Source organism: Flavobacterium ginsengiterrae (assembly GCF_039539785.1).
Classification (GTDB): domain Bacteria; phylum Bacteroidota; class Bacteroidia; order Flavobacteriales; family Flavobacteriaceae; genus Flavobacterium; species Flavobacterium ginsengiterrae.
In genome coordinates, this window is sequence record NZ_BAABDU010000006.1 from 1 (window position 1) to 57,671 (window position 57,671).

Below are 57,671 nucleotides of genomic sequence, written 5' to 3' on the forward strand. Positions count from 1 at the left end.
AAAGACGGGAGGAGGAAACTTTCTAAACTAATGCTTATTTGTTTCTTTATCTCAGTATGTTAAAATATTTGCCCGTCGCGGGCGGTTATCGGTGAGGTATTAAGTTCTCAAGGAACTCAAAACAATAAACTGAAAACCAAAAACCTTAAGGTGGTTATTGCGGCGGGGCTCACCTCTTCCCATCCCGAACAGAGAAGTTAAGCCCGCCTGCGCAGATGGTACTGCATCATTGTGGGAGAGTATGTCGTCGCCTTTCTTTTGAAAAACCCTATCCAATACGGATAGGGTTTTTTGTTTTATACAAATTTGGAAATATGTTTTTTTTATAATCTAATCTGTTACTCTGTTTATTGTAAATTGATTTTCTAAAAAATATAGCATTCAATTTTTGTTAAATTATAGTCAATTGTGTGTCTTAGCTAAGGATACTTTAGATGTTTTAAATTTGAATGAGTATTTTTGTGTTTAAATTACTATTTAAACATGAGAAAAAATATTTTACTGTTGACGCTTTTTGTTATTACAAGTATGAGTGCGCAACAACGTCCTAAATTAGTTGTAGGTATTGTGGTTGATCAAATGAAAATGGAATATTTATATCGTTTTTCAGATGATTTCTCTCCAAACGGCTTTAAGAGGTTAATGAATGATGGATTTGTTTTCCAAAACATGCATTACAATTATATGCCAACCTATACTGCTCCAGGACATGCCTCGATATATACAGGAACTACTCCTGCAACACACGGGATTGTGGGTAATGAATGGTTCAGCAGAACTTTAGGTAAAGAAAGATATTGTACAGATGATGCTGGAGTAAAAACTGTTGGAGACGGTACAGCTGAAGAAGGTGCAATGTCTCCTAAAAATCTTCTAAGTACTACGATAACGGATGAAGTTAGAATGGCTACTAATTTCAATGGAAAAGTAATCGGGATGAGTTTAAAAGACCGTGGTGCAATTCTTCCGGCTGGGCATTTTGCTAACTGGGCATTTTGGTATAGTAAAACGGGTTCGTTTATTTCTAGTACTTTTTACGGAGAAAAATTGCCTGAGTGGGTAAATGAATTCAACAATGAAAAAAACTACTTAAAATATATTAATAAAGGCTGGGATTTGTATAAACCTGCTTCGGTTTACAATGAAAGTCTTCCTGATAATAATCCTTATGAAGGAAAGTTATATGGAAGTGCAACTCCGGTTTTTCCATATGATTTAAAATCAATGTATGAGAAAAACGATGCAGGAGTTATTCGTGCGACTCCTTTTGGAAATGATTTGTTAGCTGAATTTGCTAAAAGAGCGATTGAGAAAGAAGAATTAGGAAAAGATAATATTACTGACTTTTTAACGGTTAGTTTTTCTTCTACAGATTATGTAGGTCACTTACTTGGTCCAAGATCTATGGAACTTCAGGATACTTACTTGAGATTAGATCAAACAATTGCTGATTTTTTAGCTTATCTTGATAAAACGGTTGGAAAAGGGAATTATTTACTTTTCTTAACGGCTGACCATGCTGGAGCCGAAAATGTTATTTATTTAAAAGACCGTAAATATAATGTAGACAATTATCCTTCTAAAGAAGTTAGAAAAACTCTGCAAGATTTTTCTACTAAGACTTTTGGGGTAGATTTGATTCAAAATTATTCAAACTTTAATGTTTTCTTCAATAAGGAAATTATTAAAGAAAAAGGATTAGAACTTGTAAAAGTAAAACAAGCTTTTAAAGATTTTTTAATTACGCAGCCACAAGTTAAAAAAGTTTATACTGAAGAAGAAGTACTGGCTAACGCTGGAAATGATTATGCTCTTAATTTTGTAGCTAAAGGATATGATGTTACGCAAAATGGTGATTTAGTTATTGTAGATAAGCCAGGTATGATTGAATATACACCAACTGGAACATCTCATGGAACTATCTATAGTTATGATACTCATGTTCCAGCTATTTTTTACGGATGGAATATTAAAAAGGGTGAATCTTATGATAAAAAAGCAATAACAGAGATAGCTCCAACAATTGCTCAAAAGATTAAAATTACTTTCCCAAATGGAACTGAAGCCAAAGTAATGACTGAAATTCTTGACAATAAAAAATAAAAAACATACGATTTAAAAACAAACCTGTCTTCATGACAGGTTTTTTTATAAAATAAAAAAAAGGCTTTTCAATTAAGAAAAGCCTTTATAACAGTGACTTAGTAAGCACTTATATAAGTATTAGCCTATGCGTTTGCTAATACTATTTCTTCGTTAAAAGGAAGATTCCAAGCTTCTGCAACTCCTTTGTAAAGAATTTTTCCATTAGCTACGTTTAATCCTTTTTTCAATTCTTCATTTTCGGCGCATGCTTTTTCCCATCCTTTGTTTGCTAATTGTACAGCATAAGGTAAGGTTGCGTTTGTCAAAGCTAAAGTAGAAGTGTAAGGAACAGCTCCCGGCATATTAGCTACACAATAGTGAACGATATCATCAATAATGAAAGTTGGGTTTTCGTGTGTTGTAGGAGTACAAGTTTCAATACATCCACCTTGATCTACAGCTACGTCAACAACTACAGTTCCCGGACGCATTAATTTAAGCATATCACGAGTAATTAAGTGAGGTGCTTTTGCTCCTGGGATTAAAACTGCTCCAACAATTAAATCAGCATCTTTAATTGCTCTTGTAATGTTGTAATGATTAGACATTTCAGTATTTACATTTGCAGGCATGATATCATCTAATTGACGTAAACGTGGTAAGCTTAAGTCCATAATTGTAACCTGAGCACCTAAACCAGCAGCCATTTTTGCAGCCTGAGTTCCTACGATTCCTCCACCTAAAACTAATACTTTTGCCGGCGGTACACCTGGAACACCTCCTAAAAGAATTCCTCTTCCTTTTAATGGTTTTTCAAGGTATTTTGCTCCTTGTTGAATTGCCATACGACCAGCAACTTCAGACATTGGAACTAATAATGGTAAACTTCTGTCTGTTTTTTCTACAGTTTCATAAGCTAAACAAACAGCTCCTTTTTCTAACATTGCATGTGTTAATTCTTCAGAAGATGCAAAGTGGAAATAAGTAAATAATAATTGATCTTTTTTAATCAATGGATATTCAGAAGCAATAGGTTCTTTTACTTTGATGATCATTTCTGCAATTGCATAAACTTCTTCAATTGTTGGTAAAATTACTGCACCAGCCTGAGCATATTCTTCATCAGCAAAACCACTTCCTAAACCTGCAGTAGCTTGAACATACACTATATGCCCGTGTTTTTTCATTTCAGAAACACCAGCTGGAGTTAAAGCAACTCTATTTTCGTTGTTTTTTATCTCTTTTGGAACACCTATTATCATTTTGTTATATTTTGTTGTTTTTATTGAATTTGTTTTACAAATCTACAGCGAGAGAATAAATTATGGTTTGAGGAATAATAAATAAGAAAATATTATTTTATTTTTTAATTTTACAGAAAATTATTCTGTTTTAGATCGTAATTTATTCCTGAAAAAGAAAAAATGACTAAAAAATGCAAATCTAATAAAACGTTTTCGTTATGGCTTTAGATGAAATTGACAAAAAAATCCTACGTCTTTTACAAGAAGATGCGCACTATACTCTAAAAGACATTGCAAACAAAATAAACTTGTCTTTGACTCCAGTTCATGACAGAGTGAAACGTCTTGAAAAAGATGGGATTATAGAAAAATATGTCACACTTTTAGACAAGAAAAAATTAGGAAATAATTTGACAGTTTACTGCCAAGTTACGCTTACGAAACAAACTTATGATACTTCGGAAGGATTTAACCAGTCAATTTTAAATTTACCTGAAGTTGTAGAGTGCAATTATGTTTCGGGAAATTTTGATTATATGCTTAAAATTATAATTCCGGATATGGAAAGTTATCATCATTTTCATCAAAAGAAATTATCTGTTTTGCCCGAGGTTTCTCTAATAAATACTGTTTTTGTTATTTCTGAAGTAAAAAGTACAACAGTTCTGCCTATTTAATAAAAAGAAAAACCACCAAGAGAACTTGATGGCTTAGAAATGAGTTAGTTTGGTTGAATTAATAATAGGTATAACGTCTTACCTTGGCAATATATTTTGCTAAACGAATAACTTGGTGACTGTAACCGTATTCATTATCATACCAAATATACAGCACTATATTTTTTCCATCTTTTGAAACAATCGTAGCGTTGCTGTCATAAATTGATGGAGCAGAAGTTCCCACAATGTCAGATGAAACCAATTCGTTGTTCAAAGAATATTTTATCTGCTCCACCAGTTCTCCTTCAAGAGCATATTTTTTCATTATTTTATTGATTCCCGCAATAGATGTTGCTTTTTTAACTTCTAAATTTAAAACAACAAGCGATCCGTTTGGTACTGGAACTCTAATGGCATTTGATGTTAATTTTCCTTCTAATGACGGCAGTGCTTTTGCAACGGCACTTCCGGCACCTGTTTCTGTAATTACCATGTTTAAAGCAGCAGCTCTGCCACGACGGTATTTTCTATGCATATTATCAACCAGATTTTGGTCGTTAGTGTAAGCATGAATCGTTTCTAAATGACCTTTTACAACACCTAAACTTTCCTCAATTACTTTTAAAACCGGGGTAATAGCATTTGTTGTACAAGATGCTGCTGAAAAAATATCATTCTCATCTGGATTATAATCATTGTGATTTACACCATGAACAATATTCGGAACTCCTTTTCCAGGAGCAGTCAATAAAACTTTGCTGACTCCGTTTGAAGTTAAATGTCTTTTTAAAGCCTCTTCAGTTGTAAATGCGCCAGTATTATCAATTACCAAAGCATCGTTAATTCCGTAAACAGTGTAATCAATTTCTTCAGGAGAATTTGCAGTAATAATATGAACTGTGGTTCCATTAATAATTAAAGCATTATTTTTAGGATCAGCAATTACAGATCCTTGAAAATCGCCGTGAATTGAGTCATAACGCAATAATGAAGCTCTTTTTTCTAAACTCGACGCATCATTTTTATCTCGGGTAACAATTGCTCTTAAGCGAAGTTGATTTCCTTTTCCGGTTTTAGACATTAATTCTCGGGCTAATAACCGTCCGATTCTTCCAAAACCGTAAAGAACAACATCTTTTGGCTGAATTTCTTTAGTTGATTTTGCGTTTTTTAATTTGTCCATTACAAAATATCTTGCATCAGGATATTTTTCATCTTCTAAACGATACTCATAGGTTAGTTTTCCTAAATCTATTTTTGAAGGCGGAAGATCTAATGATAAAACTACTTTTGCAATTTCGACAGAATCGAAGATCGTTATAGGTTTTCCCACAAATTCACCCGCATATTGATGCAGATTGATAATATCGCTGACATTTTTATCCAGTAATTGATTTTTAAATAAAACCATTTCAATGGATTTGTCATACCATAAATCACTTATCACTTTGATTAATTCGACACCAGCTCTTCTTCGGTCGACTTGTAATGATACCTCTTTTTGGTACAAAGAATTTTTGCTCATAATTAATTAAATTGAAATAATAAAACACTCACTTATTTTATAATTTGGCGCAAAAGTATCTATTTCAATCGATTTCGTAAACTATTTTAGCATTTATTTTTGAAAACAAAAAAGCTATCTTAAATTTCTTAAGATAGCTTTTTTTGTAGTTTTTAGTCGCAGTCTCATTGTGCAGTTATAAAACTGAATACTGAGACTGAATATTGCGACTTAAATTATAATTCTAAAAATTTCTCCGTTTTTGTTGATCATTTCTATACGTACACTTTGACCTTCGTCTTTTTTATTTAAAAGTTTAGAAACAGTTTCAACATTCGTTGCTTTTACATTGTCAATACTTAAAATGATATTTCCTTGTAATTCATTTTGATATTGCATTAGATTTTCATTGGTGATATTTTTAATTTTTACACCATAATCAATTTTGAATTTCTTTTTATCTGCAACATCAATGTTTTCTAATTCAATACCTTTAAATTCTGTGCTGAAAAATTCATTTTTGCTTAAAGTTACAGGAACAGTTTTCGTTTTTCCGTCTTTAATGTAAGTCACTTTTACAACATCATTCGGACGTTTTGTATTAATGTAACCAGAAAGATCAGCAAAAGTAGAAATATTTTGTTCGTCTAATTTTATAATAATATCACCTTTTGTAAGACCAGCTTTTTCGGCACCAGAATTTTTAGAAACTTTATTAATATAAAAACCTTGAGTTTCAGTAATTCCTAATTCTTTAGAAGCTGTACTGTTTAATTCGCCGCCTTCAACGCCCAGAATTCCTCTTTGCACATTTCCATACTCCATAATATCCTCAATAATTTTTCGGGCAATATTAGAAGGAACAGCAAACGAATAGCCTACATAAGATCCTGTCATAGACGAAATCATAGTATTAATACCAATCAATTCACCTCTTGTATTAACCAATGCTCCTCCGCTGTTTCCAGGATTTACAGCCGCATCAGTTTGAATAAATGACTGAATACCGCTTTGATCTAAATTTCTGGCTTTCGCCGAAACAATTCCGGCCGTTACCGTAGAAGTCAAATTATAAGGATTTCCAACTGCTAAAACCCATTCGCCGATTTTTACAGAATCTGAATTGGCAAAAGCAGTATAAGGTAATTTTTCGTCGGCATTAATTTTTAATAATGCGATGTCCATTTTAGAATCGGTACCCACTAATTTTGCCTTGTATGATTTTTTGTTGTTCAGTGTAATTTCAATTTCTGTCGCATCTTTAATTACGTGATTGTTTGTCACAATGTAACCATCTTCAGAAATAATAACACCAGATCCGGTTCCTACTTGTTCTTGCTGTTGTTGTCCGCCGTATCCGTAGAAAAATTCCATCATAGGATTACTAACCGTTCTTCTCGAAACATTTTTTACGTGAACAACAGTGTGAATTGTTTTGTCTGCAGCTTCGGTAAAATCAACTGCTTCTCCTGGCATTCCTACAGCTCGTCCGTATGAATTAGGAGCAAGAGTAACAACAGAATTTCCTTTTCCAAAATAAGAATTACTGCCGTCAAACAATAACTTGTAAGCACCAAGTGTAGTAGCGCCACTTAGTAGTGAAACTAAAAATAAGGTTGAAAATCTTTTCATATTAAATTTATGTTTTTGAGTTATTTTTGGTATGTGTTTTTAACATTTTATAACGTAAAATTATACCAAAAAATTATTTTGTAAAATGGTTTAACGCTCTTTAACAATGATTAACATTTCATTAATTAATAGTTCGTACTTTTGTACTTCTAACAACTAAAAAATGCAAATAGAATTTTATAAATATCAAGGAACAGGGAACGATTTTGTCATGATCGACAACCGTTCAAATTTCTTTCCAAAAGACGATGTAAAACTTATTGAACGCCTGTGTGACAGACGTTTTGGAATTGGTGCCGATGGACTTATTTTATTAGAAAATGATTCTGAAACTGACTTTAGAATGGTTTACTATAACTCTGACGGAAACCAAAGTTCGATGTGCGGAAACGGCGGACGCTGTTTAGTGGCTTTTGCAAATAATTTGGGAGTTATTGATGACAAAACGACTTTTATAGCAACCGATGGTTTGCATCACGCATCTGTAGGAGATGATGCAATCGTTTCACTTCAAATGATTGATGTTGATGAAGTACAAAAAAAGGATTCTTATACTTTTTTAAATACAGGTTCACCACATCATGTTCAGATTGTAGACGATCTAGAACATTATAATGTAAAAGAAAATGGAGCAGCTATTCGTTACGGCGAATTATACGGACAAAAAGGCAGTAATGTTAATTTCGTAAAAAAAGTTGATGACAGTACTTTTTCTCTCAGAACTTATGAAAGAGGCGTTGAAGATGAAACTTTAGCCTGCGGAACGGGAGCAACAGCAGTTGCTATCGCTATGAATGCCATTGGAGAAACAGATAAAACATCTATTAACTTAAATGTTGAAGGCGGAAAACTAGTTGTTTCTTTTGATAAATCTGGAGATCATTTTACAAATGTTTTCTTAACCGGACCTGCAAAATTTGTTTTTAAAGGAACAATTGAAATCTAATAAACAAATTCCAATTTTTTAAGTTCCAGATTCCAATAATAAGAATCTAAAATCAACAATCTAAAATTAAATGATAACACTCAAAGGCGATACAATTTATCTTCGTGCACTTGAACCGGAAGATCTGGAATTTGTGTACAAAATGGAAAATGATCAAAGCATTTGGGAAGTCAGCAATACGAATACTCCATACAGTCGTTATTTAATTCGTAAGTATCTTGAAAATGCACAGCAGGATATTTATGAAGCAAAACAATTGCGTCTTGCGATTTGTCAGGATGAAGATTTTCCGGCTGTAGGATTAATTGATTTATTTGAATTTGATCCCAAAAATAATAGGGCCGGTATTGGAATTGTTATTCAAAAAAAAGAAAACAGAGGACAAAATATTGGTTCTGAGGCATTAGAGCTTTTAATAAAATACTCCTTTTTTAATTTAAATCTGCATCAGATTTATGCAAATATTAGTACAAATAATGAAGCAAGTATAGCTCTTTTTACTAAATTTGGTTTTGAGAAAATAGGAATTAAAAAAGACTGGATTTTGCTAAATAACCAATATCACGATGAAGCAATTTTTCAGTTAATCAATACAAACAATTTAAACCAATAAATAGCTTTGAAACTAAAAAAAATAATCACACTAACTGCTGTAGCCGTAATTTCTGTTTTACTGATTTACGGTTTTATTTTAATCAGCCGAATTTTCAGTTCTAATACTAAATTTGAAGAAAAAGAAGTTTACGTGCATGTTCCAACTGGTGCAAATTATGCAGATGTAAAGAAAATATTAGCACCTTATATTAAGAATTTTGACAATTTTGAATTGGTTGCCAGCAAAAGAAGTTATCCTGAAAATGTAAAATCAGGACGTTTCCTTCTTAAAAAAGACATGAATAATATTGACTTAGTTCGTGCTATGCGTTCTAATGTTCCGGTAAAGTTAGCTTTTAACAATCAGGAACGTTTAGAAAATTTTGCAGGAAGAGTAGGGTCAGAAATTGAAGCCGATAGTACATCTTTATTAAAAGCTTTTAGAGATCCTGAATTTTTGTCTCAAAACGGATTCAATGAAGAGAATGTTTTTGCAATGTTTATTCCTAATACATATGAAGTATACTGGAATACATCAGCAGAAAAATTCCGTGATAAAATGATTAAAGAATATCACAATTTTTGGACTCCAGAAAGAATTGAACAAGCTAAAAAACAAGGGTTAACTCCGGTTCAGGTTTCAATTTTAGCGTCTATCGTACACAAAGAATCAGTAAAAAAAGACGAAAGACCAAGAATTGCGGGTGTTTACTTAAATCGTCTTCGTCTTGATATGCCGTTACAGGCAGATCCAACTGTGATTTATGCTTTAAAACTTAGAGATAACAATTTTGATCAGGTTATAAAAAGAGTTTTTTATAATGATTTGGTTATGAAGTCTCCTTACAATACTTATATTAATATTGGACTTCCTCCGGGACCAATTGCAATGGCCGATATTACAGCACTTGAAGCAGTTTTAAACCCAGAGAAAAACGATTATATCTACTTCTGTGCAAGTGTTGATCGATTTGGTTATCACGAATTTGCGTCTAATTATGCAGATCATACCAAAAATGCAAAAAGATATTCTGACTGGATTGCCAGCCAGGGTGTAACAAGATAATATCTCTTTTTGATTAAAAAGATTATCAAACCGAAGTTTTATAAGCTTCGGTTTTTTTATCGAATGAAAGGAGCAAATATCTCGATTTCAAAATAATTTCAAAATATAGAATCAGCCCGATTTTAATTTATTAATAAAAAGAAGACACTCGTTTTAAGTTTATTTTTCACAAAATTTTCCAAATTTTCATGAATTCAAATTTAAACTTTAGTCTAAAATCGTCTTTTTCTGTAAGTATTATTTTATTATTTTAACATATTTGGTAAAAAAATGATAAAAATGGCATTTTTAGGAATTATTTTTTTGCTGTTTTTTGTCAAAATTCATCTTAAAAGAATTTCCCCGAATACTGCATGACCAAAGGGGTTAAGCAGAATTTTAGAATTTTTAAAAATGCTTAAGTGCTTGATTTATAGAGTTTTTTTATATTCCTTATCTTTGCACGGTAGAAATTTCAAGAGGGTGACAGCGTTTTGAAGAAAAACAATTTATGATAAAGAAGTGGTATTTTTATGCGAGTTTGATCGTAATTATTACATTTTTAAGTTTGGGTTTTAAACCCTTTAGTGTCGAAACCAAACCGTGGTTTCTAACAGAAAAAACAGATGGATCAGAATATATCTTCCCATCTTTAGAAAAGGATGAATATCCTAAAGTAAATCTAAACGTCCCATACACCGGAAATCATCTTATCGGTTTTAAAGAAGCAGTCGCTTTTAAAGAATCTCAGGGAAAATACCGATTGGTAAACTCACTGGGTTACATGGGAAAATATCAATTTGGTTCAAAAGCCTTACGCGCTATCGGCATCAAGAATGACGATGACTTTTTAAAAGATCCTGCATTACAGGAAAAAGCTTTTGTTGCATTATTATCTAAAAACAAATGGATTTTGCGCAATGAAATTAGAAAGTACGAAGGTAAAGTGATTAATGGTGTTGAAATTACCGAATCTGGAATTTTGGCAGCAGCACATTTAGGAGGCGCGGGATCTGTTAAAAACTTTTTTAAACATGGTGGAAACAGGCATTTTAGAGATGCTTTTGGAACGTCTTTAAAAAGTTATTTAAGAGACTTTGCAGGTTATGACCTCTCTTTTATTGAAGCAGACAACAATGCTACAATAAATAACTAAAAAAAATCCCGAATTTAATTCGGGATTTTTTTTGATCTATTTTAATCGATTAGTATTTCTAAAATCTGAATTGCCGCTTCGCTGATTTTAGTTCCGGGACCAAAAATTGCCGCCGCGCCTGCATCAAATAAAAATTGATAATCCTGTGCTGGAATTACACCGCCCACAATTACCATAATATCGTCACGTCCATGTTTTTTTAGTTCCTCAATAACCTGTGGCACCAGTGTTTTGTGACCCGCGGCAAGAGATGAAACGCCTAAAATATGAACATCATTTTCTACAGCTTGTTTTGCTGCTTCTGCCGGAGTTTGAAATAACGGACCTATATCAACATCAAATCCTACATCGGCATAACCGGTTGCAACTACTTTTGCGCCTCGGTCGTGGCCGTCTTGTCCCATTTTGGCAATCATAATTCTTGGGCGTCGGCCTTCTTGTTTTGCAAAGACATCAGCTAATTGTTTTGCCTTTTCAAAATTTTCGTCATTTTTTATTGCTGCACTATACACACCGCTAAATGATTTAATCTGCGCTTTAAACCTTCCAAAAATACTTTCAAGAGCTAAACTTATTTCGCCTAAAGTTGCTCTGTTTCGGGCAGCTTCAATGGCAATTTCTAATAAGTTTCCTTCTCCGGTTTTAGCACAATGAATTAATTTTTCCAGTGATTGTTTTACTTTTTCAGTATCTCTTTTTGTTTTAATATCTTCAAGTCGTTCTATTTGCTGTTTACGAACCATTTGGTTGTCAACATCTAAAATATGTAACGGATCTTCCTTTTCTAATCTAAATTTATTAACCCCAACAATAATATCCTGACCGCTGTCGATTCTGGCTTGTTTTCTGGCAGCCGCTTCTTCAATTCGAAGTTTAGGAATTCCCGCTTCGATTGCTTTTGTCATACCTCCCAGTTCTTCAACTTCTTCAATTAATTTCCAGGTACTTTCTAGAATTTCATTTGTCAGTGATTCAACATAATAACTGCCGCCCCACGGATCTACAGTTTTAGTAATTTTAGTTTCTTCCTGTAAATATATTTGAGTATTTCTGGCAATTCTGGCAGAAAAGTCAGTTGGCAGAGCAATTGCTTCGTCAAGAGCATTTGTATGTAAAGACTGTGTGCCTCCAAACGCCGCAGCTGCTGCTTCGATACAAGTTCTGGCAACGTTATTAAACGGATCTTGTTCTGTTAAACTCCAGCCACTGGTTTGGCAGTGTGTTCTTAAAGCTAATGATTTATCACTTTTTGGATTAAACTGCTGAATTAATTTTGCCCAAATCATACGGCCAGCTCTCATTTTAGCAATTTCCATAAAATGATTCATTCCAATTGCCCAAAAGAAAGACAATCTTGGAGCAAATTCATCAATTGTCATTCCTGTCGATAATCCGGTTCGAATATATTCTAAACCATCCGCTAAAGTATAGGCTAGTTCAATATCTGCCGTTGCTCCGGCTTCCTGCATGTGATATCCTGAAATAGAGATCGAATTGAATTTTGGCATTTTTTTGCTTGTAAATTCAAAAATATCAGCGATAATTTTCATTGATGGAGCAGGCGGGTAGATGTACGTATTACGCACCATGAATTCCTTCAGAATATCATTTTGAATAGTTCCCGAAAGTTTATTGAGTTCAACTCCTTGTTCTTCTGCAGCAACAATATAAAATGCCATGATAGGCAAAACCGCGCCATTCATGGTCATTGAAACCGACATTTCATCTAATGGAATCTGGTCGAATAGAACCTTCATATCTTCAACAGAATCTATAGCTACGCCAGCTTTTCCAACATCGCCAACTACACGTTCGTGATCTGAATCGTAACCGCGGTGTGTTGGTAAATCAAATGCTATAGAAAGTCCTTTTTGACCTGCCGCGAGATTTCTTCTATAAAAAGCATTACTTTCTTCTGCGGTCGAAAATCCGGCATACTGGCGAATTGTCCACGGACGACGAACATACATCGTGGCGTAAGGTCCTCGTAAATTAGGCGTAAATCCGGCTCCAAAATCAAGAAACTCTAGATCTTCTATATCTTTTTCAGTATAGTTTTTTTTGAGCTCAATTCCTTCAGCAGTAGTAAAGTTATGAGAAGCAGAATTAATATCTGGCTTTTCATTTTTTACTTCTAACTTAATATGTTTAAGGTCTTTTCTTATCATAGACACTTTTTTCTTTTATTTGAATATTAATTACGTTGAAAATTATTCTTGTTCCAGTCTTTCTTGTTCCAGTTTTTCGGCTAATCTTTTTTCTATAATGGGCGTAATTAATGTTTTTCTTGGTTTGATTTTTACAAAAGGAAACAATTCTAAATCATGTTTCATTTTGTCTTCCTTATTAGGATATTTATTGGTTCCCAAAAGAATTTCTTTTTTAGAATCGAATAATTCCTGTTCCTTATTAGCACTTTCCTGAATTTTCTTTTTAATTGTTCCGTCATTCAAGAGTTTAAGAAAACCTCCGTTAGCTTCAATATCTTTGAATAATGCTAAACTTTTTTCGGCTAATTGAATAGTTAAACTTTCAATATAATAACTTCCATCGGCAGGATTGTCGACTTTGTCAAAATAGCTTTCATGTTTTAAAATTAAAAGCTGATTTCGGGCAATTCGGTCACCAAATTCGTTGTCTTTATGATATAATGAATCATACGGTAAATTAGCAACGGCATTCGCTCCGCCTAAAACAGCCGACATACATTCGGTTGTGGTGCGAAGTATATTAACATTGTAATCGTAAATCGTTTTATTGCGTTTAGTTGGTGTAACCAGAAAATGACAGTCTAAGTCAGGATTATACTCGGTTGCAATTAATTTGAAAAGCATTCGTAAAGCACGTAATTTGGCAATTTCAAAAAAGTAATTTGTTCCCACAGATATTTCAAAAACGAAAGGTTTTCTATAATCAGGAAAACGATTTAAGTATTCATTAACATGCGCTAAACTGTAAGCAATTTGCTGGGTAATATTGGCTCCTGAATTTTGATATAAACCAGAATCAATACTTAATAGAGAAAGATTGGCAACTTGTTTTGAAATTTTTTCAAGTGTTTCAAAATTATTTTTGTCTGATGTTGTAAACCAGTTTCCTTCTCTGGCAATATGACCAATTGGATCTAAATTACAGTAAAAAATCGCCTTTTTTTGAATAGATATTGCGTCCAGTTTTTTTACGAAATCGATTGAGAGAAAACTCAAATGAAAATAAACAGATCTGTTTTCTAAAGGAAGATTTTCTAATAATTTCTGTACATCGATATTTTCGTTTTGTATTGTAAAACGTAAACTTTCTGCACCTCTTTCAATTGTATTGATTGCTCTTTTTATCGATTTATCGATGTCATGAACAAAAATGTTTTGACAGATTTTAAATTCTGAAGCCTGAGTTTTTACAAATGCACTTTTGGTAAATTCATCACTGTGATAAAAAGGTTTTACCTGAATATCTTCAGGAGAATTCCAAATTACGGTTTGGTTATAATCGGCTCCATCTAATTCAAACTGAATTTTTTGTTTCCATTGTTTGGATGAAATCGGGTTAAAATCTTCGAATAGGTTTGCAGCCATTTGGTTTTTTTCTGAATTATTCTTTTTCTTGAATAGTGTCTCCTTCAAAATGAATGATGTAAATATCTTCGCTGTCTTTTTTCATAAAATACTTTTCGCGAGCATATTTTTCTATCTGTTCAGGATTTTTAAGTTGTTTGATCTGTTCCTGATCTTTTTTTATTTCGTCCTGATAGTATTTTTTATTGTCTTTCAGTTCATTAATCTGTCCGTCTAAAAAACGATGATCAAAATAGGAGTAATTGTCTAAAAATAACATCCAGATAACAAAAAACAAAAGTACCCAGACATATTTATTGCCCAGGAGTTTAAACCATTTTTTGTCTTTGTACGGATTCTTGAATTTCATATAAGATTGTTTCTTTTGTATATGATTGGTTTTTTAGACATTATAGAAAGCAATCCCGAAAATTATCGGGAAGCTTGTATTTTTATGGTTTAAATTTACGACAAAAATTATAAAATTCTCTGATTAATTACAGCCCGGACAACGTCTATAGCTACCGTATTGTATTTGTCATTTGGAATAATAATGTCGGCAAAAGCTTTAGTTGGCTCGATAAATTGCTCATGCATAGGTTTTAAGGTAGTCTGGTAACGGTTTAAAACCTCGTCAATATCACGTCCGCGTTCTGAAATATCTCTTTTTAAACGACGAATTAATCTTTCGTCAGAATCAGCGTGAACATATACTTTAATGTCAAAAAGCTCTCTTAATTCAGGATTTGTTAAAATTAAAATTCCTTCCACAATCATAACTTTTCTTGGATGTGTAGAAATCGTATCATCGGTTCTGTTATGCTGAATGAACGAATAAACCGGCTGGTCGATAGTTTTCCCAGCTTTTAATGCTTTTAGATGTCTTACCAGTAATTCAAAATCGATCGCACGCGGATGGTCAAAATTGATTAATGCTCTCTCGTCAAAAGACAAGTTATGGTTTTCTTTATAATATGAATCCTGAGAAATTACGCCAACTTCTGTGTCTGGTAATTCATTCATGATTTGGTGTACAACTGTTGTTTTTCCGCTTCCTGTTCCTCCTGCAATTCCAATAATGAGCATAAATTTGATATTATATATTTGTTGGGCAAAAATAATAATTTAACTGATTTGCTAAACATATTATTTGTTTTAAACCATATAAGTAACAGAAGTAAAATTAAGCAATAAAATGTTTAAATATTTTTTTACTTCATTGAACTTATATCACTTATATGGTGAAAATTCAAAAAAAATCCCGAAAGTAAACCTTCGGGATTTCGTGCAATCAGTATAGTTTTAAAAAATATTCTGAATTTAGTAAGCACTTGTAATTATTTATTCTTTTTTGCTTTAATCATCATTTCAAGCTGATCCCATAATTCTTCCGGAATAGCTTCTAATAAATTGAATTGTCCTGCACCTTTCAGCCATTCACCACCGTCAATTGTTATAACGTCTCCGTTTACATATGCAGAGAAATCAGAAACTAAATAAGCCGCTAAATTGGCTAATTCCTGATGATCTCCAACTCGTTTTAATGGCACTTTTTTTGCCATATCAAACTTTTCAGAAAGATCTCCTGGCAATAATCTGTCCCATGCACCTTTTGTTGGGAATGGTCCCGGAGCAATTGCATTAGAACGGATTCCGTATTTTGCCCATTCTACAGCTAAACTTCTTGTCATGGCTAAAACTCCTGCTTTTGCTGTTGCACTTGGTACTACATAAGCAGATCCTGTCCATGCATAAGTTGTTACAATATTTAAAATCGTTGCCGATGTTTGTTTTGTGTCAATCCAATGTTTTCCAAAAGCCAGCGTACAGTTTTTAGAACCTTTAAGTACAATATCGATCACAGTATCAAATGCATTTGCAGACAAACGTTCGGTTGGCGAAATAAAATTTCCTGCCGCGTTATTTAAAAGAACATCTACTTTGCCAAAAACTTTTAAAGTTTCCTGCAGCATGTTTTCTACTTCTTCGTAATGACGAACATCACATTGAAGCGGTAAACATTTTCCACCAGTTTCATTTTCGAGTTCAGAGGCCGTAGTTTTCAGCTTTTCTAAATCTCTTGAAGTAATAGCAACCTGAGCGCCTAATTCTAAAAAATATTTAGTCATTGCTTTGCCTAAACCGCTTCCGCCGCCAGTAACTACAATAACTTTTCCTTTTAAAGCGTCGTCTCGTAACATTTTATCTGTGTAACTCATACTTTTCTTTTTTTACAATATTAGTTAAAATAATAGGATGCACGCATAACATTGTTATAAAATTTTAATAAACTTTATATTTGGCTTAGTTTTTTTGCAGCGGATTCTAGTGTGAAATTATCCTTTGCAAAGCAAAAACGAATTAATTTCTGGTCTTTGTGATCTGAATAAAAAGTAGAGATTGGAATTGCCGCAACGCCATGATCTATAATTAAATTTTTGCAGAAAGTCACATCGTCTTCGTTTGAAATATTAGCATAAGAAGCCACTTGAAAATAAGTTCCTTCACATGGTTTTAATTCGAAACGGCTGTTTTGAAGCAGTTTTTGAAAATAATCTCGTTTTTCCTGATAGAATTTTCCAAGTAAATTGACATCAACAACATCAAGATATTCGTTGATGGCAAACTGAGAAATACTGTTTACACTGAAAACCAAAAACTGATGCACTTTTTTAATTTCTTTCATTAAATGCTCGGGTGCGATTGTGTAGCCAATTTTCCAACCTGTGATATGAAATGATTTTCCAAAAGAAGAAACCATTACGCAACGGTCTAAAAGAAAATCTTTGGTATGTGCCGAAATATGTTTTTCTTCAAAAGTAATATATTCGTAAACTTCATCGGACAAAATGATGATGTCGGGATATTTTTCAAGAAGATTTTTTAACTTAATAAAATCATTTTCAGTTAAAATTTTTCCCGTCGGATTATGCGGATTATTGATGATCATCATTCTGGTTTTGGCAGAACATGCTTTTTCAATTCGTTCCCAATTTGGTGTATAATCGTCGTTTAAGGCAACTCGAACAGGTTTTGCTTTACAAAGTAAAACGGGAGATTCATAAGAATCATAACTCGGATCGAGAATAATTACTTCATCATTATCTTTTACTAAAGCCAAAATCGTAGTAAAAATTCCCTGCGTTGCGCCGGCAGTCACCAAGAGTTCTGTCTCTGGATTTATTGTTCTGTTGTAAGAACTCAGAGTTAACTTCGCAATTTTGTTCATCAACGGAGGATAACCTGCCATTGGCGTATATTGGTGAACATTTTCTTTTGCTAATTGTGCTACGATATCTGTAAGTCTTTCATCAACAGGAAAATTTGGAAATCCCTGCGAAAGATTTATCGCATTATATTCGGATGCCATTTTTGACATGACCGTGAAAATGCTTGTGGTTACGTTAGGGAGTTTACTCATGATAAAGTTTGATTTTGAAAAGTTGCTAGAAGAAGTAAAACTTTAATCGAAATGATTATATGAATTGTCCATCGGTATTGATAAGTGAAAAAGTACTCTAACAAGTTTGTTATTATGGGTTCCGGGAATCCATTTAGGAGCTTTTTTTAATACACGAATAGCTTCGTCTCCTGTGCCAAAACCAATGTCCTTAACTACATTTATTGTACTCAATTTACCGTCTTTTTCTACTATGAAATTTACTTCTACTACTCCTTTTACTGGAATTTCTTCTTCGTAATATTTATAATTATATCGAATGTATTTCTGAAACCGTTCTATTCCTCCTTCGAATTCTGGTTTTACTTGTACGGAATCAATAGCATAGATTTTTTGAGAATCAATAGATTCTTTTTCCGATGCAATATGATTATTGGAATTGTTATCTCGAGTGACTACAGATTTTGAGTTTTTTGTTTTGGAAACTGTATTATCCAGACTAGTTTTATTGTCGGGAGAGGAAATACATTGTGTAAAACAGATTAAAATAAGAATCAGAATTGATAGTTTTTTCATTAATGATGTTTTTTTACATTCTATGAATAATAAAAATAGTAGGACGCTTGTCAATATCAATTTTCAATTTCTTCCAATCCGAAACTTTTAGGGTTTTGATGAATTCTGTTGGCAAAGTAATATCTGTTGCAATACATAAATGTGTCGACGGATTTAAAATCTGTAAAAGATCTTCTATCAATTTATTGTTTCTGTACGGCGTTTCAATAAATAACTGCGATTGGTTTTTGTCATAAGATAATTTCTCAAAATGACGAATCGCAGATTTTTTCTCGTCTTTATCAATTGGTAAATAACCATTAAAAGTAAAGCTTTGTCCGTTCATTCCAGAAGCCATCATAGCCAATAGAATAGAAGAAGGGCCGACCAAAGGCACAACCTGAATTCCTTTTTCATGAGCCAGTTTTACAATTACAGCGCCGGGATCTGCAACACCCGGACAGCCGGCCTCGCTCATTAAACCCATGTTTTTTCCTTCTAATAAAGGTTTTATAAAGTCTAAATGTTCGCTTGTTTCGGTTCTTTTATTTAAAGTAAAAAGAACTAATTCTGATTGTTTTTTCTCGGGATAAACCGCTTTTATAGATTTTCTTGCCGTTTTGTCGTTTTCAACAATATAATGGTCAATAACTTCTATGGTTCTTCTTACGGTTTGCGGTAAAACATCCATTGGATCGCTTTCACCCATTGTAGTTGGAATTAAATATAATTTTCCTAGAAGTTTCATGTGTATTTGTTTAAAATTAAAAAATTCAATTATCTCTGTTTTAGAAACAATTGAATTGAATTAGGAGTGTTTTTTTAGAAGCTGATCAGCGATTAGATCAGTTACTTCATCCAGCATTTGGTAAACATTGTCAAAACCGTTTACTGCGCCGTAATATGGATCTGGAACATCAACATTTTCGTCTGGAAATAATTCATTCAGAATCATTTTTACTTTGTTTTTATGTTCCGGAGTTTTTGCTAAATGAACGACATCTCTAAAATTTGAGCCGTCCATTACATATATATAATCGAATTCGTCGAAATCTGCAGGTTTAATTTGTCTGCCTTTTTGCGCGCTGATATTGATTCCGTTTTTTCGGGCAACATCAATAGAGCGTTTGTCGGGACAATGACCAACATGCCAGGAACCAGTTCCGGCAGAATCAACAATAAATTTATCTGCGGGTAATTTTGATGCTAAAATTCCTTCTGCTAAAGGAGATCTGCAAATATTCCCCAAACAAACCATTAAAACTTTTACGGGCATGATTCGCGTTTACAGCGTTAGTTTTTTGTTGATATCTTCGACAAATTTTTTGAATTGTTTGTCTGTAGAAACTAGGTTGTCGACAGTTTTACAAGCGTGTAATACCGTTGCGTGATCGCGGTCTCCAATTTGTGAACCAATGTTTGCTAAAGATGCTTTAGTAAATTTCTTTGCAAAAAACATCGCCAGCTGTCTTGCCTGAACTACGTGTCTTTTTCTGGTTTTAGATTGAAGTGTTTCAATATCCAATTGGAAATAATCTGAAACAATTTTCTGAATATAATCGATAGAGATTTCTCTCTTTACGTTTTTAACAAATTTCTCAACTACACTTTTTGCCAGTTCAATCGTAACCTCTTTTTTGTTGAAAGAAGACTGAGCAATTAACGAAATAATAGCACCTTCTAATTCTCTTACGTTAGATTTAATATTACGTGCAACATACTCCAGAATATCTTCCGGCATATCTACACCATCGCGATATAGAATGTTTTTTAAGATTGAGATTCGCGTTTCGTAATCAGGCTGGTGTAATTCTGCAGATAATCCCCATTTAAAACGAGATAATAAACGCTGCTCAATATCCTGCATGTCTACAGGAGCTTTATCAGAAGTTAAAATTACCTGTTTTCCGTTTTGGTGTAAATAGTTGAAAATGTGGAAAAATACATCCTGAGTTCCTGATTTTCCAGATAAAAACTGAACATCATCAATAATCAAAACATCGATTAACTGATAAAAGTGAATAAAATCATTACGATTATTCTTTTTAACAGAATCGATATATTGTTGTGTGAAAATTTCGGCAGAAATGTATAAAACCGTTTTTTCAGGATATTTATCTTTTACTTCAACACCAATAGCGTGTGCTAAGTGTGTTTTTCCTAAACCAACTCCTCCAAAAATCAATAACGGATTAAATGAAGTTCCTCCTGGTTTGTTAGCAACTGCCATACCTGCAGAACGCGCCAAACGATTTGAATCTCCTTCAAGGAAGTTATCAAAACTGTAATTAGGATTTAACTGAGACTCAATTTTTAAGTTTCTAATTCCGGGAATTACAAACGGATTTTTAAGTTCAGGATTTAGGTTTTTAAACGGAGCATCAACCTCTTGAGGTTTCATTGGCACTCTGTTGGAACTTGGCAGCTGCTCGGTAAACGGCTGTTTATTTCCATAAGTGTTCTCCATTTTAATTTTATAGAGTAACTTTGCGTTTTTTCCCAGTTCTTTGGTAAGCGCAACTTTTAGTAATTTTACGTAATGCTCTTCGAGCCATTCGTAGAAAAATTTACTTGGTACTTGAATGTATAACGCGTTATCGGTTAGCTCAACTGATTTGATTGGTTCAAACCAAGTTTTGTATGCTTGATCTTGAATATTGTCCTTTATAAAAGACAAACAGTTTTCCCATACCGATTGAGCAGTTTTAGTCATAGATTCAAATAAATTTTTATATTATTAATAAAGATTCTCCTGTAAAAAAAGGAGCGATTTTATTCCTTATTTCGGGATAACAAATATGTGAACAAATTTCTGTATAAAAAAATATTTTGGTATCTAATTTTATAAAAAAATGTTGTAAGAGGGCTTGAATAATTTAAAATTTTTTAATACATTAATAATGAAAAATCACCAGACGCAAGTGCGTGTTCGTTACTCCGAAACTGACCAAATGGGAGTCGTTTATCACGGAAATTATGTACCTTATTTTGAGATTGGACGCGTGGAATGGCTTAGAAATAAAGGGATTTCGTATAAAAGCATGGAAGAAAGCGGTATTGGACTTCCTATTGTTTCCATGCAGATCAATTATAAAAAATCAGCTCGTTATGATGAGCTTTTAACGATTCATACTACATTCAAAAGTCAGTCATCTGTTAAGATTGAATTTGACTGCGAAATTTATAACGAGGCAAATGAGTTATTAACAACTGCAGTGTTTATTTTAGTATTTATTTCGTTAAAAACAGGCCGCCCAACTGCGCCTCCAGATTATATTTTAGAATTATTTAAAACCCTAACATAAACTGTTAAATTAAGGATCAAATTTATACTAATTTATATAATTTTAACGTCGATTTCAAACATTAAATCAAAAATGTCGAATATAGATTCGGCATTTTTTTTTCGCGTTTTGGTGATTATTTTGCCAATTGGAAGACCGGAATTCTCATCTATTTCCATTTCCTGAGACGTAATTTCTAACTTCTTTTCTTTAATAACACGCATTACTTTATTCATGTTTTTATAATCGAAAGAAATTAAAAAATGTACATCAATGGTTTTTTCAACAATTTCACAAACTTCTAATGTCATTTGTGCCGTTGTTCTGTAAGCAGCGATTAAACCGCCTACGCCCAGTTTTGTACCTCCAAAAATACGAACCACAACTATAAGAACGTTAGTTAATCCGAAAGATTGTATCTGACCGTAAATTGGTGCTCCGGCCGTGTTGCTTGGCTCTCCATCGTCGTTAGCACGATAAGAAATTTTGGGCGCTGTGCCCAGCTGGTAAGCATAGCAATAATGTACAGCATGCGGATGAAGTTTTCTTAAATCGTCGATTATAGGTTTTACTTCATCTTCATTTTCTATAGGAAAGGCATATCCAAAGAATTTGCTTCCTTTTTCTTTAAAAAGGACTTCTTCAGACTCGCCGGCAATAGTTTTATATATATCGTTATATTCCAAAATAAAAATTCTAGATTGTGTTTTATTTTTTTGCCGCAGATTAAAAAGATTTACATAGATTTTATCGTAGAAGAAAAGAAATTCTTTTAATCTTTTTAATCTGTGGCTAAATATATATTATAGTAAGTTTTTAGAAAATAAATCTACGACATCTTCCTGTCCAACTTGAAGATTCCAAACCTGAATTCCTAAATTGGCGGCACTGTCTGTGTTTTCCTTTTTATCATCAACAAACAAAGTATTCTGCGGAACCAGATTATGTTTGTCAAGTAAGAACTGATAGATTTTTGGATCTGGTTTTCTTAATCCCATATCAAACGAGAAATACACTTTTTCAAAACAATTGTAAAAATCAGTATAAAAAGAAATTCCGCTTGTTTTTTCAAAAGTAGCAATATGAATAGAATCAGTATTGCTTAATAAAAACAATCTGTATTTTTTTGAAAGCTCTTTTAGAAATTCAAGTCTGTAAGCCGGAAAATCAGCCAGAACAGCATTCCACGCTTGCAGAATTTCTTCCAGACTGGCATTAGGAAGTTGTTTTTGAAAACCGTCTAAAAAATCATCATACGAAATATCTCCTGTTTCAAACAACAAATTCAAACGATCACATTCAGAATTCCATTCTGTCATTCCTAATTTCTGCAATCCCGAAATAGTTCCTTGTTTATTTAAATTGATGAAAATATCGCCAAAGTCAAAAATTATCGTATCAATCATCGTTTCTTACGTATATTAATTCGTCGTTTTGAATAAAAGTTTTAACTGCGTTTTTCTTTTGAATTTCTGGTGCTTTTGTACCGTTTTTAAAAACGTTTTTTCCAATAAAAATTCTGGCTTCGTCCCAAATGTTTTGATCTATAAAAGACTGAAGCGTTTTTTTTCCGCCTTCTATAATTACAGATTGAATTTGATGTTTGTATAAAACCGATAAAATATTCTGAATTATATTTTCATCAAAATCAATTTTTTCAAAAATCGTGTTTTCGGTCGAAATATTGTTTTCAGACTTTGTTAAAATAATCGTTTTTATGCTGTCGTCAAACACAAAACTGTCTTTTGAAATTCGGTTATTCTGATCTAAAATCACTCTTACCGGATTGTTTCCAGACCAGTCTCTCGTGTTTAGTTTCGGATTATCGTCAATCACAGTTTGAGTTCCTGTTAAAATGGCTTGTTCTTCACTTCGCCATTTGTGAACCAATTGTCTCGAATATTGATTGGTAATCCAAACAGGTTTTCTTTCCTGGTCAATTTCTTTTTCAGGTGCTAAAAATCCATCCTGGCTTTCGGCCCATTTCAATATTATATAAGGTCTTTTCTTTTGGTGAAAAGTAAAAAAACGTTTGTTGAGTTCGTTACATTCATCTTCTAAAATGCCTACAGTTACATTTACTCCGGCTTCGAGAAGTTTTTTAATTCCGTTTCCGGCCACTTTTTCATTTGGATCTACAGTTCCTACAACGACATTCGGAATTTTGTTTGCAATAATTAAATCACAGCAAGGCGGTGTTTTTCCAAAATGCGAGCAAGGTTCAAGGCTTACATAGATAGTAGCTTTTTTTAACAGCGATTTGTCTTTTACAGATTGTACTGCATTGACTTCGGCATGCGGTCTGCCGGCTTTTTTATGCCAGCCTTCGCCAATAATCTTATCTTCATAAACAATTACACTTCCTACCATTGGGTTTGGATAAGTAGTTCCAAAACCGTTTCTGGCAAGTTCTATGCAGCGTTTAATATATTTCTCATGTATTTTCACTTTGCAAAAGTAACTTATTTTTGAATTTTGTGTCTAATGTTACATGTATTGTTGTGAAACATTACAAATTGTTATGAAACTATCAAAAAAGTATTTTTATTTTTGTAAGGGTATAGGTGAATAGAAAATGAAAAACTGGAATATCAGAAAAATTAAAAAAGAAGACAATCAGGCAGTTGCTAAATTAATACGATCTGTTTTTGATGAATTGGAAATTCCAAAAACAGGAACAGCTTATGAAGATCCTTATTTAGATTTAATGTTTGAAGAATATAATAAACCAAAATCAGTTTATTTTGTTGTCGAAAGTGAAGGTGAAATTTTAGGCTGTGCAGGAATCGCTCCGTTGGAAAACGGAGATCCTGAAATATGCGAATTGCAAAAGATGTATTTTCTGCCAGAAGTTCGCGGGTTAGGCATTGGAACTAATATGATGGAACTGTGTTTAGAAAATGCGAGAAGTTTTGGTTTTAAAAAATGTTATATTGAAACAATGCCGTTTATGCATGCGGCTCAAAAATTATATAAAAAATCCGGATTTGAATATTTAGATGCGCCAATGGGAAACACCGGACATTGTTCTTGTCCAGTTTGGATGCTGAAAAAATTATAAGCCTATGAAAAAGAATATTTTTGCCATTATTTTAATTTCAATTTTATTCTCCTGCAAGGATAATAAAGAAACTAAAGCTGTAAATAATACCGTAATTGTTAAAGATACAGTTGTTGAAACTGCAGAAAATGAAGTTGTAGTAGAGGAAGAAGAATTCAAAAAAGATTTTGCTATTCTGCTGCCCCGCACTTACAGAACATATAATGATGTAAATGAAGCGGCTTCACTAAATGAAAAGTGGCTTGAATTGTATGAAGAAAACGGACAATATTATTTAGGGAAAGCGAAATTTAAAATCGAAAACGGCTATGATGAATGCGTAGGAGATTCTACAAAATCTATTTCTCCGGAAAATAAAGCTTTAATTTTTATTGAGAATCCAGAATTAAAAACAGGAAAAATAAAGTCTTTAAAAATCGATAAAAATAAAATCTGGCCTGGCGAAAAACATAGTTTTACTTTTAACAGCCAGACTTATACATTACGCGGCGAAGGAAAAGTGCTTTCTGAAGAAAAAGTAAGTACAGACGATGATAAAACTGAAATTTACAAGAAAGTAGAAAATTATAAACTCTACTTAACTGCCGGCAGTACCGAAAAGCTGCTTTTAAAAGAAGCGTCGTTTAACGACACATTTGTTGAACTGCTTTTTGCAGGAGATATTGATGGAGACGGAAAACTGGATTTTATATTTGGTGCAAACAGAGATTATGAAGAAGAAAGAGTAATTTTGTTTCTTTCTTCAAAAGCTGAAAATGGAAACGCAGTAAAAAAAGTTTCAGAAATAGCGGTGCAGTTCGACTGCTGATAAAAAGATTATCTAATACACAGATATAAAATGAAAATCAAACAATATCGTACTCAGTTTATTAAAGAATTATCTTCTTTGTACGATGCGTACGAAGCCGAGAGTTTTTTCTATTTAATTTTAGAAGATAAACACAAACTACGTCAAATAGATTTGGCTTTAAATCACGAATTAGCTTTTTCTGAAGAAGATTTTGTTGTTTGGGATTCATTATTAACACAGCTTAAAAAAGAAGTTCCTATTCAGCATTTATTAGGGAAAACCAGTTTCTACGGGTTAGATTTTGAAGTCAACGAAAATGTTCTGATTCCGAGGCCGGAAACAGAAGAACTTGTTGAGTGGATTATTAGTGAAAATAAAGGAATTGATAAAAAGAGAAAAATAAAGATTCTGGATATTGGTACAGGAAGCGGCTGTATTGCCATTTCATTAGCTAAGAATCTTCCAAATGCAGAAGTTTATGCAATTGATGTTTCTAAAAAAGCTATTGAAACCGCAAAACGAAATGCCATAAGAAACGATGTTGAGGTTACTTTTATGTTTCAGAATATTTTAGAAACAGAGGAACTGAAATGCAAATATGATGTAATTGTTTCAAATCCGCCTTATATACGTAATTTAGAAAAAGAAGAAATCAAAAATAATGTATTGAATTACGAACCGCATTTAGCTCTTTTTGTAGACGATAATGATGCTTTGATTTTTTACCGAAAAATAGCTTCTCTGGCGCATAATAATCTCCTTGAAAACGGACAGTTGTATTTTGAAATTAATCAGTATTTAGGAAAAGAGATGATCGATTTACTAGGTAAAATGGATTTTGTAAACATTGATCTTCGAAAAGATATTTATGACAACGACCGAATGATAAAAGTTAATATTTAGTTTTCAGTCTCAGTATTTAGTATCAGTAAAAAAAATTAAAAAAACTGAGACTGTAAAATTATTCATAACGCAAAGCTTCAATAGGATCAAGCTGTGAAGCTTTTATAGCAGGATATAAACCGGAAACAATGGCGACCATAAAACTGGTTGCAAAAGCAGCAAAAATTGCCATCCACGGAATCACAAAAGCAAAACTCATAGCAGCGGCGAAAGCAAAACCAATCAGAATTCCTAAAACAATTCCAACCAAACCGCCAATTTGTCCAATTAATAAGGTTTCAATAAAAAACTGAACAGAAATTGTCACTTTTGTGGCGCCAAGTGCTTTGCGAACACCAATTTCGCGTGTGCGTTCTGTAACCGAAACAATCATAATATTCATTAAGGCAATCGAAGAGCCCAGAATGGTTATAATAGATATAATCCAGGAAGCCCAGCCTAAATATTGGGTAATGCCTAAAATTCTGTTGATTAAATCGTCGCTTCGGCCAATTCCGAAATTATTATCACGAACCGGACTTAGTTTTCGAACTCTTCGCATAGTACTTGTTGCGTTATCAACAGCTTCGTCTAAAAGCTCTTTTTTAGAAACCATTACACTAATTGTATAATTAATGTTTGGAGCTGTAAATAAAGATCTTGCGACCTGAATAGGAATTAAAACCCGTAAATCCTGACTGTTTCCAAAAGTAGAACCTTTCTCTTTTAAAACGCCGATAACTTTAAAACGAGCACCGCGAATTGAAATTATTTTATCAATTGGGTTAACGTCTTTTAAAAGACCTTTTTCAAAATCAGAACCTACAACGCATGAATAAGTGTTGTTTTCAATATCAAACTGATTAAAAGATCTGCCTAAAGTCGTTTCTAAACCAGAATTAGAAACAAAATGCTCGTCGACACCCAGAATTGTAATTTCAGGATCTGTTTTAGTATCTAAATATTTTACCTCGGCTTTTGAAGTTGCTGTAAAAGAAAGCGAAGTCTCGGTAAAAGGATATTTGTATTTATTTTTAAAAGCTACAGCTTCCGGATAAGAAATAATTGGATTAATAATTTCACGTTCATTACCACCGCGGTTTCGAACCGTATTTTCATATTGGTTAATGTTAAAAGTATTTGCGCCCATAGATGCAAAATTGGTCGAAACGGTATTTTCAAGAGCCGTAACAACGGTCAGGATTCCAACCAAAGCTGTAATTCCAATTGCAATGATAAGCACGGTAAGAATAGTACGCAGAATTTGAGTTTTGATAGAACCAAAAGCAATTCGGATATTTTCTTTAAATAATTTTAGCATCATGACCAATTTGTCACGAAAATACGGTTTTTGTTACAAGTTTGTTTTCGAAGCTGTATTATTTATTTTAAAAAGTAAGATATTTGCAGACGATTTTAAATTAAGTTGAAAGTTGGAAAGTCACAAAGTCGAAAATGCAATAACCAACAATCAAAAAACTAAAATAAATTAATATTAAAGGTTTTTGAAAGAGATTGATAATAATCTAAAATCAGAAATCTAAAATCTAAAATAAAAATTAAGATGGCTTCAAAACCAAGCATTCCAAAAGGAACCAGAGATTTTTCACCTGCCGAGGTGTCAAAACGACAATATATTATTCAAACGATAAAAGCGAATTTCGAAAAATTTGGTTTTCAGCCAATAGAAACACCGTCGTTTGAAAATTCAGATACTTTAATGGGGAAATATGGAGAAGAAGGAGACCGTTTGATTTTTAAAATTCTAAATTCAGGTAATTTTTTCTACAACAAAAGTAAAATCGAACTGCCTGAATCAATCGAAGAATTACAAATTAATTCTGCCGAAAAAATAACTTTAGAACAAAGAATCGAGCTGAATAAGTTTACAGGAAAAATTTCTGAAAAAGCTTTACGCTACGATTTGACAGTTCCGTTTGCGAGATATGTGGTACAGCACCAAAGCGAAATTGAATTTCCTTTTAAAAGATATCAAATTCAGCCGGTTTGGAGAGCTGATAATCCGCAAAAAGGACGTTTTAGAGAATTCTTTCAGTGTGATGCCGATGTTGTTGGTTCAAAATCACTTTGGCAGGAAGTTGAGTTGGTTCAGTTATATGATACAGTTTTTACATCTTTAGGATTAGAAGGTGTAACAATCAAAATTAATAACAGAAAAATTTTATCTGGAATTGCTGAGGTTATCGGTGCATCTGATAAATTAATCGATTTTACGGTTGCTCTTGATAAACTGGACAAAATAGGAGAAGATGGTGTAAAAAAAGAAATGATCGAAAAAGGAATTTCTGAAACTGCTTTGGTAAAAGTACAGCCGCTTTTTAGTTTCTCAGGAACTTTTGCAGATAAAATTCAACAGCTTTCAAATATGCTGGCTTCATCAGAAGAAGGAATGAAAGGTGTAGAAGAACTAAAGTTTATTTGCGACAATGTGGCTGATTTAGGTTTGTCGACAGCAATTTTAGATCTTGATGTAACTTTGGCACGTGGTTTAAATTATTACACAGGTGCTATTTTTGAAGTAGCAGCGCCAAAAACGGTTTCAATGGGTTCTATTGGCGGCGGTGGAAGATACGACGATTTGACTGGTATTTTTGGTTTAAAAAACATGAGCGGGGTTGGTATTTCTTTTGGACTTGACAGAATCTATTTGGTTTTAGAAGAATTACAATTATTTCCTGAAACTGTTTCTGCAACATCAAAAGCATTGTTTATTAATTACGGCGATAAAGAAGCTTTATACGCATCAAAAGCTATTCAGAAATTAAGAAAAGAAAATATAAAAGTCGAATTGTATCCGGATAATGTAAAAGTGGGAAAACAATTTCAATATGCAGATAAACGATTAATTCCGTTTGCAGTAATTGTTGGAGATCAGGAAATTGCTTCAAATTCTTATGCTTTAAAAAATCTGGTTTCTGGAGAACAAATCACAGTAGATTTTGCAGGGTTGAAAAATGCTTTGCAGGCTTAAGGTTTAGCCGTAAAAGCGAAGTTTTTTTGATATCCAAGTTTCATAAAAATGAAAATTTTACCATAGGTTAAAGTAGATTTTCTTTTTTCTTTCAAAATTTACAGATTTGAGCAGATTAATTTGAGTTTTTAAGTTGAAGATACAGAGAGACTTGGATTAAATCGACTTAAATCCGCATAAAATAACTTGGTAGAGAAGAAAAAAAGCTTTTAATTTGCGACCTCTTAAAGTTACGGGCGTAGTTCAAGGGTAGAATAGCGGTCTCCAAAACCGTTGATGGGGGTTCGAATCCCTCCGCCCGTGCAACAGAATAAATCAGATAACAGTAATAGTTATTGATTACAAAAACAAAAAACATAAAAAAAAGCTTCGTCTTTCTGTAGGCGAAGCTTTTTTTAATATAAGGTAAACTTGAATTAATAATTATTTAGAGGCCGAAGCCAACCCTTAAATTCAATTTTTGGTGGTAATAATTTATGTTTTTTATTAGTCTCAAAGATAATACAAACTATAACGTAATAGTCTTAAAATTATAATAAAATTTTATTGGCTATTTTCGCTTTTTAAAACTCTCATAATTAATAGAGTGACAATTTGACATTTTATAAGATTTGGCAGTACTTTTGCAATCCAATAGAAAGAAATAAAAAATGAAGTTTAAAAATATTTTTAAAAATAAAAGTAATATGACTACGGAAAATACAGAATTCGATCAGGAATTAGATGATGCAACGATAGAGACTAACGCTAATGGAGAGCAGTTAATTGTTGAAGAATTAAGTGTTGAGGAGCAATTAGCTCAAGACTTGGCTAAAGAAAAAGATAAGTTTTTGAGATTATTCGCCGAATTTGAAAATTACAAAAAAAGAACTTCAAAAGAGCGTCTTGAATTATTTAAAACAGCTAACCAAGAAGTTTTATTGGCAATGCTTCCGGTTTTAGATGATTTTGACAGAGCAGCTGTAGAAATCAACAAATCTGATGACGAAAACCTTAAAAAAGGAGTGGAGTTAATTCACGAAAAACTAAAAAGCACATTAGTTTCTAAAGGTTTAGAGCAGGTTGACGTAAAAGCAGGAGACGATTTTAATGCTGATTTTGCAGAAGCTATTACGCAAATTCCGGCACCTTCTGATAAATTGAAAGGTAAAATTGTTGATGTTATTGAAAAAGGATACAAATTAGGAGACAAAATTATTCGTTACCCTAAAGTTGTTACTGGAAACTAAAATGCAAATAAAAATTTCAAGTGCATTTTTGGAATTTTAGAATTTGGAATTTAACCTAGATTATGAAAAAAGATTTTTACGAAATACTTGGCATTTCAAAGAATGCTGATGCTGCCGAAATTAAAAAAGCGTACAGAAAAAGTGCTTTAAAATATCATCCTGATAAAAATCCAGGCGACAAAGAGGCAGAAGAAAACTTCAAATTAGCGGCAGAAGCTTATGAAGTTTTAAGCGATCCGCAAAAGAAAGCAAAATACGATCAATACGGACATCAGGCTTTTGATGGCTCTGGCGGATTTGGCGGTGGTCACGGCGGCATGAATATGGATGACATTTTCAGCCAGTTTGGTGATATTTTTGGAGGCGGATTTGGCGGTTTCGGAGGCGGAGGCGGAGGCCCGCGTCGCGCAAAAGGAAGCAATCTTCGTATCAAAGTAAAACTTACTTTAGAAGAAATTGCAAATGGAGTTGAGAAAAAAGTAAAAGTAAAACGTAAAGTTCAGGCTAAAGGTGTAACGTATAAAACTTGTACGACTTGTAATGGTCAAGGTCAGGTAATGCGTGTAACGAACACTATTTTAGGAAGAATGCAGTCGGCTTCGACTTGTCCTTCTTGTGGAGGTTCTGGTCAGATTTTAGATAAAAAACCTTCTGAGGCCGATGGTCAAGGAATGGTTCAGGAAGATGAAACAGTATCAATCAAAATTCCTGCTGGAGTTGTAGACGGAATGCAGTTAAAAGTTTCAAACAAAGGAAACGATGCACCTGGAAGCAACAGTATTCCTGGTGATTTGATTGTTGCCATTGAAGAAATCGAGCACGAATTCCTGAAACGTGAAGGCGAAAATGTTCACTTCGATTTATATATTAGTTTCCCGGAAGCCGTTTTAGGAGCATCTAAAGATATTGAAGCTATTAACGGAAAAGTTCGTATTAAGCTTGAAGAAGGAATTCAGTCTGGAAAAATCTTAAGATTAAAAGGAAAAGGAATTCCTAGTTTAAACGGTTACGGAAGCGGAGACTTGCTGGTTCACGTAAATGTTTGGACTCCAAGAACATTAAATAAAGAACAAAAACAATTCTTTGAAAATGCTCTAAACGACGAACATTTTGTTCCAAGTCCTGAAAAATCAGAGAAATCATTTTTTGAAAAAGTAAAAGATATGTTCTCATAATCTAAACTTTTTTAAAATGTTTATATAAAATCAAAACCCATTCTACACAAATAGAATGGGTTTTTTGCTTAATATAATGCAGATTCGCCGCGAATTATTTACTTTTACAGATTGTTGGCCAAAATAAAAAGCCACAAGAAAGAAAACCTAAAAATAAAATGAGCAACTTACTCGAAGTACACAAAGTCGTAAAAAAATATGGCGATTATGTAGCGCTTAACGAAGTTTCATTAAATGTGCCAAAAGGCAGTATATATGGACTTTTGGGTCCAAATGGAGCTGGAAAAACTTCCCTGATCAGAATTATAAATCAAATTACAATGCCGGACAGCGGTGAAGTAATTCTTGATGGAGAAAAACTGAATCCTAAACATGTACAGACCATTGGCTATCTTCCGGAAGAAAGAGGTTTATACAGTTCTATGAAAGTAGGAGAGCAGTGTTTATATCTGGCGCAAATGAAAGGACTTTCTAAATCCGAAGCCAAAAAACAATTGGATTATTGGTTCGATCGTTTAGGAATTCAAGGCTGGTGGAACAAGAAAATTCAAGAACTTTCTAAAGGAATGGCACAAAAAATCCAGTTTGTGGTATGCGTACTGCATAAACCAAAACTGCTTATTTTAGATGAACCATTCTCTGGATTTGATCCTGTAAATGCAAACGTTATTAAAGATGAAATTCTGGCATTAAAAGAACAGGGATCAACCATTATTTTTTCGACACACAGAATGGAAAGTGTTGAAGAACTCTGCGAAAATATCGCCCTGATCCATAAATCAAATAAATTAATCGAAGGGAAAATCGGCGATGTAAAACGCCAGTTTAGAACCAATAGTTTCGAAGTTGGAATCCTGACAAATAATGTTGAAGGATTAATGTATGATATTACACAAAAATTTACTGTTTCGCCTGCAAGCTTTAAATCACTAAACGATGATTTAAAACTAAACATTCAAATAGGAAATGCTGCGCCAAATGAATTATTAAATGTTTTGACTCAACGCGGACAGGTAACACATTTCGTAGAAAAAATTCCGAGCATAAACGATATTTTTATTCAAACAGTAACAGAAAATAAAATTTAAAAATTCCAAAATAGAAATTTCAAAATCCAATTGTATAGTTTGGAATTTGAGATTTGAAGTTTTAAAAATTAAAAATATTTATGAGCATTATCTCGTTGATTATAAAAAGAGAATTTATTGCCAAAGTCCGCAATAAATCTTTTGTTGTCATGACATTTTTGAGTCCGCTGTTATTTGTGGCGATAGCCGTTTTTATTGGCTATTTAAGTTCAATGAAAGCAGAAACAAAACGTATTGCTATTCATGACGAAACTGGACTTTTTGCTGCCGATTTTTTAAAGGAAAACAAAAAAGGTTCTGAATTTAAATACTATAATTTATCTGAAATAGATGTAAAAGCACTTAAAGATAGTATTACAAAGGAAAGTTTCAACGGCCTGATCGTTATTCCAAAAACAAGCGATAAAAAAGATTTAGAAAGTAAAATCGAATTTATTTCGAACAATAGTCCAAGTATTTCTTTTATTGAAAACACACAAGATATTATTGGAAATAAAATCACAAAACTAAATCTTGAAGAAGCAAAATTAGATACGCTTGCGATTCAAAAAGCACAATCTAATGTTAATATTCATTTAGTAAAAGCTTCGGGAGAAGAAAGTCTGAAAGGGTTAAACGAAATCAAAATAGGAATTGGCGGTGCATTTGGTTATTTGATTATGATGTTTATTATCATTTACGGAAATATGGTCATGAGAAGCGTAATCGAAGAAAAAACTAACCGAATTATCGAAATCATCATCTCATCTGTAAAGCCATTTCAATTAATGATTGGTAAAATTGTCGGAACTTCTTTGGCAGGAATTTTACAATTTATAATCTGGGCGATTATTGGTTTAGGATTAATGTTTGCAGCTTCGGCATTTTTTGGCGTAAATGTTGGGCCAACAGCAAGAATTTCACCAGAATTAATGCAGTCGGCACAGCACGAGTTTTCAGGATCGGCACAAATGTACATTGCCGAATTATGGAATCTGCCTATTGCCAGCATTATAATTGGATTTGTAATTTATTTTGTTGGGGGCTATTTTCTATACAGTTCATTTTATGCTGCAATTGGGGCAGCTGTAGATAATCAAACGGATTCACAGCAGTTTCTTCTGCCAATATTAATGCCTTTAATTTTAAGTGTTTATATCGGATTTTTTACTGTTGTAAATGATCCGCACGGAAGCGTTGCCGTAATCTTTTCAATGATTCCGCTTACGTCGCCAATTGTAATGTTAATGCGTATTCCTTTTGGTGTGCCGTGGTGGCAAATTGCAATTTCGGTATCATTATTGTTTGCAACCTTCTTTCTTGTTGTCTGGTTTGCTGCTAAAATTTACCGTGTAGGTATTTTAATGTACGGCAAAAAACCAACGTGGAAAGAATTGTATAAATGGCTTAAATATTAATTTTACAGTTGCAAAGTTTCAAAGTAACAAAGTGACAGAGTTTTTCTCTGTATAAAACCTTTGTCCCTATGTCCCTCTGCACCTTTGAACCTAAAAAAAAAAATGAGTAAAATACTAATTATAGAAGACGAAGCAGCGATCAGAAGAGTTTTGGTAAAAATTTTATCAGAAGAAAATGATTCGTATCAGGTAGATGAAGCTGAAGATGGAGCGGCTGGACTTGAAAAAATAAAAAACAACGATTACGATTTGGTTTTGTGCGATATCAAAATGCCCAAAATGGATGGTGTTGAGGTTTTAGAAGAAGTAAAAAAAATAAAACCAGAAATTCCTATGGTGATGATTTCGGGTCATGGCGATATGGAAACTGCAATTCATACCATGCGTTTAGGAGCTTTTGATTATATCTCAAAACCACCTGATTTAAATCGTTTATTAAATACAGTTCGTAATGCTTTAGACAAAAAACAATTAGTTGTAGAAAATAAAATTCTAAAGAAAAAAGTCAGCAAAAATTATGAAATGGTTGGCGAGAGCGAATCTATTAATCATATTAAAGTAATGATTGATAAAGTAGCTCAAACCGAGGCCAGAGTTTTAATTACCGGACCAAATGGAACTGGAAAAGAATTAGTGGCACATCAGTTACACGAAAAAAGCGAACGTGCTAATTTTCCTTTAATCGAAGTAAACTGTGCGGCGATTCCGAGCGAATTAATCGAAAGTGAATTGTTTGGACACGTAAAAGGAGCTTTTACATCGGCAGTGAAAGATCGTGCAGGGAAGTTTGAAGCGGCAGACAAAGGAACTATTTTCTTAGATGAAATTGGTGACATGAGTCTTTCGGCGCAAGCCAAAGTGTTACGCGCTTTGCAGGAAAGTATGATTACGCGAGTTGGTGCAGATAAAGATATTAAAGTCGATGTTCGTGTGGTTGCAGCGACTAATAAAGATTTAAAAACAGAAATTGCTGAAGGCCGTTTCCGTGAAGATTTATATCACAGATTAGCGGTAATTTTGATTAAAGTACCGCCATTAAATGAAAGACGCGACGATATTCCGGCTTTGATTTCACATTTTGCAGAAAAAATAGCTTCTGAACAAGGAAATGCTGTTAAAGCTTTTTCGGCGCAAGCCATTAAATTATTACAGGAATATGATTGGACAGGAAATATTCGTGAACTTCGAAATGTTGTAGAAAGATTGATTATCTTAGGAGGGAACGAAATTTCGGAAAATGATGTGAAAATGTTCGCAAGCAAATAATGATGTAGATTTTATCTGAAATCTAAAATCATAAATCTAAAATTTAGAAATGAAACTTAAAAAAATAAACGAGAAATTACAAGACGCTTTAATTGAAAATGGTTTAACGGAAGCAAATGTTTTGCAGATGGAAACTTTTTCGACCATAAAAAGCGGAGCTGACTGCATTGTTATTTCTCCAGATGGAACCGGAAAAACTACTGCAATTGTTTTGAATGTAATTCAGCAACTGGTAGGAAAAAATGAAGAATCGCCCCGTGCTTTGATTATTGTTGAAGACAAGGAAAAAGTTCTGGCAATGGAAGAGCTTTTTGAGAAGTACGGAAAATATACCAATCTTGAAGTTTACGGCGTACATGATAAAGGTGACATGGATTACGATAAAAACTATGTTTCTACAGGAATTGATGTTTTAATTGGAACGCCAACGAAACTAAATGAAATGTTCAGCACGGCAGGATATAATGTTAATCGTCTTAAAATGTTTATTTTAGATGATGCTGATCCAATTTTGAAATTACGCCATGAGCCTAAAATTATGCGTATTTCTAACAGTATTGCTAAAACCCAGCGTTTGATTTTTGCAGAAACCTTAACAGAGCGTATCGAGATTTTAGCAGATAAAATGCTTATTGAACCATATTTGTTTGATATGGATGAAGAAGGCGAGGAAGAACTTGACGAAGAAGAAGACGATATCGAGGAAGAAGAATAAAAATACTTATAGAAACTTGAATTTGTAATAAGAAAGCGAATGAAAAAACATCCTGTATATTTTTTAATCACAATGTTTATTACAACAAGTTTTTTGGGTTGTGCCAGCTTTTCAAAAAAAGCATTTGAAGCAGAATTTCAAAATCTGGAAAAAGAAAATATTTCTAAACTTGAGGGAAGTTATGCTCTCAATCCTATTATGAAATATAAAGATAAAGTTCCGGAAGAAGTTAAATTAAATGAAACACTTCCGGATTCTTTGGTTACCAATAATGCTTACCAATTTATGGTTACGCCAAATTACAGTTACAAAAAGAATTTATACCGCAGGAGCGAAAATCATAATCGTTCTATAAATCTTAAGTTTCAGACTGCAAATTTGTTATCTGTAAAAGTATATGAAGATAATACTGTTATAAAAGATACAATTCTTTCGGGGAAATATAAAAAAGGAATGTTTTATCTCGACAACAAATATTCAAAATCCAGTGGAATTCCGTACCTCTTGGGAGGTGTTAATAACAATAAAAGAAGAATAGGATTGACTAAAAACGGCAATCTTTTAGTTAATGAGGCGCATTCTGACAATGGCGCTTTTCTGTTTCTGTTTTGGGCGGGAACAGATTATAATTTGACTTACGAATATCAGAGGAAATAGCTTCAGTTCGCAATGTCAGTATTCAGTTTAAATATTGCGATTAAAATTCAAAATCAATTAATATCAAATAAAAAATAAACGCTATGGGATTAATGAAAGTGTATTCAGGAAGCGAAATACTTGCTATTGCTTTGCAGGAAAGATTAGAAGAAGCTGGAGTAGAGACAGTAAAAAAAGATAACATTCAATCAGCCCGTTTAGGAGGTTTTGGCGGTACAGATCTGGCTGTTGAGATTTTTATTCAGGAAACAGATTTTGCAAAAGCAAATCCGGTTATCGAAGAATTTAGAATGAGCCTTTAAAAGTGTTTAGTGTTCGGTATTTAAGTAAACAGTTACTAGGCTGTCTGCTAAGACTGAACACTAAATACTGAAAACTAAAAAATATGCAATACAAAATGCTAGTTCTCGACATGGATGATACCTTGTTGACAGACGACCACAAAATTTCAGATTTAAATAAAAAAGTATTATTAGAAGCTCAGGCAAAAGGTGTTTATGTAGTTTTAGCTTCAGGAAGACCAACTATTGCAATGACTTCTTACGCAAAAGAATTACAGCTTGATGTAAACGATTCGTATATACTTTCGTTTAACGGAGCCATAATAAGCCGTGCAAAAGACGATTTAGTTTTGTTTGAACAGAAATTAACTGTCGAACAAATTCATGCTTTATACGATTACAGTGTTAAAATGAATACACATATTATAACGTATTTAGATGATGAAATAATCAGCGAAACAGATTCAGAATATATTGACATCGAAAAAGAAATTACGGGAATGGTTCACCGTAAAGTTTCAAGTTTTAAGGATTATGTAGACAGACCCGTCGTAAAATGTATTTTACTGCAAGATCCGGAATATTTAAAAACGGTAGAAAAAGATCTTATTGATTTTATGCCTCATTTAAGTGTTTCAACTTCAAAACCTTTTTTTCTGGAAGTTGCTCAACTGGGTATTGATAAGGCAGCGAGTTTAAAACTTTTAGCCGAAAAGCTGGGGATTCTTCAAAGTGAAATTATTGCTGTTGGAAATGCAGGAAATGACCTGACTATGATCGAATATGCCGGACTTGGTGTCTGGGTTGATAATGTAACGCCGGAGTTGCGTGATAAGGCTGATGTAATCGTAGCTTCAAATAATAATGATGGAGTGGCAGAAGTAGTACAGAAATATATCTTAAATTAAATTTTATGAAAAATCCAATTGAAACAGATCGTTTATTATTGCGGGAATTACTTCTTTCTGATGCTGATGGAATGTTTGAATTGGATTCGAATCCAAAAGTACATTTATTTGTTGGTAACAATCCTGTAAAAAATATTGAAGAAAGTATCGAATATATTCATTTTGTTCAAAAACAATATAAAGATTTTGGAACAGGAAGATGGGCTGTTATTCTTAAAGAAACCAATGAATTTTTAGGCTGGTCCGGAATAAAGTTTATTACAGATGAAATAAACGGACATAAAAACTTTTACGAAATCGGCTACCGTTTTATAGAAAAACATTGGGGAAAAGGATATGCTACAGAGGCCGGAAAAGCTTTTGTAAATTATGCTTTTAACGAAATGAAAGTTGATGCGCTCTATGCGTATGCAGACGCCGGGAATGAAAACTCAAGAAAAATTCTCGAAAAACTAGGCTTACACTATGTAAACTCTTTTGAATATGAAGGAGAAACAGAAGTCTGGTATGAAATGAAAAATCCAAACTTGTAGATTTAAAAGAAATGCGTTCCAAATCTTTGAAAGCTTACAGAAGCCTGCAAAGATTTGGAAAACGTAGTTCTTTTGAATTTATTTTTTAGCTACAGAAACAAAATACTTGTTTCCGTCACCCATTGTAAGTTTTACACGTTCGTCGCAAAGGTCGATTGCAAAGTTTGCACTTTCGTAGCAGCTGCAAGTAGTGTTTTTATCTTTAGACATTTCAGTTTTGCAATTGTTATTTTTAAATGTAGCCAATTGCGGAGTATATAAACTTACTAAGTCAGTAGAAGCAGTTACTAATGAAATAATACTTGCTGAATTGTTGTTTGTAATTCTGTACACAATTCTATCAGTATAGTTTACTTCGTTTACAGTTACTTTACGGATATAAGTATAAGCTGTAGATCCTTCACCTGGTTCCTTTACTTCAAATTTAAATCCTACTGCACGAATAGCAATATCAAATTGTGATTGTGAATTTAAACTCGCCCAATTTGTTAAAGTACTGATAGAAGGAAATGGATTTGCAGTTGCAGCCGGAGCACTAGTTTGCGCTTGCGAACTAAAAATGGTTAAGAACATCAAGCAGATTGTGGGTAAAAATGCTTTCATAGTGGAGCTTTAATTTTTTTAATTTTTGCCTACTCTTTCTGGTTTTCGGCGTTCCCATTCGGTTTTTTAATAACAAAACAACAACATAACGTTTGAAATTCAAAATTGTTATGTATGATTTGTTATAATATTAATATAAACACTTAATTTTTTTATATTTCTAATTAAATCTCGTAAAATATCTAAACAAAGTTAAATGTAAGAAAATTTAAATTTAAAAATCAAAAAAACGCACTTAATCGATAAAATTTGCACTTAATCGATGTTTTTGTCATTTTATTCTTATCGAATCAAAATTTGATTTTCTGCATTGGCATTAAAAAAATTGTGAACGTTTTTTAATAATATACTTTTTAAGAACACACTAAAATAGATGTTTAATGCAAAATGTTGATATATAGTATATTATTGATTTTATTTTAAAGAATATTGTATGTAAATTTGCAAACTCTTCAAAAGAGATGTAAATATAATATCTTACCACTATAAATGTAGTGTATTCCTATGGAAAATAGAAAAAAAGTTGCTTTTTATACGCTTGGTTGCAAATTGAATTTCTCAGAAACGTCTACCATTGCCCGAAATTTTAATGATGAAGGTTTTGATCGTGTCGATTTTGAAGATGTTGCAGACATATATGTCATTAATACTTGTTCTGTAACAGATAATGCTGATAAGCAGTTTAAGCAGGTTGTAAAAAAAGCAATGAAACTTAACGATAAAGCTTTTGTGGCTGCAGTGGGGTGTTATGCGCAATTAAAACCTGAAGAATTAGCGGCTGTTGATGGTGTCGATTTAGTTTTGGGTGCTACAGAAAAATTTAAAATAACAGATTATATTCATGATTTGAGTAAAAACGATATGGGTGAAGTTCACTCATGCGAAATCTCTGAAGCTGATTTTTATGTAGGAAGTTATTCTATTGGCGATCGTACACGTGCTTTTCTTAAAGTTCAGGACGGCTGCGATTACAAATGTACCTATTGTACAATTCCTCTAGCGCGTGGAATTTCTAGAAGTGATGCGCTGGAAAACGTACTGAAAAATGCTAAAGAAATCTCGGCTCAAAATATTAGAGAAATTGTTTTAACCGGTGTAAATATTGGCGATTATGGAAAAGGTGAGTTTGGAAACAAAAAACACGAACATACTTTTCTTGATTTAGTTCAGGCTTTGGATAAAGTTGAAGGAATTGAACGTCTTCGTATTTCATCTATTGAACCTAATTTATTGAAAAATGAAACAATCGAATTTGTTTCAAAAAGCAGAACTTTTGTACCACACTTTCATATTCCGTTACAATCCGGAAGCAACGATATTTTAAAATTAATGAAACGTCGTTATCTGCGTGAAGTTTATACAGATCGTGTTAATAAAATTCGTGAAGTTATGCCGCACGCCTGCATTGGCGTTGATGTAATTGTTGGTTTTCCAGGCGAAACAGATGAGCATTTCTTAGAAACATATCATTTCTTGAATGAAATGGATATTTCATATTTACACGTTTTTACCTATTCTGAAAGAGATAATACAGAAGCTGCAGATATGGCTGGAGTTGTTCCTGCTAACGTAAGAGCAAAACGCAGTAAAATGCTGCGCGGGCTGTCGGTAAAAAAGCGTCGTGCTTTTTACGAAAGCCAGTTAGGAACAAACAGAACCGTGCTTTTTGAAAGCGAAAATAAAGAAGGATATATTCACGGATTTACTGAAAACTATGTTAAGGTAAAAACGCCTTGGAATCCGGAATTGATAAATACGCTGCACGAAATTAATTTAACAAAGATTGATGAAGACGGAAGCGTACGCATGGAATTTCTAAATAAATTAGCAGAAGCATAAAAGCTTATCTAAATAAAAAAACAAAAGCCTCTTAAAAAAGAGGCTTTTATTTTTATAATTACTTCTGATCTTCAGAAATTATCAGTTTCAAAGAATTAATGTAATCCGTATCAAATTCTATAACTCTGATTTTTTCAGGATTGAATTCTAATTCGCCTCCAAATTGTCCTCTGGTATCCAGAAAATTAATTGTTAGTTCTTCATCTGTTAAAGCAATTAATTTTCCTAAATAAGCCGATTTTGCTGATTTTTTTGAAATTTGAAAAATACCGTAACGGCCGTCGATGAATTTTAAAATCGAATTCAAATCGCGAATCGGAATAATATCTTCGGCATTTGTTTTTAAACCTTTCAAACGGATTACTTTTTCGGTAAAAGCAAGATCCTGATCTCTGTGAACGGCTTCAATATTTTTGTTTCTTAGAATTACATAACCATCCAGAATAAAATCAACAGGATTGTTGCGAAGTAAAATCCAATCGTCAGAATAATCAATAAGAAAACCGGTAAAAATTTCTTTTTTATCCTGAAATTCGATGGCAATTAATTGTCTTAAATATTGTTCCATATTTTTTTTAATTTCAATTTTTAAATCCCAAATGTTGTTGAAATTCCAATCCCGAAGTCTCGGGATAAATTCCAAACTCTAATTCTTAAAGTTAGGCAATTGGAATTTGGAATTTATTTTTTTTGAAATTTAATTGTTAAGGATTAGTCGACCAAATGCTGCTGTTTTTAATAAAAACTCTTCGGTTTAATTTTAACTGTGCAATAATTAAATCAGCCATATCTTCAGACTGCATTACTTTTTCAGGATTTCCGTCTGTTAAGTTTAAGTCTTTTGCCATGTCAGTCGCAACGGTGCTTGGAGTTAAAGCCGTAACACGAATATTGTGTTTTCTCATTTCCTGCATCAAAGAATCAGTTAAACCTAAAACAGCAAATTTAGAAGCACTGTAAGCACTTGTTAATGCGTTTCCGTTTAAACCCGCAGTCGATGAAATATTAATAATATCTCCGGCTTGTCTTTCGATCATATTAGGAATCACGGCACGCGTTGTGTAATACGTTCCCATTAGGTTTACCTGAATGATTTTTTCAAACTGAGCAGGTTCTAATTCAAGGAATTTTCCAAAAGACGCAATTCCGGCGCTGTTAATTAAAATATCGATATGTTTAAATTGTGCCAAAGCTTTTTCTACAGCAGAATTAATAGAATTAATGTCAGAAACATCTGCTGAAAGAGCTAAAGCTTTTACACCAAGATTTGAAGCTTCGTCTGCCAGCTGATCAATGTCACTTTGGGTTCTTGAAATCAGAATTAAATTTACGCCCTCTTTTGCCAAAGCAATGGCAACGGCTTTCCCAATTCCTTTTCCAGCACCTGTAATAAGCGCATTTTTATTTTTTAAGTCTGTCATGATTTATGTTTTAGAAATGCAGAAAGCATCATTTTAAGTCCTACAAAAATAAAGTTTTTGAAAACTAAAATGATGCTTTTAATTGTTTTCTTAATCTAAGTTTAACAACTTTCTTATTCTTTTAAAACCATGTCAATACACATTACTGCTGCAAGGATTAATTGTCTAAGCGGACTGTCTGGTGCTACAGTTTCTTCAATTTGAAGCACATAATTATCAGCGCTTGTAAAAAACTCTTTTCCTAATCCTGCCCATTTTTTGTTAACCTGTGCAAGTTGTTTGTTTTCGTGTGAGAATTTAAAATCCCATCCTGTCCATTTTCCCTGTAAAGTTGCAGCAGGTTTTTCGTTTTTATCCAGAATATCAAATTTACCGCCAATAGAAAAGAACTTTTGTTTGAAGGTTCCAATTAATCTGTCTTTTTCGTCAAAAACTTCAACTGTAGAACGAAAAATTGCTACTCCTCTTTTTACAGAAATTAATTTTTCGCCAGAAGCGGTTGTGATTTCAATATTAAAAGGCGTTGCTCTTTTATAATCAGTAAAGCGAAAAACTTTAGTGAAAAAACCAAGATTGTTTTCTCGGCAGTTCATAATAATCTGATTCGTCTGCGGATCGTAAATGTCGTAGTTGTTTGCAGCTTTAAACATTCCGATATGTTCTTTAACTAAAAATAGATTTTGGCTTAAAATTGGATTCATACGTTTGTAATAATTTAGTGTTTCGAATAAAGCCCAAATGTAATATAATTTTTATTAATTATACTGTTTAGAAGTTTCAACAAGACGAATAAATTCGGCTTTGTAACCTTCGCTGTCGTTTGAATTTCCTTGTTTTGCCAATTTTAGAATTTCATCAGATGATTTATCAGCAATTAATTTTGAGTCTCTAAGTTTTAATCCAAACCAGGCAACGGCCGAACTGAATTTTAAATCATCACTTGCTTTATCTAATGCAACCGATTTATTATCAATTGTCTGAACCATTTCGATACTTTTTTCACCATCGGGTTTTTTATAGCGGAATTTTATTGTTGCTAATTCGCTGTTGTAATTATTCGAACTAGTTTCAGTTTTTGTATATTTTAATTCATCTGGCTGTACATTTAAATAATCACTTTTTACACCAGCCGGAATTATTTCATACAAAGCCGTTACAGTATGATTGCTTCCTAATTCTCCTGCGTCGATGGCATCATTTTTAAAATCTTCCGGACGAAGTTTTCTGTTTTCATAACCAATTAATCGATAAGCCTGAACTTGTTTTGGGTTAAACTCAATTTGAATTTTTACATCTTTTGCAATCGCAAACATGGAACCTTTAAACTCTTTTCCTAAAAAGCGATTAGCTTCCTGAATATTATCGATATAAGCATAATTTCCGTTTCCTTTATCGGCAAGCGTCTCCATTTTACTGTCTTTATAATTGCCCATTCCGTATCCTAAACAAGTTAGGAAAACGCCGGTTTTTCTCTTTTCTTCAATTAATTTTTCCATATCAGAATTAGAAGAACTTCCCACATTAAAATCACCGTCGGTTGCGAGAATTACACGGTTGTTTCCGTTTTTGATAAAATTTTCTGCAGCAATTTTATAAGCCAGTTCAATTCCTGCGCCTCCGGCTGTACTTCCTCCGGCCTGTAATTGATCAAGAGCGTCAATAATTGTTTTTTTCTCATCTCCAGAAGTTGGTTTTAAAACCATTCCTGCAGCGCCTGCATATACAACAATAGCAACTTTATCTTTAGGACGTAATTCGTTTACCAAAATTTTCATAGATTGTTTTAGCAGCGGCAGTTTATTCATGTCGCTCATTGAGCCCGAAACGTCAATTAAAAAAACAAGATTAGATGCCGGAAGATCATTTGTTGGAATATTTTTTCCTTGTAAACCAATTTTCAAAATTTTGTTTTTTGAGTTCCAAGGCGAATCACTCACTTCTGTATTAATAGAAAACGGATGCTGATCTTTTGGCTGTGGATAATTGTATTTAAAAAAGTTGACCATTTCCTCTACACGCACGGCATCTTTTGGAACTTCTTGTCCGTTATTTAAAAAACGTCGGATATTGGTATAAGACGCATTATCTACATCAATAGAAAAAGTAGAAAGCGGAGCTGTTTTTGGACTCTCAAAAGCATTTTCTACAAAAGTGTCATAATCTTCCTGAGTTGGTTCAGAAGGAATTGGTCTAATAATATTTAGTTTTTTATCCAATTCTTTTTCAGAAAGATCTTTATAGATTTCATTTTTTGTTACAATTACAACAGCACCGTTTGCAGCTGTGTTTCCGTAAAGTGATGTGGCAGATTCATCTTTTAAAACTTTAACTTCATTAATGTCATTTGGATTAATTTTTGCCATTTGATCTGCTTTTATTGTCACACCGTCAACAATATATAAGGGTTCATTTTTAGGAGCAGCAGATTCACCATTTTTCATAGACACACTTTGAGCCGGAGTATAATAATTGTTAGAAGCAATTTGAGCTATCGGAGCTGCGGCTCGAACCATCATTCGCGATTCTTTTGCCATTTTTCTTTTAGCTTTTGAAGATGCGTAACCCACCGTGACAACTTCTTGTAATTGATTTGCACTTTCTTTTAATATCACATTGATGACATTAGAATCTTTTACAGGGACGGTTTCACTATTCATGCCAACATAAGAAAAAACCAAAAGATCTCCTTTTTGAGCCTTAATGCTGTATTTTCCATCAAAATCTGTAGCGACAGATTTTTTTGTTTTTTTTATGTAGACACTAACGCCCGGAAGTGCCTGCGAATTGGTATCTGTAACAGTTCCTGTAATGGTTCTCTCTTGCGCCATGGTTACGAAACAAATAAGCATAGCAATGGCTGATGAAATAAGTTTTAGACTTTTCATGATAGTAAGTTTTTAAATTAATGTTCGGATTTTTTCTGCCAAAGCTTTTAAACTTTGGCAGGGATTTTTTTGAAGGCTATTTTTTCTGAGCCGGTTTTCCTGTTTTTGTGGTAATTATAACAACTCCTTTTTTTCCTTTTTCTCCATATTTTGCTGTGGCTTCTAAATCCTGCAAAATGGTTATGGTTTTTATGTCCTGCTGATTTAACGGCGCATAAGGACTGCTTGGATTTGTGCCGAATAAATCATTTTCAGAATAATAAATTCCGTCGATGATATACAAAGGTGAATCCAGTACAACGAGAGAATCTAGATTTTCGGCGTTAATATTGTTTAATTCGCCCTGAATCATTTTGTTTCTTTTTGCATCGTCGCTGTGTGACATGGCATTGCCGTTAATAACAACCAAAGGAGCGCTTTTTTTAGGTGCTTGTACTTGTTTTTCTGCCGGAATACTAAAAGTTTCTCTAGCGGCAGCTTTTTTTGCATATCCAAAACTTGGTTCTGTCTTTGATTTAGATCTGGCCTCAATTTTTTCTTCTTCATCTTTTGCTTCTTCTGCACGTATTGCAGCTGCTGGTGCTATAACTGCATCATAACTGGCAGCTTCAGCTTCGATTGGAGGAACAGAAGCAGCATTTGGCGCAGCTTGAATTTCCTGAATCGCTACATTTTTCTGTTCTTTAATCTGCTTGTCCAGAATTTTTACGGCTTCTTCTTTGGGAACTAATTGTGAATCTGCGGAAACTACGTCTTTATTTTTTTCTAAATCAGGATTTTCAATTGTTTCCTGAGTTTCTTCATTAACGACCACTTTAGGAGTTACAAGAATGTCTTTTTTATTTGTTTTTAAAAACTGATATCCTAAAGAGATTACTAAAAGGAAAGAAGCCGCTACAGCAATTTTTTTCCATAAAGAAATATTCTTTTTATCTACTTTTCTGTCAAGTTTGTCTTCAAGGCGCGACCAGACTTTTTCCATTCCCGGAAAGTCTTTGGTTTCTGCATTATCTGCAGCTTCCTTGAATTTGTTAAATATTTTATCTTGATTGTCCATGACTATTTTGCTTTTTGATAATACAATTTATTTACTAATTCCTTCAGCTTGGTTTTTGCTGCATTTAATTGTGACTTTGAAGTGCCTTCAGAAATATTAAGCATTGCCGCTATTTCCTTGTGCCCGAAACCTTCTATAACAAAAAGGTTAAAAACGGTTTTACAGCCGTCTGGAATATGGTTTAATAAATTGAGTAAATCTTCTTCTTCTAATGCGTTCATTTCATCTGTAAATGGCTGAGAAAGTACTTTTACATCATCAAGATACATGTTGAAATTGGTGTTTTTTTTGATGGATGCCAAACAGTGGTTTACAGTAATTTTTCTGGCCCAGGCTTCAAAAGCTTTTTCTTCTTTAAGCTGTTCTAATTTTGTAAATATGGTATAGAAAGCATCAGCAAGAGCTTCTTCGATTTCTTCTTCTTTCTTGAGGTATCGTTTGCAAACGCGATACAATTTTGGAGCCATATGCTCATAAACCTGACGCTGGGCATCACGGCTCATTTTTTTGCAGTTAGAAATTAGTGTTTCGTTTATCACAATTTTGGTCTTTAATTATAAAGAGAGATAAAAAGATAAAAAGGTTGGGACGAGGATGAAAAAAAGTTTTATTTTTTTATTTGTTTGTTCTGTAGAGACGCACTGCGGTGCGTCTAACGCCAGAGAATCCGCAATCATTTCGTATTCTAAATTTTATATTCGTTGCGTAGACGCACTGCGGTGCGTCTCTACGTTACTGTTGTAATCGAAATACTTTGCGAATCTTTGCGTAGCTCTTAGCGAACTTTGCGGTAAAATTTTGCACAAAGATTTTATCTTATCTGTAAGGTCAATTTATAAATCTTAGTTTCTAAAAGTTCTGTGTCATTGTCTTCGCAAAGCAAAAACTCGATTTTGTTATTTTCTTTTTTATAAAAAGTCAAGCCTTCAAATTTATTGGTTGAAGTGATTTTTTGCGTAAAATCGATTTTCATGGTTTTAAGATCGATTCTTCCAATAAAACTTCCCAGAATTTCTCCGTCGTCGTAAGTCGATTTTGTGTCTTCGGCAGTAGAAAGAAAATAGATTTTATCTTCAACTAAAACGGCATCGGTAAAACTGGAACGCACGCCTTTTATTTTTGGCAGTTTATAATTGGTGGCAACCAAAGCAAATTCGTCTCCCAGACTTTTAGCATGAATAGTAAAAATGGTGTTTTTGTTTGAAATTCCGTTGCCGCGATTAAATAAATACCAGTTTTCACCGTCAAAAACAGCACCTTCAAGATTAAAATCTTCGGGTTTTATAGAACCAAAATTCTGCATTACGGCATATAAATCTACCAGATTGTTTTTCTGTAAAATGGTTTTTGATTTTAAATCGAATTCAATCATTTTGTTTCGGTTTTCAGTAGAACCGGAACCAAAAACATAAAGCGTGTCGTTATGATGTGTTATAGATTCAAAATCTGGTTTTAAATTTTTTGGAATGTTTTGTGATGGATTGTCAATTAAAGCATGCTGATTTAACTGCTGATTCTGGATATTGTATTCGTATAAAAATCCGCTGTTATCGCCAATAACGTAAAGCGAATCGTTGTTTAAAAATAATCCTGATGCCGAACCGATTCCGATGATTTGAAATAATATTTCTAATGTGAATTTTTCCATGAATTGTATTTTGTAAAGTATTACGGTAAATAGCAGTCCCGATAGTAATCAGGATTCGTAAAATTACTATATTTATGATATTAAATGTTGAAATATGAAATCAATAGACCCGAAAGATTTTAAAGTTACAGATAAAATTAAGTTAAGTAAACTCCCAACTTTATTAAATGTCGATGCAGATGACGATGAAAAAGAAGAAAAACTGGATAAGGTTCAGGCGAAATTGAGCGACTTGCAGGATGTAATGTATGCGTACAATAAATATTCGGTTTTGATATGTCTTCAGGGAATGGATACTTCCGGAAAAGATAGTTTGATTCGTGAAGTTTTTAAAGAATTTAATCCGCGTGGTGTTGTAGTTCATAGCTTTAAAACTCCAAATTCAACTGAATTAGAACACGATTATTTGTGGCGTCATTATATTGCTCTGCCCGAAAAAGGAAAGTTTGCGATTTTTAACAGAACACATTACGAAAATGTTTTGGTAACGCGTGTGCATCCTGAATTTATTTTGGCTGAGAATTTGCCGGGAATTAATTCTGTTGATGATATAACGCCTAAATTCTGGAAAAACAGAATCGAGCAGATTAATAATTTTGAAAAACATATCGCTGAAAACGGAACCATTGTTATGAAGTTCTTTTTGCATTTGAGTAAAGAAGAACAGCGTAAACGTTTATTACGCCGACTTGAAGAGGAAAAACATAATTGGAAATTTTCGCCCGGAGATCTTAAAGAACGTGAACATTGGGATGAATATCATGAATATTATGAAGAAGCCATAAATAAAACTTCGACTGATCATGCGCCTTGGTACATTGTTCCTGCTGATGATAAAGATATGGCGCGATATATTGTTGCTAAAATTATCTGGGAAGAAATGAAAAAATACCCAGATATTCAGGATCCTGAATTAGATGAGGAAATTAAAGGTAACTTAGCCCTTTATAAAGAACAGCTGAAAAAAGAGTCTTAATGACTCTTTTTTTTTTGTAATTAATTTATTCAAAATAACATTTTGAAATTACCGTTGGTCAAAACAGAAATGCAGTTCGTCAAATTTATTATAACAGTGGTTTAGGTTTGTGCTCTTTTGCTTTTCGTTCGGAAATATTAAGACTAATTTTGAATACAATTTTTTACAAGTTATTTAGATGACTGCAATCTATAAAAATAAACATTGGCTGTTTTTAATCTTTTTTTGGAGTTTATTAGGTATTACCATTTGGGCACAAATGATCGAAAGCTACGATTTTTGGTCGGCTCTTATACAGGCTGTTTTAGTATTAATATGCTCTGTTTTTTTAGCGCATTTTTTAAGTGATATTTTACTTCCACGGGCGTTAAAGCAAAATAAAATGAATCAGTTTGCGGTACAGAGTTTTCTTATTGTACTGCTTTTGTCTCTTTGTCTGGCATTAATTTATACTGTTTTTACCGATGAGATTTCCAGAGACAGAACTTATCCTGATGATATTGGATTAAATTCTCTTCAGTTTTTATGTGCAAGATTTTTTGGAAGCATTCCGGCCGCTATTTTAATAAACGGAACGGCTTGCGGACTTCGGTTTTATCAGGAACATAATGTTATCGAAAAAAACCATGCACAATTACAGCGGGTTCACCTTGAAGCGCAGATTAAGATTTTGCAGGATCAGATTAATCCGCATTTAATGTTTAATATTCTCAATCATATTCATATTCTCATGCAGAGCAATGTGCAGCTGGCATCGGTTTTATTGGTTCAGTTTTCAGATATTCTTCGGTATCAGTTATATGAATGCAATAAAGAATATGTGCCCTTACATCTTGAAATTAAATACTTGAAAGATTTAATTGCTGTTGAAGAAACCCGCTGGGGAAATGAATTAGAGGTTAAAAGTAAATGGAATATCGAAGACGGACAGCTTCAAATCGTGCCGTTGCTTTTGGTGCCTTTAATAGAAAATGCTTTTAAACATGTTTCCAGACTTCCTAATCACAAAGGATATGTACATGTATTGTGTGAGCAGATAAATCATCAGCTGTATTTTAAAATTGAAAACTCGCATACAGAACAATATAAAAAGCTGAGTAAAAATCAGGGACTGGGTCTTGAAAATGTAAAGAAAAGGCTCTCGATTCAATATCCTGAAAAACACGAATTGAATATTATAAAAACAGATTCTGATTTTACGGTTACGCTGGTTTTGGATTTAAAATAGAAGAGCAGATAAATTAAAAAACATCAAAAATATGACGATCAAATGTCTTGTTATCGACGATGAACCTATTGCCAGAAACGGAATAGCTGATTTTATTTCTAAAATTGATTTTTTAGAAGTTGTAGATACTTGTGCTTCGGCATTAGAAGCGACTTCGCATCTTCAGGAAAAGCAGATTGATTTGATGTTTTTAGATATCAACATGCCTTATCTTACCGGATTAGAATTTCTGGAATCTTTAGATAATCCGCCTTTGGTTATTTTTACAACAGCATATTCTGAACACGCGATGGACGGATATCGTTTACAAGTTGTAGATTATTTACTAAAACCTATTACATTTCAGCGATTTTATCAGGCTTCTTTAAAAGCAAAACAATGGCACCAAATGATTCAGTCTCCAAAGCAAAATCAATTAGATCCATTTTTGTATGTGCGTCAGGAAGAAGGATTTCAAAAAATTTCGTGGATTGATATTTTATATATTGAAGGAATGCAGAATTATGCCAAACTTCATTTTAAAGATAAAGTGATTGTTATTCATCAAACGATGATTTCGTTAGAAGAAACACTTCCTGCCGAAATGTTTTTTAGAATTCATAAATCCTTTTTAATCAATATTACACATATAGATTCAGTTTCCGGCGGCCGATTATTTATTAAAGGACAAGAACTACCTATTTCAAGAACACGCCGTGAAGCATTATTGAAAGAGGTAGTTTATAAAAATTTATTAAGCAGATAATCTTAGAATTTCCATTTTAGGGCTATTGCACCATAAAAGGTTGTTGTAAATCTAGGATCGGCAATATCTTTTTCTCTAAAAATATCTTTAATTTTTCTGTTAGTTGTAGAAAAACTGCGAAGTAAAGTTGTTCCGGCTGTAGGCTCTAAAGTCCAATGTTCGCCAAACTTAAGCTGAGGTCTTAAACCGGCAATTATCTGCTGATAACCTAATAATGAAGATTTGTTTCCAATTTTGGTTTCTGCTGTCATACCGCTTATTTCACCCACAAGTTTTAAATCTAAATTATCATACATTCGATAACCTAATTCTACGCCTTCCGGAAAAGCCACTTTAAAATGGAGCGCTCCTTGAGATTCCCAATTAAAATAAATTCCCGGCAATACCATTGGCACACCAAAACTATTGGTTAAAACCGGTCCCGCGCCCAAAGCCAGATTAGGATTAAATTGTTTGATAAAAATAACACCGCCTTGTATTAGAACATCATCTTTGTTAATTTCGACCATATCAGTATAAACACCAACAGAAGCCATTACTAATAAAGACCAGGATGAAGAAATAGATCGTAAATGTTTAATACCAATTTGTGTGTTTAATAATTCATTTGGAAATCCGCCCTGATATTCTACGGGAAGGTCCTGAATATTGTAGTTTTTGTTTCCCATTCGGGCATAACTTCCATTAATAACAAGCGACCAGAGTTTTGGATGATTGTATTTGTCCATTTCTAAAGAAAGAGGCACTTCAAATGTCAGCTGAGCTCTTTTAAAATTGCTTTCTGCATTTGTTTTCGTACTGTCTATAGGACGTACATATTTGGAAAACGGAACGTAATCGACTTTAAACTCACCCGAAATTCCAGATTGTGATTGTGCAGCTGTAGAAGTTAGTAAAATGATAAAAAGCTGCGATAGATAAAAAACTGTTTTGCTCATGATTTAGATTAATTTTTAAGCGAATTTCTTCGTTCTTAATCAATCTTAAAAAATCATTTGACTAATGGTAATTCTGTTTTGACCAATGGTATAAAATACAAAACCCGGAAGACTATGAAAACTTCCGGGTCTGTTACCAAAAACAAAAAAATAAAATAAACCTTTCTTTTTATAATTTAAAACCATAGGCTAAACGAAGAGCCACTTGATTGGTTTTGAATTTGTTGTAATCTTCATAACGAACACTAATGTCAATGTATTTATTGGCATACCCAATTCCCGGAGCCCATAAAAAAGTAGTGTCGTTGTAGCCATTTGTAACCGCAAAACCAGCACCGGCTTCACCCATTACATAAAATTGATCTTTTAATACAAAAGCTTTAAAACCGGCTTTTGCAGGAATAAATCCAAGATCTTTAACATTGTTACCCAGATCATCTTTACCAATAAATAAATTAGTAAAACCAGTAGTTAATGTTAACGATGTTTTTTTAGATAAGTCATATTGTAAACGAACGTCTCCGCCAAGTGACCAGTCATAGTCATTATCGGTAGGAATACCACCGTTTAATCCAATTCCTAATCTAAATCCCTGATCGTAATTTGTTGCTGCATCGTCTTGTGCAAAAGTTGAGTTGGAGTATAAAAAAGCGAAAGCAGCGAGGCATATAAATTGTAATTTTTTCATGGCAAATATTTTTGAATTATTAATAATGTAAAAGTAGATTAGAGGTGTTTTGAGGTCGTTATATAATTTTTAAAAATCGTTATATAATATTACGGTATGCTGATTTTAGGCTTAAAATTGGCTTATGTTTTTATTAATAGGATAGAATTCGAAGCTTCTGACTATCTTTGCGCTCAAAAAAGATTTCAAGTGAATTTAAAGCAGTACACAAAAGAGTTTTCATATAATTTAAAACTGGCATACCCTGTTATTTTAGGAATGGTGGGCCATACTTTAATTGGTATTGTCGATAATATAATGGTGGGTAAAATAGGCAGTACAGAACTGGCGGCAGTGTCATTAGGAAACAGCATGATTTTTATTGCCATGTCGCTGGGAATTGGTTTTTCGACAGCCATAACACCTATTGTAGCCGAAGGAGATGCCGAGAAAAATGACAGTAAAATTCGTTCTGCTTTTCATCACGGATTGTTTTTGTGCACCATTTTAGGATTAGTGCTTTTTAGCGTAATCATGTTTGCAAAACCTATAATGGAACTTTTAAAACAGCCGGAAGATGTAATTGTTTTGGCAAAACCATATTTGGGCTGGGTTGCTTTTTCTTTGATTCCGTTAATCATGTATCAGGGATACAAACAATTTGCAGACGGAATGTCGCTTACCAAATATTCTATGTATGCTATGATTATGGCAAACGTACTTCACGTAGGTTTAAATTACGTTTTGATTTACGGAATCTGGTTTTTTCCAAAAATGGGAATTATCGGCGCAGCACTTGGTACCGTAATTTCGAGAATATTTCTGGTTATGTTTATGCACATCATGCTGTCTAGAAGAGAAGACTTAAAACGCTTTTTTAAAGGTTTCAGTTTTGATGAAATTAAAAAATCGACTATAAAAAAAATCATCAGCATCGGTTTTCCGTCAGCCATGCAAATGTTGTTTGAAGTAGTATTGTTTACAGCTTCAATCTGGCTTTGCGGTAATATTGGAAAAACAAGTCAGGCAGCCAATCAAATTGCTTTAAGTCTCGCATCAATGACTTTTATGTTTGCCATGGGATTAAGCGTAACGTCGATGATCAGAGTAAGTAATCAAAGAGGATTAAATGATTATAAAAAATTAATTGTTGTAGCCCGTTCGATTTTTTTACTGGCTATTATACTCGAAACATTTTTTGCCATCGTATTTGTTGTATTCCATAATTATCTGCCTCATATCTTTTTAAATATGGAAAATACGGGACAAGTTCTGGATAATACTGAAGTAATTGCCATTGCCTCAAAACTGCTTTTAATTGCAGCGGTTTTTCAAATTTCAGATGGAATTCAGGTTGTGGTTCTGGGCGCATTACGCGGCTTGCAGGATGTAAAAGTACCTATGTATATTACTTTTGTTGCCTATTGGATTATTGGTTTTCCAATTTCGTATTATTTAGGCGAACATACTTCATTAAAAGCTCAGGGAGTTTGGGTTGGACTTTTGGCAGGATTAACAGCAGCAGCAATTTTTCTGTATATTCGCTTTCATTTTCTAACAAGGAAATTAATCCAAAATTCATCTTCAAATAATTAAATTTGAAGCATAAATTATATTAACACAGATCATTAATAAAAATTAAAACATAAAATAAATAAAATGGAATTACCTAAATTTTTACTTGGAGATAATACTGATTTTCCAGATGATATTTTTATCATTCACCTGGATTATCCTAGATTCATAATCAACTTAAAAGATGATGAGGTTGAATTTTTAGAAGAAGCTGAAGATCTTGACGAAGCCGAATTAAATGCCGAAATGGAAGATTTAATCGAAAAGGCAAATGAGTTCTACGACAGAGAAGTAAACCGTTACGAAGAGTAGTAAGTGCAGCATGCTTCACACAAAAAAATAATTTAAATCATCTAATGAAAAAATTACGTTTTTTAAAACCAATAATCAATTTTATTTTAATTGGATTATTGATTACTACTTTAAGCCGAATATTTTTGTTTTTTCTTTTTAAAGAAAGAGTAGAGCAAACTCCGGATTTTTGGTATATTTTCCCAATCGGTTTGCGAATGGATTTGATTTTACTTTGTTATTTATCATTTCTGCCAGCCGTTTTAATTACATTTCTGCCAAACAACTGGATTAAATTTACCAATCGGTTTTTGGTAATTTACAGCTTTTTGTTTCTGTTTCTGATTCTTTTTGTAGAATTAGCTTCGCCAGATTTTGTAAAACAATATGATACACGTCCAAATAAGATTTTCTTAGATTATCTGATTTATCCAAAAGAAGTTGTTGGAATGCTTTTAAAAAGTTACCTGACTTCGATAATCGTGACTTTCCTGATATTGGGAGTTGTCATTTATTTTGCGTTTAAAAAAGGACAAAAATATTTTCATACAACAAGCACTGAATATAAATTCAAATTAATGGTATTTCCATTAGTAGCTTTTTTATTGTTTTTTGGAGCACGTTCAAGTCTTACTTCAAAACGTCCTATTAATGCGAGTAATGCGGTTTTTTCAACAGATCAGCTTACGAATACTTTAGGATTAAATTCATTTTATACCGTTGCTTTTGCTGCTTATTCGATTAAAAACGAAGGAAACACCAAAATGTATGGTAAAATGGATGAAGCAGAGGCCATTGCCCGTGTAAAAAAATACATAATTGCGGGTCCTAATGATTTTACTGATGCTGATATTCCGTTTCTTCATGTACAGCAGCCTGATTCTGCAGCAAAGAAACCATACAATCTTGTAATCTTTTTACAAGAAAGTTTAGGAGCAGAATATGTTGGAATTTTAGGCGGAAAACCACTTACGCCGGAATTCGATAAATTATCTAAAGAAGGTTTGCTGTTTACTAATTTGTATTGTACAGGAACAAGAAGTGTGCGCGGAATCGAAGCTGTAGTAACAGGATTTCTTCCTTCACCTTCTGAAAGTGTGGTAAAATTAGGAAACTCACAACAAGGTTTCTTTACACTTGCCGATGCTTTAAAACATAAAGGATACGATACAAGTTTTATTTATGGCGGAATGGCCAATTTTGACAATATGGCTTCTTTCTTTAATGGAAATGGTTTTACTGATATTGTTGACCAGAGTGATTTTGAATCTGATGGAAATAAATATGCTTTTAAAGGAACTTGGGGATATTCTGATGAAGATTTGGTTACTAAAGCCAATAATTATTTCAAATCAAAAGGAGATAAACCATTCTTTTCTTTAATGTTCTCGACTTCAAATCACGAGCCGTTTGAATATCCGGCAGGAAGAATAAAACCTTACGATCAGAAACCGGCAACAGTAAACAACGCCATGAAATATGCTGATTTTTCTATTGGAAAATTCTTCGAAATGGCTAAAAAAGAACCGTATTTTAAAAACACCATTTTTATTGTAATTGCCGATCATAACACCAGAACATACGGAAAGAATTTAGTGCCGATAAATAAATTCCACATTCCGGCATTTATTATGGGGCCTGGAGTTCCAAAAGGTGCTGTTTATGACAGACTGGCAAGTCAAATCGATATTCCGCCTACGTTATTAGGATATTTAGGAATTCCGTTTGAAACACCAATGGTTGGCCGTAATTTGAATAAATTAGATCCAAAAGTTCAGGGAAGATCTATTATGCAGTTTAATGATATCAATGCATTTAGAGTTGAAAATCAGGTTGTGATTATGCAGCCAAATTTGAAACCGCTTCAATTTGAAATCAAAAACGACACGACTTTAATTCCTGTTAAATTAAATGAAGAATTAGCAAAAGATGCCTTAGCACATGTTATAACTGCAGGAAATTTGTATAAACAGAGTAAATATAAACTTAGGGATACTAAAAAATAGTTCTCAATTTATTTAAAAAAAAAAAGGCTGTTAAGTGTGTAATTTCATACTTAACAGCTTTTTTTTGTATCTAAATTCAAACAAAAAGGGTAACAAAAAATAATTTAATTGATCTATACTAAACCAAAAGGCGTAACCCGAAAAGCCAAAGATAGAGTAGGGACAATTAAATTATTTATTATGAAAAAAATACAACAAAAAAAATCTGAAGTATTAAAAGTAATGTTAGTGTTAGCCATTACCGCTTTTTTTGTAAGCTGTAACAACGACTCTGTTGAAGAGCAAACAGTTCCATTATCAAACACAGAGCAGCAAAATCAACCAAGTACTCAAAGGTATTTGCCTCACTATGAAGGAACTATTGTGAGAGCTTGGGGAGCGCATAATGTTGATTGCAGCCAGCCTGAAGGGTTTTGTAATTTTGTTCATTACGATTGGATAACCTACGGCTTTGCGAAACCAACTCCTGATGGAACACCAGTACGTGTTACAAATCAAAAAGGAAATTTTGTTATGGAAATTCAAAAAAGCGCTTTAACCGAAGAACATAAAAAAGTATTATTACGAAATGGAGAAGTTTATGTAATACCCGAAGGACAGATTATTCAACCGGAATTAGTTAAATCTTTAAAATTCAGTTCAGACATTTTAGTTCCGGGTAAATACCGAATTCAAGAAAGTGAAGAAACCTATACAATTTCAATTAATGTAAAATAAAAGAAATAAAGAAGCTTTAAGAAATTAGAAGTTCTTTTTATATTCATCTAATAAAAACTGAGCGGCTGCAAAAGGTGATATTTCATTATTTTGCACCGCTTTTTTAATTTGTTTCAATTGTGCAATAATCTCGGGCTGATTGTAAAAGTTTGATTTCAATTGTTCATCGATAGTTTCCATCATCCAAAATTGATTTTGTTCGTTTCTTTTTTCCTGAAAAAATCCAGATTCTTTGGTCATTTCAAAATAATCAGAAATGGTATTCCAGATTTCCGAAATTCCGTCTTTTGTAATCGAACTGCACGTTGTAGTTTTTGGCTGCCAGTTTGATTTTTTTAGAGGAAATAAATGCAGAGCTCTGTTAAATTCAACTTTTGCCTGATTGGCTTTCTTGATATTATCGCCGTCTGCTTTATTAATAACGATGGCATCTGCCATTTCCA

The 57,671-nt window shown here is 33.2% G+C and carries 57 protein-coding genes, 1 tRNA gene and 1 rRNA gene (1 of these 59 running past the window's edge); 31 read left to right on the top strand and 28 right to left on the bottom strand.

Translation table 11 applies throughout. The features are described from left to right. Window positions 1-146 precede the first annotated feature (146 nt). Together rrf and pafA are read left to right on the top strand one after the other, a co-directional pair. Window positions 147-256 (top strand): 5S ribosomal RNA (rrf, locus tag ABD859_RS16135). Window positions 257-483: 227 nt separating this feature from the next. Next, the gene (pafA, locus tag ABD859_RS16140; RefSeq protein ID WP_345145629.1) at window positions 484-2,103 is read left to right on the top strand and encodes an alkaline phosphatase PafA; all 1,620 of its coding nucleotides are present in this window, start codon (window positions 484-486) and stop codon (window positions 2,101-2,103) included. A 125-nt stretch (window positions 2,104-2,228) separates the two neighbouring features. Here pafA and ald read toward each other — a convergent pair whose 3' ends face one another. Further along, window positions 2,229-3,347 carry an alanine dehydrogenase gene (gene ald, locus ABD859_RS16145; protein WP_345145630.1) on the bottom strand — a complete coding sequence of 373 codons (1,119 nt, stop codon included), beginning with the start codon at window positions 3,345-3,347 and terminating at the stop codon, window positions 2,229-2,231. A 200-nt stretch (window positions 3,348-3,547) separates the two neighbouring features. Here ald and ABD859_RS16150 point away from each other — a divergent pair, with 200 nt between their 5' ends. Then, a complete protein-coding gene (locus tag ABD859_RS16150; RefSeq protein ID WP_008467950.1) occupies window positions 3,548-4,006 on the top strand; it encodes an Lrp/AsnC family transcriptional regulator in 459 nt (152 codons plus the stop codon). Window positions 4,007-4,064: 58 nt separating this feature from the next. Here the strand turns inward: ABD859_RS16150 and ABD859_RS16155 are convergent, their stop codons facing one another. Both ABD859_RS16155 and ABD859_RS16160 read right to left on the bottom strand, forming a co-directional pair. Beyond that, window positions 4,065-5,513 (bottom strand): glyceraldehyde-3-phosphate dehydrogenase, encoded by a 1,449-nt coding sequence (locus ABD859_RS16155; protein ID WP_345145631.1) that lies wholly within the window; start codon window positions 5,511-5,513, stop codon window positions 4,065-4,067. A 210-nt stretch (window positions 5,514-5,723) separates the two neighbouring features. Next, window positions 5,724-7,124, bottom strand: coding sequence for a trypsin-like peptidase domain-containing protein (locus tag ABD859_RS16160; RefSeq protein ID WP_345145632.1), 1,401 nt, complete (start codon window positions 7,122-7,124; stop codon window positions 5,724-5,726). A gap of 163 nt (window positions 7,125-7,287) precedes the next feature. Between ABD859_RS16160 and dapF the strand changes: the two genes are divergently transcribed. The 4 genes from dapF to ABD859_RS16180 all read left to right on the top strand — a co-directional run bounded on the left by dapF (window position 7,288) and on the right by ABD859_RS16180 (window position 10,865). Further along, window positions 7,288-8,070 (top strand): diaminopimelate epimerase, encoded by a 783-nt coding sequence (gene dapF / locus ABD859_RS16165; protein ID WP_345145633.1) that lies wholly within the window; start codon window positions 7,288-7,290, stop codon window positions 8,068-8,070. Window positions 8,071-8,140: 70 nt separating this feature from the next. Then, window positions 8,141-8,683: a GNAT family N-acetyltransferase gene (locus ABD859_RS16170; RefSeq protein ID WP_345145634.1), complete on the top strand. Its 543-nt coding sequence runs from the start codon at window positions 8,141-8,143 to the stop codon at window positions 8,681-8,683. Between the two features lie 6 nt (window positions 8,684-8,689). Then, window positions 8,690-9,730 (top strand): endolytic transglycosylase MltG, encoded by a 1,041-nt coding sequence (gene mltG / locus ABD859_RS16175; RefSeq protein ID WP_345145635.1) that lies wholly within the window; start codon window positions 8,690-8,692, stop codon window positions 9,728-9,730. A gap of 490 nt (window positions 9,731-10,220) precedes the next feature. Continuing rightward, on the top strand, window positions 10,221-10,865 hold the full coding sequence (locus tag ABD859_RS16180; RefSeq protein WP_345145636.1) for a peptidoglycan-binding protein LysM: 645 nt from the start codon (window positions 10,221-10,223) through the stop codon (window positions 10,863-10,865). A gap of 41 nt (window positions 10,866-10,906) precedes the next feature. On the opposite strand, the gene scpA is transcribed toward ABD859_RS16180, so the two are convergent. The 10 genes from scpA to dnaA form a co-directional block, all read right to left on the bottom strand. After that, on the bottom strand, window positions 10,907-13,033 hold the full coding sequence (scpA, locus tag ABD859_RS16185; RefSeq protein ID WP_345145637.1) for a methylmalonyl-CoA mutase: 2,127 nt from the start codon (window positions 13,031-13,033) through the stop codon (window positions 10,907-10,909). Window positions 13,034-13,075: 42 nt separating this feature from the next. Then, the gene (locus ABD859_RS16190; RefSeq protein ID WP_345145638.1) at window positions 13,076-14,440 is read right to left on the bottom strand and encodes a methylmalonyl-CoA mutase subunit beta; all 1,365 of its coding nucleotides are present in this window, start codon (window positions 14,438-14,440) and stop codon (window positions 13,076-13,078) included. Window positions 14,441-14,456: 16 nt separating this feature from the next. Beyond that, entirely contained in the window at window positions 14,457-14,789 is a 333-nt protein-coding gene (locus ABD859_RS16195; RefSeq protein ID WP_253788567.1) for an FtsB family cell division protein, read from the bottom strand. 107 nt (window positions 14,790-14,896) lie between these two features. Continuing rightward, window positions 14,897-15,505: a uridine kinase gene (gene udk, locus ABD859_RS16200; protein ID WP_345145639.1), complete on the bottom strand. Its 609-nt coding sequence runs from the start codon at window positions 15,503-15,505 to the stop codon at window positions 14,897-14,899. A 251-nt stretch (window positions 15,506-15,756) separates the two neighbouring features. After that, entirely contained in the window at window positions 15,757-16,638 is an 882-nt protein-coding gene (locus tag ABD859_RS16205) for an SDR family oxidoreductase (protein ID WP_167443865.1), read from the bottom strand. Between the two features lie 74 nt (window positions 16,639-16,712). Further along, window positions 16,713-17,840 carry a methionine aminotransferase gene (locus ABD859_RS16210; RefSeq protein WP_345145640.1) on the bottom strand — a complete coding sequence of 376 codons (1,128 nt, stop codon included), beginning with the start codon at window positions 17,838-17,840 and terminating at the stop codon, window positions 16,713-16,715. Between the two features lie 42 nt (window positions 17,841-17,882). Beyond that, window positions 17,883-18,395 (bottom strand): energy transducer TonB, encoded by a 513-nt coding sequence (locus ABD859_RS16215; RefSeq protein ID WP_345145641.1) that lies wholly within the window; start codon window positions 18,393-18,395, stop codon window positions 17,883-17,885. Window positions 18,396-18,408: 13 nt separating this feature from the next. Further along, entirely contained in the window at window positions 18,409-19,122 is a 714-nt protein-coding gene (locus ABD859_RS16220; protein WP_345145642.1) for an SAM-dependent methyltransferase, read from the bottom strand. Window positions 19,123-19,182: 60 nt separating this feature from the next. Then, window positions 19,183-19,650, bottom strand: coding sequence for a low molecular weight protein-tyrosine-phosphatase (locus ABD859_RS16225; protein ID WP_345145643.1), 468 nt, complete (start codon window positions 19,648-19,650; stop codon window positions 19,183-19,185). Between the two features lie 9 nt (window positions 19,651-19,659). Beyond that, a complete protein-coding gene (gene dnaA, locus ABD859_RS16230) occupies window positions 19,660-21,087 on the bottom strand; it encodes a chromosomal replication initiator protein DnaA (protein ID WP_011921525.1) in 1,428 nt (475 codons plus the stop codon). 187 nt (window positions 21,088-21,274) lie between these two features. Between dnaA and ABD859_RS16235 the strand changes: the two genes are divergently transcribed. After that, complete coding sequence (locus tag ABD859_RS16235) at window positions 21,275-21,679, top strand: acyl-CoA thioesterase (protein ID WP_073417011.1); 405 nt, start codon at window positions 21,275-21,277, stop codon at window positions 21,677-21,679. A 32-nt stretch (window positions 21,680-21,711) separates the two neighbouring features. Here the strand turns inward: ABD859_RS16235 and ABD859_RS16240 are convergent, their stop codons facing one another. The 3 genes from ABD859_RS16240 to ribD all read right to left on the bottom strand — a co-directional run bounded on the left by ABD859_RS16240 (window position 21,712) and on the right by ribD (window position 24,106). Beyond that, a complete protein-coding gene (locus ABD859_RS16240; protein ID WP_345145644.1) occupies window positions 21,712-22,344 on the bottom strand; it encodes an IMPACT family protein in 633 nt (210 codons plus the stop codon). A 117-nt stretch (window positions 22,345-22,461) separates the two neighbouring features. Next, window positions 22,462-23,064, bottom strand: coding sequence for an HAD family hydrolase (locus ABD859_RS16245; protein WP_345145645.1), 603 nt, complete (start codon window positions 23,062-23,064; stop codon window positions 22,462-22,464). After that, window positions 23,057-24,106 (bottom strand): bifunctional diaminohydroxyphosphoribosylaminopyrimidine deaminase/5-amino-6-(5-phosphoribosylamino)uracil reductase RibD, encoded by a 1,050-nt coding sequence (gene ribD, locus ABD859_RS16250; protein ID WP_345145646.1) that lies wholly within the window; start codon window positions 24,104-24,106, stop codon window positions 23,057-23,059. The genes ABD859_RS16245 and ribD overlap by 8 nt, the downstream gene beginning before the upstream one ends. 127 nt (window positions 24,107-24,233) lie before the next feature. On the opposite strand from ribD, the gene ABD859_RS16255 reads away from it, so the two are divergent. From ABD859_RS16255 to prmC, 3 genes are read left to right on the top strand one after another with little or no spacing between them, the layout of a single operon-like run. Then, window positions 24,234-24,719, top strand: coding sequence for a GNAT family N-acetyltransferase (locus ABD859_RS16255; RefSeq protein ID WP_345145647.1), 486 nt, complete (start codon window positions 24,234-24,236; stop codon window positions 24,717-24,719). Between the two features lie 4 nt (window positions 24,720-24,723). Beyond that, window positions 24,724-25,527, top strand: a complete 804-nt coding sequence (locus tag ABD859_RS16260; RefSeq protein ID WP_345145648.1) for a hypothetical protein — start codon at window positions 24,724-24,726, stop codon at window positions 25,525-25,527. Between the two features lie 30 nt (window positions 25,528-25,557). Beyond that, a complete protein-coding gene (gene prmC, locus ABD859_RS16265; protein WP_345145649.1) occupies window positions 25,558-26,412 on the top strand; it encodes a peptide chain release factor N(5)-glutamine methyltransferase in 855 nt (284 codons plus the stop codon). A 58-nt stretch (window positions 26,413-26,470) separates the two neighbouring features. Here prmC and ABD859_RS16270 read toward each other — a convergent pair whose 3' ends face one another. Further along, window positions 26,471-27,715: an ABC transporter permease gene (locus tag ABD859_RS16270; RefSeq protein WP_345145650.1), complete on the bottom strand. Its 1,245-nt coding sequence runs from the start codon at window positions 27,713-27,715 to the stop codon at window positions 26,471-26,473. A 240-nt stretch (window positions 27,716-27,955) separates the two neighbouring features. Between ABD859_RS16270 and hisS the strand changes: the two genes are divergently transcribed. The 12 genes from hisS to ABD859_RS16330 all read left to right on the top strand — a co-directional run bounded on the left by hisS (window position 27,956) and on the right by ABD859_RS16330 (window position 38,632). After that, window positions 27,956-29,383: a histidine--tRNA ligase gene (hisS, locus tag ABD859_RS16275; RefSeq protein WP_345145651.1), complete on the top strand. Its 1,428-nt coding sequence runs from the start codon at window positions 27,956-27,958 to the stop codon at window positions 29,381-29,383. 232 nt (window positions 29,384-29,615) lie between these two features. Next, window positions 29,616-29,686, top strand: a tRNA-Trp gene (locus ABD859_RS16280). A gap of 347 nt (window positions 29,687-30,033) precedes the next feature. After that, entirely contained in the window at window positions 30,034-30,612 is a 579-nt protein-coding gene (locus tag ABD859_RS16285) for a nucleotide exchange factor GrpE (protein ID WP_306156220.1), read from the top strand. A gap of 62 nt (window positions 30,613-30,674) precedes the next feature. Continuing rightward, a complete protein-coding gene (dnaJ, locus tag ABD859_RS16290; protein WP_345145652.1) occupies window positions 30,675-31,787 on the top strand; it encodes a molecular chaperone DnaJ in 1,113 nt (370 codons plus the stop codon). A 158-nt stretch (window positions 31,788-31,945) separates the two neighbouring features. Next, the gene (locus ABD859_RS16295; RefSeq protein ID WP_345145653.1) at window positions 31,946-32,875 is read left to right on the top strand and encodes an ABC transporter ATP-binding protein; all 930 of its coding nucleotides are present in this window, start codon (window positions 31,946-31,948) and stop codon (window positions 32,873-32,875) included. Window positions 32,876-32,955: 80 nt separating this feature from the next. Next, a complete protein-coding gene (locus ABD859_RS16300) occupies window positions 32,956-34,272 on the top strand; it encodes an ABC transporter permease (RefSeq protein ID WP_345145654.1) in 1,317 nt (438 codons plus the stop codon). Window positions 34,273-34,374: 102 nt separating this feature from the next. Further along, window positions 34,375-35,538, top strand: coding sequence for a sigma-54-dependent transcriptional regulator (locus ABD859_RS16305; protein ID WP_345145655.1), 1,164 nt, complete (start codon window positions 34,375-34,377; stop codon window positions 35,536-35,538). 49 nt (window positions 35,539-35,587) lie between these two features. Then, window positions 35,588-36,253 (top strand): DEAD/DEAH box helicase, encoded by a 666-nt coding sequence (locus ABD859_RS16310; RefSeq protein WP_345145656.1) that lies wholly within the window; start codon window positions 35,588-35,590, stop codon window positions 36,251-36,253. 39 nt (window positions 36,254-36,292) lie between these two features. Beyond that, a complete protein-coding gene (locus ABD859_RS16315) occupies window positions 36,293-36,910 on the top strand; it encodes a hypothetical protein (RefSeq protein WP_345145657.1) in 618 nt (205 codons plus the stop codon). Between the two features lie 83 nt (window positions 36,911-36,993). Then, entirely contained in the window at window positions 36,994-37,212 is a 219-nt protein-coding gene (locus tag ABD859_RS16320) for a putative signal transducing protein (RefSeq protein ID WP_345145658.1), read from the top strand. An 83-nt stretch (window positions 37,213-37,295) separates the two neighbouring features. Continuing rightward, a complete protein-coding gene (locus ABD859_RS16325) occupies window positions 37,296-38,099 on the top strand; it encodes a Cof-type HAD-IIB family hydrolase (RefSeq protein ID WP_345145659.1) in 804 nt (267 codons plus the stop codon). 5 nt (window positions 38,100-38,104) lie between these two features. Beyond that, a complete protein-coding gene (locus tag ABD859_RS16330; RefSeq protein WP_345145660.1) occupies window positions 38,105-38,632 on the top strand; it encodes a GNAT family N-acetyltransferase in 528 nt (175 codons plus the stop codon). Window positions 38,633-38,710: 78 nt separating this feature from the next. Here the strand turns inward: ABD859_RS16330 and ABD859_RS16335 are convergent, their stop codons facing one another. Continuing rightward, window positions 38,711-39,235: a hypothetical protein gene (locus ABD859_RS16335; protein ID WP_345145661.1), complete on the bottom strand. Its 525-nt coding sequence runs from the start codon at window positions 39,233-39,235 to the stop codon at window positions 38,711-38,713. 504 nt (window positions 39,236-39,739) lie between these two features. On the opposite strand from ABD859_RS16335, the gene mtaB reads away from it, so the two are divergent. Beyond that, window positions 39,740-41,074: a tRNA (N(6)-L-threonylcarbamoyladenosine(37)-C(2))-methylthiotransferase MtaB gene (gene mtaB, locus ABD859_RS16340; protein WP_345145662.1), complete on the top strand. Its 1,335-nt coding sequence runs from the start codon at window positions 39,740-39,742 to the stop codon at window positions 41,072-41,074. 58 nt (window positions 41,075-41,132) lie between these two features. Here mtaB and ABD859_RS16345 read toward each other — a convergent pair whose 3' ends face one another. The 7 genes from ABD859_RS16345 to ABD859_RS16375 all read right to left on the bottom strand — a co-directional run bounded on the left by ABD859_RS16345 (window position 41,133) and on the right by ABD859_RS16375 (window position 48,085). Then, a complete protein-coding gene (locus ABD859_RS16345) occupies window positions 41,133-41,642 on the bottom strand; it encodes a hypothetical protein (protein WP_345145663.1) in 510 nt (169 codons plus the stop codon). Window positions 41,643-41,778: 136 nt separating this feature from the next. After that, a complete protein-coding gene (locus ABD859_RS16350) occupies window positions 41,779-42,495 on the bottom strand; it encodes a 3-ketoacyl-ACP reductase (protein ID WP_345145664.1) in 717 nt (238 codons plus the stop codon). 113 nt (window positions 42,496-42,608) lie between these two features. Beyond that, window positions 42,609-43,196, bottom strand: a complete 588-nt coding sequence (locus tag ABD859_RS16355; protein ID WP_345145665.1) for an LURP-one-related/scramblase family protein — start codon at window positions 43,194-43,196, stop codon at window positions 42,609-42,611. Between the two features lie 54 nt (window positions 43,197-43,250). After that, on the bottom strand, window positions 43,251-45,380 hold the full coding sequence (locus tag ABD859_RS16360; protein WP_345145666.1) for a vWA domain-containing protein: 2,130 nt from the start codon (window positions 45,378-45,380) through the stop codon (window positions 43,251-43,253). A 76-nt stretch (window positions 45,381-45,456) separates the two neighbouring features. Next, entirely contained in the window at window positions 45,457-46,437 is a 981-nt protein-coding gene (locus ABD859_RS16365) for a hypothetical protein (RefSeq protein ID WP_345145667.1), read from the bottom strand. 2 nt (window positions 46,438-46,439) lie between these two features. Beyond that, window positions 46,440-46,940: an RNA polymerase sigma factor gene (locus tag ABD859_RS16370; protein ID WP_345145668.1), complete on the bottom strand. Its 501-nt coding sequence runs from the start codon at window positions 46,938-46,940 to the stop codon at window positions 46,440-46,442. A gap of 308 nt (window positions 46,941-47,248) precedes the next feature. After that, a complete protein-coding gene (locus ABD859_RS16375) occupies window positions 47,249-48,085 on the bottom strand; it encodes a DUF6929 family protein (RefSeq protein WP_345145669.1) in 837 nt (278 codons plus the stop codon). A 94-nt stretch (window positions 48,086-48,179) separates the two neighbouring features. Here ABD859_RS16375 and ABD859_RS16380 point away from each other — a divergent pair, with 94 nt between their 5' ends. The 3 genes from ABD859_RS16380 to ABD859_RS16390 all read left to right on the top strand — a co-directional run bounded on the left by ABD859_RS16380 (window position 48,180) and on the right by ABD859_RS16390 (window position 51,034). Further along, the gene (locus ABD859_RS16380; RefSeq protein WP_345145670.1) at window positions 48,180-49,061 is read left to right on the top strand and encodes a PPK2 family polyphosphate kinase; all 882 of its coding nucleotides are present in this window, start codon (window positions 48,180-48,182) and stop codon (window positions 49,059-49,061) included. Between the two features lie 178 nt (window positions 49,062-49,239). Next, window positions 49,240-50,289 (top strand): sensor histidine kinase, encoded by a 1,050-nt coding sequence (locus ABD859_RS16385; protein ID WP_345145671.1) that lies wholly within the window; start codon window positions 49,240-49,242, stop codon window positions 50,287-50,289. Window positions 50,290-50,320: 31 nt separating this feature from the next. Further along, window positions 50,321-51,034, top strand: a complete 714-nt coding sequence (locus tag ABD859_RS16390) for a LytR/AlgR family response regulator transcription factor (RefSeq protein ID WP_345145672.1) — start codon at window positions 50,321-50,323, stop codon at window positions 51,032-51,034. Window positions 51,035-51,036: 2 nt separating this feature from the next. On the opposite strand, the gene ABD859_RS16395 is transcribed toward ABD859_RS16390, so the two are convergent. Further along, window positions 51,037-51,972: a DUF6268 family outer membrane beta-barrel protein gene (locus ABD859_RS16395; RefSeq protein ID WP_345145673.1), complete on the bottom strand. Its 936-nt coding sequence runs from the start codon at window positions 51,970-51,972 to the stop codon at window positions 51,037-51,039. A gap of 169 nt (window positions 51,973-52,141) precedes the next feature. After that, complete coding sequence (locus ABD859_RS16400) at window positions 52,142-52,660, bottom strand: hypothetical protein (protein ID WP_345145674.1); 519 nt, start codon at window positions 52,658-52,660, stop codon at window positions 52,142-52,144. 189 nt (window positions 52,661-52,849) lie between these two features. Here ABD859_RS16400 and ABD859_RS16405 point away from each other — a divergent pair, with 189 nt between their 5' ends. The 4 genes from ABD859_RS16405 (at window position 52,850) to ABD859_RS16420 (ending at window position 57,228) form a co-directional block, all read left to right on the top strand. Next, window positions 52,850-54,235, top strand: a complete 1,386-nt coding sequence (locus ABD859_RS16405) for an MATE family efflux transporter (RefSeq protein WP_345145675.1) — start codon at window positions 52,850-52,852, stop codon at window positions 54,233-54,235. A 63-nt stretch (window positions 54,236-54,298) separates the two neighbouring features. After that, window positions 54,299-54,526 (top strand): hypothetical protein, encoded by a 228-nt coding sequence (locus tag ABD859_RS16410; protein ID WP_345145676.1) that lies wholly within the window; start codon window positions 54,299-54,301, stop codon window positions 54,524-54,526. Window positions 54,527-54,570: 44 nt separating this feature from the next. Then, on the top strand, window positions 54,571-56,511 hold the full coding sequence (locus ABD859_RS16415) for an LTA synthase family protein (protein WP_345145677.1): 1,941 nt from the start codon (window positions 54,571-54,573) through the stop codon (window positions 56,509-56,511). Between the two features lie 180 nt (window positions 56,512-56,691). Then, window positions 56,692-57,228 carry a hypothetical protein gene (locus tag ABD859_RS16420; RefSeq protein WP_345145678.1) on the top strand — a complete coding sequence of 179 codons (537 nt, stop codon included), beginning with the start codon at window positions 56,692-56,694 and terminating at the stop codon, window positions 57,226-57,228. A 24-nt stretch (window positions 57,229-57,252) separates the two neighbouring features. On the opposite strand, the gene meaB is transcribed toward ABD859_RS16420, so the two are convergent. Continuing rightward, window positions 57,253-57,671: the 3' end of a methylmalonyl Co-A mutase-associated GTPase MeaB gene (gene meaB / locus ABD859_RS16425; protein WP_345145679.1), read on the bottom strand. It continues 673 nt past the right edge of the window; only the last 419 of its 1,092 coding nucleotides appear in the window; its start codon lies beyond the right edge, outside the window; the stop codon is at window positions 57,253-57,255.

Bases quoted from the DNA above. Each gene is read 5' to 3' on its own strand.
- pafA (WP_345145629.1), top strand. From the start codon at position 484: ATGAGAAAAAATATTTTACTGTTGACGCTTTTTGTTATTACAAGTATG.
- ald (WP_345145630.1), bottom strand. From the start codon at position 3,347: ATGATAATAGGTGTTCCAAAAGAGATAAAAAACAACGAAAATAGAGTT.
- ABD859_RS16150 (WP_008467950.1), top strand. From the start codon at position 3,548: ATGGCTTTAGATGAAATTGACAAAAAAATCCTACGTCTTTTACAAGAA.
- ABD859_RS16155 (WP_345145631.1), bottom strand. From the start codon at position 5,513: ATGAGCAAAAATTCTTTGTACCAAAAAGAGGTATCATTACAAGTCGAC.
- ABD859_RS16160 (WP_345145632.1), bottom strand. From the start codon at position 7,124: ATGAAAAGATTTTCAACCTTATTTTTAGTTTCACTACTAAGTGGCGCT.
- dapF (WP_345145633.1), top strand. From the start codon at position 7,288: ATGCAAATAGAATTTTATAAATATCAAGGAACAGGGAACGATTTTGTC.
- ABD859_RS16170 (WP_345145634.1), top strand. From the start codon at position 8,141: ATGATAACACTCAAAGGCGATACAATTTATCTTCGTGCACTTGAACCG.
- ABD859_RS16180 (WP_345145636.1), top strand. From the start codon at position 10,221: ATGATAAAGAAGTGGTATTTTTATGCGAGTTTGATCGTAATTATTACA.
- scpA (WP_345145637.1), bottom strand. From the start codon at position 13,033: ATGATAAGAAAAGACCTTAAACATATTAAGTTAGAAGTAAAAAATGAA.
- ABD859_RS16190 (WP_345145638.1), bottom strand. From the start codon at position 14,440: ATGGCTGCAAACCTATTCGAAGATTTTAACCCGATTTCATCCAAACAA.
- ABD859_RS16195 (WP_253788567.1), bottom strand. From the start codon at position 14,789: ATGAAATTCAAGAATCCGTACAAAGACAAAAAATGGTTTAAACTCCTG.
- udk (WP_345145639.1), bottom strand. From the start codon at position 15,505: ATGCTCATTATTGGAATTGCAGGAGGAACAGGAAGCGGAAAAACAACA.
- ABD859_RS16205 (WP_167443865.1), bottom strand. From the start codon at position 16,638: ATGAGTTACACAGATAAAATGTTACGAGACGACGCTTTAAAAGGAAAA.
- ABD859_RS16210 (WP_345145640.1), bottom strand. From the start codon at position 17,840: ATGAGTAAACTCCCTAACGTAACCACAAGCATTTTCACGGTCATGTCA.
- ABD859_RS16215 (WP_345145641.1), bottom strand. From the start codon at position 18,395: ATGAAAAAACTATCAATTCTGATTCTTATTTTAATCTGTTTTACACAA.
- ABD859_RS16220 (WP_345145642.1), bottom strand. From the start codon at position 19,122: ATGAAACTTCTAGGAAAATTATATTTAATTCCAACTACAATGGGTGAA.
- ABD859_RS16225 (WP_345145643.1), bottom strand. From the start codon at position 19,650: ATGCCCGTAAAAGTTTTAATGGTTTGTTTGGGGAATATTTGCAGATCT.
- dnaA (WP_011921525.1), bottom strand. From the start codon at position 21,087: ATGACTAAAACTGCTCAATCGGTATGGGAAAACTGTTTGTCTTTTATA.
- ABD859_RS16235 (WP_073417011.1), top strand. From the start codon at position 21,275: ATGAAAAATCACCAGACGCAAGTGCGTGTTCGTTACTCCGAAACTGAC.
- ABD859_RS16245 (WP_345145645.1), bottom strand. From the start codon at position 23,064: ATGATTGATACGATAATTTTTGACTTTGGCGATATTTTCATCAATTTA.
- ABD859_RS16255 (WP_345145647.1), top strand. From the start codon at position 24,234: ATGAAAAACTGGAATATCAGAAAAATTAAAAAAGAAGACAATCAGGCA.
- ABD859_RS16260 (WP_345145648.1), top strand. From the start codon at position 24,724: ATGAAAAAGAATATTTTTGCCATTATTTTAATTTCAATTTTATTCTCC.
- prmC (WP_345145649.1), top strand. From the start codon at position 25,558: ATGAAAATCAAACAATATCGTACTCAGTTTATTAAAGAATTATCTTCT.
- ABD859_RS16270 (WP_345145650.1), bottom strand. From the start codon at position 27,715: ATGATGCTAAAATTATTTAAAGAAAATATCCGAATTGCTTTTGGTTCT.
- hisS (WP_345145651.1), top strand. From the start codon at position 27,956: ATGGCTTCAAAACCAAGCATTCCAAAAGGAACCAGAGATTTTTCACCT.
- ABD859_RS16285 (WP_306156220.1), top strand. From the start codon at position 30,034: ATGAAGTTTAAAAATATTTTTAAAAATAAAAGTAATATGACTACGGAA.
- dnaJ (WP_345145652.1), top strand. From the start codon at position 30,675: ATGAAAAAAGATTTTTACGAAATACTTGGCATTTCAAAGAATGCTGAT.
- ABD859_RS16295 (WP_345145653.1), top strand. From the start codon at position 31,946: ATGAGCAACTTACTCGAAGTACACAAAGTCGTAAAAAAATATGGCGAT.
- ABD859_RS16300 (WP_345145654.1), top strand. From the start codon at position 32,956: ATGAGCATTATCTCGTTGATTATAAAAAGAGAATTTATTGCCAAAGTC.
- ABD859_RS16305 (WP_345145655.1), top strand. From the start codon at position 34,375: ATGAGTAAAATACTAATTATAGAAGACGAAGCAGCGATCAGAAGAGTT.
- ABD859_RS16310 (WP_345145656.1), top strand. From the start codon at position 35,588: ATGAAACTTAAAAAAATAAACGAGAAATTACAAGACGCTTTAATTGAA.
- ABD859_RS16315 (WP_345145657.1), top strand. From the start codon at position 36,293: ATGAAAAAACATCCTGTATATTTTTTAATCACAATGTTTATTACAACA.
- ABD859_RS16320 (WP_345145658.1), top strand. From the start codon at position 36,994: ATGGGATTAATGAAAGTGTATTCAGGAAGCGAAATACTTGCTATTGCT.
- ABD859_RS16325 (WP_345145659.1), top strand. From the start codon at position 37,296: ATGCAATACAAAATGCTAGTTCTCGACATGGATGATACCTTGTTGACA.
- ABD859_RS16330 (WP_345145660.1), top strand. From the start codon at position 38,105: ATGAAAAATCCAATTGAAACAGATCGTTTATTATTGCGGGAATTACTT.
- ABD859_RS16335 (WP_345145661.1), bottom strand. From the start codon at position 39,235: ATGAAAGCATTTTTACCCACAATCTGCTTGATGTTCTTAACCATTTTT.
- mtaB (WP_345145662.1), top strand. From the start codon at position 39,740: ATGGAAAATAGAAAAAAAGTTGCTTTTTATACGCTTGGTTGCAAATTG.
- ABD859_RS16345 (WP_345145663.1), bottom strand. From the start codon at position 41,642: ATGGAACAATATTTAAGACAATTAATTGCCATCGAATTTCAGGATAAA.
- ABD859_RS16350 (WP_345145664.1), bottom strand. From the start codon at position 42,495: ATGACAGACTTAAAAAATAAAAATGCGCTTATTACAGGTGCTGGAAAA.
- ABD859_RS16355 (WP_345145665.1), bottom strand. From the start codon at position 43,196: ATGAATCCAATTTTAAGCCAAAATCTATTTTTAGTTAAAGAACATATC.
- ABD859_RS16360 (WP_345145666.1), bottom strand. From the start codon at position 45,380: ATGAAAAGTCTAAAACTTATTTCATCAGCCATTGCTATGCTTATTTGT.
- ABD859_RS16365 (WP_345145667.1), bottom strand. From the start codon at position 46,437: ATGGACAATCAAGATAAAATATTTAACAAATTCAAGGAAGCTGCAGAT.
- ABD859_RS16370 (WP_345145668.1), bottom strand. From the start codon at position 46,940: ATGAGCCGTGATGCCCAGCGTCAGGTTTATGAGCATATGGCTCCAAAA.
- ABD859_RS16375 (WP_345145669.1), bottom strand. From the start codon at position 48,085: ATGGAAAAATTCACATTAGAAATATTATTTCAAATCATCGGAATCGGT.
- ABD859_RS16380 (WP_345145670.1), top strand. From the start codon at position 48,180: ATGAAATCAATAGACCCGAAAGATTTTAAAGTTACAGATAAAATTAAG.
- ABD859_RS16385 (WP_345145671.1), top strand. From the start codon at position 49,240: ATGACTGCAATCTATAAAAATAAACATTGGCTGTTTTTAATCTTTTTT.
- ABD859_RS16390 (WP_345145672.1), top strand. From the start codon at position 50,321: ATGACGATCAAATGTCTTGTTATCGACGATGAACCTATTGCCAGAAAC.
- ABD859_RS16395 (WP_345145673.1), bottom strand. From the start codon at position 51,972: ATGAGCAAAACAGTTTTTTATCTATCGCAGCTTTTTATCATTTTACTA.
- ABD859_RS16400 (WP_345145674.1), bottom strand. From the start codon at position 52,660: ATGAAAAAATTACAATTTATATGCCTCGCTGCTTTCGCTTTTTTATAC.
- ABD859_RS16410 (WP_345145676.1), top strand. From the start codon at position 54,299: ATGGAATTACCTAAATTTTTACTTGGAGATAATACTGATTTTCCAGAT.
- ABD859_RS16415 (WP_345145677.1), top strand. From the start codon at position 54,571: ATGAAAAAATTACGTTTTTTAAAACCAATAATCAATTTTATTTTAATT.
- ABD859_RS16420 (WP_345145678.1), top strand. From the start codon at position 56,692: ATGAAAAAAATACAACAAAAAAAATCTGAAGTATTAAAAGTAATGTTA.